The following is a 56,163-nucleotide window of genomic DNA, read 5'->3' as shown; positions in this document are numbered from 1 at the left end:
CAGAAAGGTTCGACGTGACGGGGTGTCCCCTTCCGTTTAAGAGCAGTTTCCGACAATCGCTTCATGGGCCATAGCGGCCTCGCCACCACTGGCGGCTGACCCGAGGACTTGATGAATTCTCCTAAAGATCCCAAAGACCAAAACAACCTGATATTTGCGGTGGCTCTGTCGATCCTGGTCCTGATGGGCTGGCAGTATTTCTTCGCGCGCCCCGAAATTCAGCACGAGCAGGCGAAGCAGGAATTCAACAAGCAGCTCGACGCGCAGAATAAAACGACGTCTTCGTCCGGAAACCCGCCGAACGTCGCAAACACTCCAATTGCGTCTTCCCCTGCAGCGGTACCGAATGCGGGACAACAGGCTGCAACCCCACTATCGCGCGAAGAGGCGTTGAAAGGCAGTCCTCGTGTCACGATCGACACGCCATCCCTCGCGGGATCGATCGACCTGAAAGGCGGCCGCATCGATGATCTGCTGCTAAAAAAGTATCGCGAGACAGTCGATCCCAATAGTCCAATCGTGACGTTGCTTTCGCCTGCGGGCTCGCCCGAGCCCTACTTCGCGGAATTCGGCTGGGTTCCCCAAAGCGGAAGTCAGACAAAAACTCCCGGCAGCGATACCTTATGGACCCTGGAAAAGGGCACGACGCTCACGCCGGAAACCCCCGTCACGCTCGCCTGGGATAACGGCGACGGTCTCGTCTTCCGGCGCACGTTCTCCGTCGACACGAACTACATGTTCAAAGTCGTCGACGAGATCGAAAACAAGACGAAGGCCGATGTCACGTTGTTGCCTTACGCACGCGTCCACAGGAGCGGCCATCCGCCGTCCCACGTCTATTCGGTTTTGCACGAGGGTCTTGTCGGCGTCTCAGGCGAACATGGCCTGATTGAAGAAACCTATGCCAACGCCGTCAAGGAAGGCGTGCCAAAAACGTTCGAGAACGTCACAGGAGGATGGCTCGGCATCACAGACAAATATTGGGCCGCAGCGCTTGTTCCCGATCAGCACGAACCCTACCGCGCCATGTACTCGGCGCTAAAAGCGCACGACCCGAACGGCAAGGATGCATTCCAGGCCGATTACCTCCGTGGCGCGCTCACGATTGCGCCTGGAATGCGCAAGGGCGTAGAAGGCCGCCTCTTCGCAGGCGCAAAGCAAGCGTCCTTGATCGATAGCTATGAAAACGCTCTCGGCATTCTTCGTTTCGACAGGCTGATCGACTGGGGCTGGTTCTACTTCATCACGCGGCCGCTGTTCCGTCTGATGGAGTTCATCAACAACATCGTACACAACTTCGGTGTCACCATTCTCATACTGACGGTTCTCGTGAAGGCGGCGTTCTACCCGCTTGCCAACAAGCAGTACGAGAGCATGGCGCGCATGAAAAAGCTGCAGCCCGAGATGCAACGCATCAAGGAGCAATACAAAGACGACGCGCAACGTCAGCAGAAAGAGATTTTTGAACTCTATAAAAAAGAGAAGATCAATCCGCTCGCCGGTTGCTGGCCCATACTCTTGCAGATCCCGGTCTTCTTCGCACTTTACAAGGTGCTGTTCGTAACGATCGACATGCGGCACGCACCGTTCTTCGGGTGGATCCACGACTTGTCGGCGCCCGATCCGACCTCGATCTTCAACCTGTTCGGATTATTGCCGTTCGCCGCTCCGGCATTCCTGCACATCGGCATATGGCCCCTCATCATGGGCATGACGATGTGGGTCCAAATGCAGTTGAACCCGCCGCAGCCCGATCCGATTCAGCAGCAGATTTTCACATGGATGCCCGTCATCTTCACATTCATGCTGGCAAGCTTCCCCGCTGGCCTCGTGATCTACTGGGCTTGGAGCAACACGCTGTCGATTGCCCAGCAGCTCCGCATCAACAAGAAGAACGGCGCGCAAATTCATCTGTTCGATAATTTGAGACGAACCTTCGCGCCGCTTCTAAGGCTGTTCGGAGCAGGCGGCGATGCGAGCAAATGAAGGATGAATGGCTTCGCGCCGAAGCGGATCGACCGCGCGGGGTGTCACGATGACAAACCCTGATACGCATTCCGCAGAAGACGTCGAAGCAGGCCGCCTTCTTTTCACTCGCGCCTGGACGTTTTCGCGCGGCTCGCCGGGCCTCGACCATCTGCCTCCCGACGACCGTCCGGAAGTCGCATTCGCCGGACGCTCGAACGTCGGCAAATCGACCCTGATCAACGCACTGGTCGGACAGCATGCCCTGGCGCGCGCATCGAATACGCCTGGCCGCACGCAAGAACTGAACTTTTTCACCGAGCCCGACGCCGGGCTCTATCTCGTCGACATGCCCGGCTACGGCTTTGCCGAAGCACCGAAAGACAAAGTTGCAGCGTGGAACCGTACGCTTCGCGCGTATCTCGCCGGCCGGCGGACACTGCTGCGCGTCTTCCTGCTGATCGACGCTCGCCACGGGCCAAAGTCCGTGGACGACGAGATCATGAAATTATTGGACGGCGCAGCCGTGTCCTATCAGGCCGTCCTGACGAAAGCCGACAAAATCAGCCGCACCGATCTCGAACGCGTCACCGAACGGACCATCGCAGCACTCGCCAAACATCCCGCCGCCTATCCGCATGTCATCGTCACGTCGGCGGAAACAGGCGCAGGCTTCGAAGATCTTCGCGCGACGATTGCCAAACTTCTTACATCGCAGAACGCCTAATCGAAGCGCGCATCGCTCAGTGAACGAGCCGCTGTAGGATCGTCTTCACCGCCGCGACGCCGCCCTCTCCGAAAGTCGAGAGCGCACCGCCGACAATCGCGGCGACCGTCCAACTAAAGATGCGTGCAAAGGTCCGCTTCAGGTTTCGCTTTACTTTGACCTCGATCACCTGATCCGGGAGCGCAGTTTCCGCCGCAACGCCGTCGGTGCCGATCGTGCGCGCCGAAATTATGATTTGTAGCTGCGACCACCCGCGCGACTGTGGCGTGATCAGAAATCGCCAACTGGCGAAATCGTCGCTCGCGTAGCCAAGAGTATTTTCGATCCATTGCGTTTCCGGCGACGCCGTCTCGATGAAGAATCCGCCGTCGGGCGCGCGAATACGCACGGCCATCGCCTTCGTGATTGTGACCTTATGCTGCCAGACTGCTCCGTCGCCTTCGAGACCGTCCGTCAACGCCTTGACCGACGCCTTAGCGATCCGGACCTCGACACGCTCGGTCCGCCCGACACGCATCGCGCGCGGGATATTCTCGGCGAGTTGTCCCGTCTCCGTCTTGGGACTTTTCGCGCGTTTGCGTGACGGCGCCCGAACCTTTCCCGACCCCCGTGGCTGGAGAGGCGGCCCATTGGGAGGCGGCTCACCCGGCGGTGGAGGGCCAAAGGACGGCTCGGAGTGGAGCGGTCCGGGCGGCGCGATCGAGCCCGGCACGGGCATGGACGCCGGAGCGCCCGGCTGTCCACCTAACGGCCTCATTCCGCCAGGGGCGGGAATTGGTGGCGGCATCGCCCCGGATGGTCGGGGACGCGGCAGATCGCCCGGAAACGGCCGCTGAGGCGCCCCGGCGATGGACGCAGATCCTGCCGCTCCGGCGCCAGGATGCTCGGGAAACGGCATCCCAGCGCCCTGCGAGGCCCCTTGAGAACCAGATGGGCGTGGTTGAGCCTCCGGCTGGCCTGGAAAAGGCAGCGAAGGACCAGATGGATGGTCTTGAGAGGGGCGCGAGACAGACCCTGGGCGACCGGCAGGCGCAGCCGGTGCATCTGGCGCTTTTGCCGGAGTGAAGTCCTTTTCCGTCCGGGGGAAACTGGGTTCCGGCCGCTTTTCCGGCCGCGGCTCGGGAGCGGCATAGGCCACGGGCTCTTGCGGCCGCGGCTGCTCCGGTTCTTCCTGATGCGACGGAGCCTCAGACGGCGAAGGTGGAGAGACTATAGTCGACGACTGATCCGCTCCGGCGGAGGGATCGGGCGCGCCAGCCATTGACCGCTCTTCCGAGCTTGGCTGAATCGTTTTCGCGGCGTCCGGAATGGCAACCGAAGGCGGTGGGGCAGTACGCGGCATCTCGTTCATGATGTCGCGCAACGACGGCGCCGATCGCGATTGCACGCGTTCGCGAGCCCGCGCCAGCACGTCGTCAGCTACTGGCGGCGGTGCCGATGACGCACGCGGCGGCGCCAACGCCGCTTGCAAAGCCCTTATCGCGCCGTCGAAGGTCAAACCATGCGCCTGCAGCATCTCAGCAGCAGCGCTCCGGGCGTCACCGACGATCGCGGCAAGCACAATCGCACCATTGATATCGCGTCGCCGACTACCGCGCGCGGCGGCCGCCGCCGCTTCCAGGATGCGGCGCACATCTTGAGAGACGCCGAGACTGACTGGCGTCTCTTCCGAGGGCGTGTCGGACCGCGGAAATTGCGCAACGACATCCGCTTTCAGCGCAGCACCGTTAATGTTGCTCGCGTCGAGCACAGCAATGGCGTCGCGATCGTCGCAAAGCGCAGCCAGCAAATGTTCAAGTGTAACATCGGACGCCCCGGCGGCAGCGGCAAACTCCGCCCCCCGCGACAGCGTTGTGCCGAGGTCCGGCGACATCGGGATTTGACCAAGATCTGTGGCAGTCACGCCCACGGCATCTCCAAACGGTCAGGACGGCCTCGGCCGCACGGTTGAAGGCAAAGCAAGCTCACGCGACAACGCTATAGCAATGCCATGGCAGCGGGCAGACGGGAATCCCCTTCGTCCCCAGCACCGTGTCCGGCCTGCGTCAGGAGCGCCCTCTGCCCGGCAAAAAAGCGGGAATTCCGTTGAGGCATTCGCCTGACGGGCTATAAGACCGCGACGAAAGCGCCCCCCACGCCAGGGGGATCGAATCACCACCGCTTCTATCTGGCCTACGCATCTTCGAGTTCGATTGGCTTTTGGTGAAATCCTGTGACGTCGATGAAACCCACTTCTGAAACAAATGCCAAGTCGTCCGAAGACCGGCCGAGCGCACATCTTCAGGCGCGCATTCTCGCGGAAGCGATCCCCCATCTGATTCGCTACGACGAACAGACGGTCGTCGTAAAATTTGGCGGCAACGCGATGGGCGACGAAGCGCTGTCGAATGCGTTCGCGCAGGACATCGTCTACCTGAAGCAATCGGGCATCAATCCGATTGTCGTGCACGGCGGCGGTCCGCAGATCGCCAGTATGCTGAACAAGCTCGCGATCAAGTCCGACTTCGTGCACGGCCTCCGGGTGACGGACAAGCCGACGGTCGAAGTCGTCGAGATGGTTCTTGCGGGCAAGATCAACAAGGAGATCGTTTCCGCGATTAATCGGCAGGGTGGCAAAGCGGTCGGCATTTCCGGCAAGGATGCCAATCTGATGGTCGCCAAGAAGATCACGGAGATGCCGGACCCGCAATCGAACCTGATGAAAGCCGTCGATATCGGCTACGTCGGCGATCCGCTGGAGGTCAATCCGCATATCGTCGAAGTGATTTCGAAGTCCGACCTCATTCCCGTGATCGCTCCGGTCGGCATCAGCCGCGAGGGCGAAACGTTGAACATCAACGCCGATACGTTTGCATCGGCCCTCGCTGCACGCATGCAGGCCAAACGCCTGCTGCTGCTGACGGACGTCACCGGCGTGCTCAACAAGAAGAAAGAACTCATCCCGGACCTGACGATCGACGAAGCCCGCGACATGATCAAAAGCGGCGACATCTCCGGCGGCATGATCCCGAAGATTGAGGGCTGCATCGAAGTTGTTGAAGCGGGCGTCGAAGGCGTCGTCATCATAGACGGACGCGTGCCGCATTGCGTGCTTCTCGAACTCTTCACCGAACACGGCGTCGGCACGCTCGTGCGCCGCGCCGACCGCAAGAAGGGCAGAGGCTGATGGCCTCGTCCGCCCCGGCGTTAAGCGAGATCCCCACGGCGACCAAATCGCCGCGCGGATTCACACACGTCGATACATGGATCTTCGATCTCGACAACACGCTTTATCCGGCGTCATGCAACCTATTTGCTCAGGTCGATCGCCGCATGAGCGAATATATCGCCAAGACGCTTGGCGTTCCGCACGAGCACGCGCGCCATTTGCAGAAGGCCTACTATCGCCAGTTCGGCACGACCCTCGCAGGACTGATGCGCGTGCACAAACTGCCGCCAGGCCCGTTCCTCGAATACGTCCATGATATCGACGTCTCTGTCGTGATGCACTCTCCAGCTCTATTGGCTTCAATCGAAAAACTGCCCGGACGCCGCCTGATCTTCACGAACGGTTCGCGGCGTCACGCCGAGAACGTCGCGGAGCGTCTCGGAGTGCTGCATCTCTTCGAAGACATTTGCGATATCGCAGCACTCGAATACGTGCCCAAGCCGGAAAGAGAAGCATTCGACCGGCTCATGAACCTGCATGCGGTCGCGCCGACGCAGGCTGCGATGTTCGAAGACATGCCACACAATCTCGAAGTCGCCGCCGAACTCGGCATGACGACGGTACTCGTTCATTCCGATTACATCGATCATCCGGCACAATTGAAAGTCCGCGAGTGGCGCGAATTGCCGGCGCACATCCATCATCTTACGCGCGACCTGACGGGATTTATCGCGAACGATATTTTGCGGATGATCCCGCAGGCGCTTCCTTAGGGACATCCAATGCCGGAGCCTTTCACAGATTGGTCGATCGCCGGCATTCCACTCGCATTTCTTTCTATTTCGCTTATCGTCGAGCTGACGCCGGGACCCAACATGGCGTATCTCGCAGCTTTGACACTTGCAGAGGGTCGCCGCATCGGTTTCGCCGCCGTGGCCGGAGTCGCCACGGGATTGCTCGTTGTCGGCGTTCTGGCTGCGCTCGGAGTCGCAGCATTCGTCTCTGAGTCCCACCTACTCTACGAAGCACTTCGGTGGGCGGGCACGCTGTACATGCTTTGGCTGAGTTATGACATTTGGCAAGGTCAAGCCGAGACGGAAAAGGAATTTGCCGCCGAAAACAAATCCGCGCTCGCCTACATGGCGCGCGGATTCCTGACCAACATTCTGAACCCGAAAGCCGCGGTATTCTTCATTGCCGTCTTGCCGCAATTTATCGATCCATATCGCGAGACGCTGCACCAGACACTCACGCTTTCAATCGTCTATACTGCAATCGCGACACTCGTTCACGCAGCAATCGTGGTTCTCGCCGCACACGCGCGTCCATTTTTTCAGAACGCTGCGCGCATGACGATGCTGCGCAGGATACTCGCAGGCGGATTGGTTATCGTTGCGATCTGGCTTTTCTGGTCGACCGCCGAAAGCCGTCCCGCGTAGTACGGACCTAGCCTCGTCCGATAAACGGCATCTTCGTCGCCATGACGGTCATGAATTGCACGTTCGCATCGAGCGGCAGGTTCGCGATATAGAGCACCGCATCGGCGACATGCGATACGTCCATGCGGGCCTCAACCTTGGTGCTGCCATCGGCCTGCAGAATACCACTCGCCATCTTGGCGGTGAAATCCGTCGCCGCATTTCCGATATCGATCTGCGAACAAACGATATCGTCAGCCCGGCCATCGAGCGAAATGGATTTCGTTAAACCCGTGATGGCGTGCTTGGTCGCCGTATAAGGCGCCGACAGCGGCCGCGGCACCTGCGCCGAAATCGACCCGTTGTTGATGATGCGCCCACCTTTTGGCGTCTGTGCTTTCATGATCCGGATTGCCTCACGCGCACAGAGAAATGCGCCGGTTAAATTAACATCGACGACGCGCCGCCAATCTTCGAGTTTCACGGCTTCCAGCGGCAGGCCCTGAGCGAAGGTCCCGGCGTTGTTGAAAAGGACATCAAGACGTCCAAACCGCGCGCGCGTCTTATCGAACGCCGTTTTGACGGCAGCTTCCTCGGTGACATCGGCAGGTACGACGAAAAACTCCCCGCCGTCCGGCAGTGCCTGAGCCGCCGTTTTTTCAAGCTCCGCAACACGCCGGCCAAGTAAAGCGACCGCATATCCCGCGCTCTGAAGTTTCAGCGCAACCGCGCGGCCGATCCCCGAACCCGCTCCCGTCACGAAAGCTACACGCGCCGCTTCGATCATCGTTCATTCCTTGGCAATTCAATCACAACTCCGCTGGATAACGCGGAACATCCCGGCGCGCCAGTTTCTACCCTGGAAAACGCGTGCTAAAGCGAAGGCACGGGCAAGGAGTTTCGCGACATGGGGAACGCGGAAGGAATTGAAACAGCGCCTTGCGCCAACTGCGGCACCGCTTTAGCAGGCGCCTTTTGCAGCGCGTGCGGTACGCCGGCAAATACCGCCAATGCGGCGAAACATGAAGGCTGGACAGCACTCACCAGCGAATTTATCAGCACCCCCCGACGCGACGGGATTCTTGCTATCGCGCTCTCGTTCCTGCGACATCCAGTTAAAACAATCTTGCGTCTAACCGACGATCCCTCATACCGATCGCATTGGAGTTTCTTGACCGCGTGCGTTGGCGCACAATTGACACTTGTCTATATCGCTCTGCCGCGACTCTATTCAGCACTTCTAAATTTGCCCGATACTGCCGACAGCTCCGCCGTCATCAACAATGAGATCGTGCAATACGTCGGCATGGCGATTCTAACACCTATCCAATACTACGTTTGCCGCGTCCTCGGCACGATCCGCCGAACGCCGATGTCCTACGTCAAGCTCTGCGTTTTGAGCATCAGTTACGGCACCTTGCTGTCGATGATTGTTGCGCTGTTGTTCGCTGCAATCGGCATCCTCGACTTGAAGACAGTGTCGGTACTCGATCTCGGTGAATTCTGGACGGCGCTATCGTCGCTGTTGCTGATCGCCATCCTGACATTCGTGACCACAACGCATCGAAGCTTCTGGGGAATGTCTTGGCCAATTGCGGCCGCCGTGACGATGGGCGCCGCAGCGTTATCCTGGCTCGTCGTTTACCCGGGACTGACATCCCTGGTCGAGCAGGCTAAGATCGGCGAAGCCATCGGAAAGCTGCTCGGCTAAATCTACCGCGTCGGAACAGGCTTCTCGCCGCGATAGTCATAGAAGCCGCGCTTGGTTTTACGCCCCAGCCAGCCCGCCTCGACATATTTCACAAGCAGCGGACACGGACGGTATTTCGAATCCGAAAGCCCTTCGTAAAGCACCTGCATAACACTAAGGCAGGTATCGAGCCCGATGAAGTCGGCAAGCTCTAGCGGCCCCATAGGATGGTGCGCGCCGAGCTTCATCGCCTTATCGATCGCCTCGACCGTCCCGACGCCCTCATAAAGCGTGTAAACCGCCTCGTTGATCATCGGCAGCAGAATGCGATTGACGATGAAGGCCGGAAAATCTTCCGCAACCGCGGTCGTCTTGCCGAGGCTCTCGACGAACGCTTTCGCCGTCGCGAAGGTCTCGTCTTCGGTCGCGATGCCGCGAATAAGCTCGACCAACTCCATCAGCGGCACTGGATTCATGAAGTGCATGCCGATGAAGTCTTCCGGACGATCCGTCGTCGCGGCAAGACGCGTGATCGAGATCGACGAAGTGTTGGATGCAAGCATCGCCGTCGGTTTTAGATGCGGACAAAGCGCCGCGAAGATCTTGTGCTTGAGGCTTTCGTCCTCGGTCGCAGCCTCAATAACGAGATCGCAATCTCCAAAAGCTTCAAGCGTTGGCGCGTAGCTGATACGTTCCAGCGTCTTGTCTCGATCGCTTTCCTGAATGGCACCCTTCGCGATCTGCCGCGAAAGGTTTTTGCCGACAGCTTCAAGACCCTTGTCGAAAGCTTCTCTCTTGAGATCGTTCAGCGCCACGGTATAGCCCGACAACGCGACGACGTGCGCGATGCCGCTGCCCATTTGTCCGGCGCCGATAATCCCGACTTTGCTGATGGTGCGTGCGGGCCGAACGCCAGCCTTGCTTTTCTCCATCAGCTTCTGGGTGTGCGCCATGAACAGGTGTCCTCCGCGAGTTCCAGCCGATGCTCTCAGCGACCGGCCTTCTGCAACTCCGCATCAAGTTCGGGCAGCGCCTGAAAAAGATCGGCGACAAGGCCATAATCCGCGACTTGGAAAATGGGAGCTTCGCCGTCCTTGTTGATCGCAACGATGACTTTTGAGTCCTTCATGCCCGCGAGATGCTGAATGGCGCCCGATATACCGACCGCAATGTAAAGATCAGGTGCCACAACTTTGCCGGTCTGCCCGACCTGCCAGTCGTTCGGCACGTAACCAGCGTCAACGGCGGCACGGGACGCACCCATCGCCGCGCCAAGGCGATCGGCCACAGGTTCTATGTATTTGGTGAAGTTTTCACCGTTGGCCATACCCCGGCCGCCGGAAATGATGATGCGTGCAGACGTCAGCTCTGGGCGATCCGATTTCGTCAGCTCCGCATTCTCGAATGTCGAGATGCCGACGGCCGCCGGAGCGCTAACAGTCTCGATCGCCGCCGAACCGCCTTCGCCGACAGCCGGAAACGCCGCCGTACGCACCGTAATAACCTTCGTCTTCTCGGCCGACTGCACCGTCTGAATGGCATTGCCGGCATAAATCGGACGCTCGAAGGTATCGGGCGAGAGCACTTTGGTGATATCGGAAATTTGCATGACATCGAGCTTGGCGGCAACGCGCGGCAAGACGTTTTTGCCAAATGCAGTCGCCGGGGCGACGATAGCTGAATAATCTCCGGCAATAGAAAGAATGAGCGCGCTTATCTCTTCCGCGAGTCCATGCGCGTACTGCGGCGCGTCGGCGAGCAGAACCTTGGCAACGCCGTCGAGCTTCGCCGCCGAGTCCGCGGCTGCCTTCGCATCCGAGCCGGCGACAAGAACATGCACATCACCGCCGAGCTCTTTCGCAGCAGTGAGCGCTTTTGCTGTTGCGGGCGCCAGAGCCTGCCCCGAGAGTTCAGCAAGAAGAAGTGTAGACATCAGAGAACCCCCGCTTCGTCTTTGAGCTTCTGAACAAGCTCTGCAACGCTTCCAACTTTGACACCGGCTTTGCGCGTGGGAGGTTCCGTGGTCTTGAGGACTTTGAGACGCGGGCTGATATCGACTCCGAAGTCTTCCGGCTTCTTGACATCGAGCGGCTTCTTCTTGGCCTTCATGATGTTTGGCAGCGACGGATAGCGCGGCTCGTTGAGGCGGAGGTCGGTCGTCACGACGGCCGGGAGGTTGAGCTTGATCGTTTCGAGACCGCCATCAACTTCGCGGGTCACGGTAACGGAACCGGACTCCGTCGCGACCTTCGAAGCGAATGTGCCCTGCGGCCAGTCAAGAAGACTCGCGAGCATCTGTCCGGTCTGATTGCAATCGTCGTCGATGGCCTGCTTACCGAGAATGACGAGATCCGGCGTTTCTGCATCCACGACGCCCTTCAACAGCTTTGCAACCGCGAGCGGCTCGACAGCAGTACCTTCCGGCGTCTCGATGAGAATTGCGCGGTCGGCACCAATCGCCAGAGCGGTCCGCAAAGTTTCCTGCGCTTTCGCAGACCCGATAGAGACGACGACGACTTCCTTGGCGCCGCTTTTTTCCTTGAGGCGAACGGCTTCTTCGACCGCAATTTCATCGAACGGATTCATCGACATCTTGACGTTCGCCAAGTCGATTCCAGAGCCATCCGGTTTGACGCGAATTTTGACGTTGTAGTCGACGACGCGCTTGACCGGCACAACGATTTTCATGCCACCCGCCAGCTACCTGGCGCTCCCATTAATTGTTGTTACCTGCGCTTGGATCGGCGCAGGCTTTTGCGGCGCGATAACCGCCGCAGCTTCTAAAAATCTGGCCGCTAAACTTGCGTGAAAAGCGAGCCCGGAAGCCGCTATACACGGTAGTTCTCGCAACTGCGAAGGGCAAAAGCTAAGGGCCGCTTGTGCTCAAGTCAATTGCCCGCTCGTCGCGGCGCACACCATCACGCGTCGAGGTAAATCAAGCCCGCCGGCGCGTGGCGATCGAGGTCAACGGTTTTTGCCCGGCACCCACAAGACATCGCTCTTGCCGCGATCGTTGACATAGCGGCCGGCGACAAACAGGAAATCGGAAAGACGGTTGATATACTTGAGCGCGGGAGCGCTGACCGGCTCTCCGGGGAGGCTCGAAAGCTCGACCATCAACCGTTCCGCCCGGCGCGAGATCGTCCGTGCGACATGCAATTGAGCTGCGGCAGGGGTGCCGCCAGGTAAGATGAAAGATCTGAGCGGGCTAAGCTCAGAATTCATCGCATCAATCTCGTCCTCAAGCCGCTTTACCTGTGCATCGGCGATCCGAAGCGGTTCATAGGGGAGCTTTTCGCCGCGATCCGGCACGCACAGATCGGCACCGAGATCGAAAAGATCGTTCTGCACCCGAAGAAGCATGGCATCGACGTCGGGTTCTGACCCCGCCAGATGGATGCGCGCGACGCCGACCTGCGCATTCGTTTCGTCGACCGTCCCGTAGGCTGCGATGCGCGGCGAAGTCTTCGGAACACGTTCGCCAGTGCCAAGCGCGGTGGTCCCGGCGTCGCCCGTCTTCGTATAAATGCGATTAAGTACCACCATCGCCCGGAAGTCCTGAATTTCACGTTCTGACGTTCGAGATGCCGAATTTGCGCCGGCTGGCCGAATATCGGCCTTTAGTGGGACACAAATGTATAGGCAAGAATGATGAGGATGGCCAGAAACTGCAGACCAATCCGCCAACGCATCAGCTTTTGGCTGAGGTTTGAATTATTGCCCTTCATCAGTGTGTGCAGGCCGTAAAGTAGGACGGCAAGCACAGCAAAGACGGCGACAGTGGTTGCATGATAGAGAAATGTTTGCATTCACCTGGTCCGCTTCTAAAGCTGGAAATTTGCTTAAGCCTTTGGTCCGAGGGCGGCAATCACCAAGGTGCCGCGCCACTGGTTTCGCCCAGAGCATCTGCAGGCCACAGGCGAAGTATTACGCATTTGAAATTTGCTCTCGTTCGTAAAAGCCTTAATTCTTTCCGCGCATCGTATTCGGAACCGGCTCCGAGGCGGGTATTTCCACTCTCCGGCCCCATGCGCTTTTCGACTTGAGGCCACGTGACAAATCAGCTGTCGGCATGTCGGAGATCTCGGCCGTCGCCTGCTTGCAGAGCGGTTTGGCATATTGGCATCGCGGGAGCCAGCCTTTCGCTCGCGTTGGTTGCACCACTTCGGGCCGAAGATGCCCTGCCAGCCGATCCGAACACGGCGCGGCAAATCCTCGAGCAAAAGCGGCGTCAGCTGAATGACAACGCAGCAAAAGAGCTAACGATCCGCTCCGATGTCGCGGCCCTTGACGCCGAGCGCGAACGCCTGAACGCGCGCTTGATAGAAACGGCGAATTTGATTCAACGCGGCGAAGCCAAGATGACCGCAATCGAAGGCCGTCTATCGGAATTGCAAGAGCAGGAACGCCTCGTCCGCGGCTCTCTTGAGCAGCGCCACGGTCAAATAGCGGCGCTTTTGGCTGCCCTCCAGCGGATCGGGCGGAACCCGCCGCCGGTCCTCGTCACACGCCGGGAAGATGCACTCAAGATGGTTCGAAGTGCCATGCTACTCTCTTCGGCATTTCCAGGTCTTAAGGATCAAGCCGTCAAATTATCGGGCAAGCTAACCGAACTTCAGAACGTGATGACTGGGATCCGAACTGAAGGCGCACACCTTCGGGCGGAAACTGAAAGGCTGAACGAGACCCGCACGCGGCTTGCAAGTTTGATGGCGGTTAAAAAATCAACACTCGCCGAACGCCAGTCACAACTCGCCGCCGTCCGCGTCGCAAGCGCCGAAATCTCGAAAAACGTCACCAATCTCTCGGATTTAATTGCGCGCCTTGACCAGACGGTAACGGAGAAAACCGGTCTCGGCGCTTACAATAATGAATTGAAGAACGAACATCTGGTCGAAGCGGCACCGTCTTCGCCTCCCGCTGGCCCACAAATCATAACGCCGCCGCCTGAAGCGCCTTCCGCAGCGCCCATGCCCGCTCCGCCTGCTACCGGCAAAGATGAGGCCGCCGCTAAAAACGCAATTGCCGCCCCCGTTGCGGCCGCCACCGGTGCCGCAGCAGAAGCAGCAGCTCCGCCCGCCAAGGTCGCCATATTAACGCCACCGGCCGCGCCCAAGCAGGCGATTGTTGAACTTGCCCCCTCAGGCGGATCGCTCATTCCCGGAAATCCGGGCCGGATCAAACCGGCTATTCCTTTTGCGCAGGCACGCGGAAAACTGCCTCTGCCGGCGCAAGGCCGCCGGGCGCTCGACTTCGGTGACAAGACTCAATATGGCGGCCAGTCCAAAGGCATCGTGATTGAAACGAGATATGCAGCTCAGATCACCTCTCCGTGCGATGGATGGGTTGTTTACGCAGGCGAATTTCGCAGTTACGGGCAACTCTTGATCATCAACGCCGGCGACGGCTATCATGTTCTGCTGGCGGGCTTGTCGCAGATCGACGTTCAGCCAGGGCAGTTCGTATTGGCCGCCGAGCCTGTCGGCACAATGAATGGTGGTCAAAGAAATACGCCGGCATCGGCGAAAATAAGTGGACCCGTTTTATACGTAGAACTTCGTAAGGACGGGCGTCCGATCGACCCCGATCCCTGGTGGGCATCAGGTCAGCAGAAGGTACAAGGCTAATGCGCAAGACAGACTACGCGTTCTGGACATTCCTGCTGATGACGGGGTTGGCCGGAGCGACCACACTGCTTAACGTCACACAGACGTACTCGGCCACGTCATCGCAGAACTCCGAGCTCTATAAGCAGCTGGACCTCTTTGGTGATGTCCTTGAACGGGTCCGCTCAGATTACGTCGAAAAGCCTGACGACACGCAGCTCATCGAAGCCGCGATCAACGGCATGCTGTCCTCGCTCGACCCGCACTCCTCCTACATGAGCCCGAAGAACTTCCGCGATATGCAGGTCCAGACGCGCGGCGAGTTCGGCGGCCTTGGTATCGAAGTCACGATGGAGAACGGCGTTATCAAAGTCGTTTCTCCGATCGACGACACGCCTGCCGCAAAAGCAGGCTTGATGGCGAACGACCTCATCACGCATTTGGATAACGAAGCCATCTCCGGTCTGACGCTGGAGCAGGCCGTCGAGAAGATGCGTGGCCCGGTCAATACGCCCATCACCCTGACCGTCGTTCGCAAGGGCCGCGACCAGCCATTTGACGTGAAGGTCGTGCGCGACGTCATCCGGATCAATCCGGTCAAGTCGCACGCCGAAGGCGATATCGGCTACGTCAAGATCTCGACCTTCAACGAGCAAACCCACGCCAATCTCGTGAAAGCCATCGAGTCGCTCGACAAGCAAATCGGCCCGAATGTCAAAGGTTTCATCATCGATTTGCGCAACAACCCTGGCGGTCTTCTCGACCAGGCCATCGCCGTGTCGGACGATTTCCTTGAGCAGGGCGCAATCGTTCTGACCAAGGGCCGCAATAACGAGGAGACGCAGCGTGCTAACGCCCGTCCCGGCGACATTTCGGACGGCAAGAAAATCGTTGTCCTGATCAACGGCGGCTCGGCTTCGGCGTCCGAAATCGTGGCCGGTGCTCTGCAGGATCACAAACGAGCAACGATCATCGGCACACGGTCGTTCGGTAAAGGTTCGGTCCAGACGATCATTCCGCTCGGCGCTAACGGTGCGATCCGTCTGACAACGGCTCGCTACTACACGCCGTCGAACCGCTCGATCCAGGCGCGCGGCATTGAGCCGGACATCAACGTCGCAGAGGTTATTCCGGATGACCTGAAAGCCAAGATCGGCGACGAGAAGCCTCGCGGTGAAGCAAGCCTGCGCGGCCATCTCATCAACCCCGACGGCACGGACAAAGACGGCAAGAATGAAGAGTCCGGCTCGCCATCCTACGTCGCCAAGGACGCCGCCCAGGATACGCAGCTGCAGTACGCGCTCAACTTCCTGCATGGCACCGCCAAAGGTCCCGAAGCGGCAAACAATGCGCCCGCACCGTCGACACCTGCCGCAACGCCTTCGACCGACGCCAACAAAGGCAGCGGTGACACCAAGACACCGGCTGCCGACGACAACAAAAAGCCGACGCCTAACTGAGGCAAGGCGAACCACCGAATGCGAAGGACGCCCGAGTGGCGCCCTTCGTTTTTGTTCAGAGCCTAATTATGCAACAATTCGGAGCACCGCGGCGGACGATGCTCCTAGAACCGGCAAACCCTCCCGGGATGGAAACACCTGACGACATGACAAAAAAGTCCCAACCGATCGTCGATCCCGAAACCCTGCCTTATCGCCCCTGCGTCGGACAGATGATTATCAACCGTGACGGGTTGGTCTGGATTGGCTGTCGCGCCGATTCGAAAAACGATGCCGAGGGCCGAGGCACGTGGTGGCAGATGCCGCAAGGAGGCATTGATCCCGGTGAAGATCCGGCGACCGCCGCGCGGCGTGAACTCTTTGAAGAGACTGCAATTCGCTCTGCCGAGGAAATCGCAGAGTTGCCACGTTGGCTGACATATGATCTGCCGCCGGAACTGATCGGCCAAGCTTGGGGCGGCCGCTACCGCGGCCAGAAGCAAAAATGGTTTGCTTATCGATTCACCGGCCAGGATGACGAGATCGACATCACACCCCAAACGGGACCGGAGCCGGAATTCATCGACTGGCAATGGGCCTCTGTCGACGAAGTCATTGACCTGATTGTGCCTTTCAAGCGCGACGTCTATCGCGAAGTTCTCGCAGCCTTTGCTCCTCTCGCGCCGCCGTTACCGCGCTAAACGACAGCAAAGACGACATCCGCACGCCGCATCCTACATGCGGCCGGGTTCAGCTGTCTCCAATATGACAGCCTAATGTCATACGACTGCTATGTTTTTCCGCATAATGACGAATCATGGCACTACTTTATTCACAGGTTATCCACGGGCTTTGCAAATGACATTGTTGCCCAATCCGTCCGATCTATCGCGCGAGGCGCTGCCGTTTCGTACCTGCGTCGGCATTATGCTGCTCAATCGCGAAGGTCTTGTCTGGGTCGGCCGGCGGCGCCCGAAATGGGCTGGGGACCACGCGGCCCATATCTGGCAGATGCCGCAGGGTGGTATCGAAAAGTATGAACCACCCCGTGTCGCGGCGCTCCGCGAGTTGCGCGAAGAGACCGGTATTACGAGCGTCGAGGTTCTCGCCGAGCATTCCCAGTGGCTGAGCTACGAACTGCCCGAAAACCTGCTTGGCATCGCCCTTAAGGGGCGCTATCGCGGTCAACGTCAAAAATGGTTCGCGATGCGATTCCTCGGCGAAGATAGCGAAATCGATATCATGCCTAAGGAAGGCACCAAGGCCGAATTCGATACGTGGCGGTGGGCACCAATTGCCAGCGTGCCTAAATTGATCGTGCCTTTCAAACGCGACGTCTATGAGCGCGTCGCATCAGCGTTTAGCCATCTCGCCGTTTGAAAATCGCGCAATTCCGAAGCGTTTATCGGGAGCGATCTGACCCGACAATTTGCGCGTGTGCCGAGAAACCGCCAATACACATCAAGCGGATCGCTCCCGTGTACCGATCATCCCGGTCGATTCTTAATAACTGATAAATCACTCCGCGTACGTCCAATCGACGGCTGTTCAATTGAACCAAGAACCCTATCGCGACGCAAAAAAGCCGGACATCTGCCCGGCTTTTCGATCGCAAACGAAAATGCACTCACTCTAAGCGGCGCGCGCCGACAGGCGTCTCAGTTCACTGACGAGCGTGTCGGCCATCCGTTTGGCATTATCGTCCTTTGCGGCCGCCAGATCGGCTTCCGCCGCCTTAAGTTCATCGGCAATGGCAGACGGCGACATCTCATCGACGTCATAAGCTTTCTCTGCCAGCACAGTCAGGCGGGACGGATCGACTTCGGCAAAGCCCGACTTTACAAACAACCGGCGCTTCGATCCGGCCGCAGTCACGTCGAGCACACCGGGACGCAGCGTTGCGATGACCGGAGCGTGCCCGGCAAGCACCGCGAATTCGCCGTCCGAACCTGGCACCACGACCTGGTCCGCATCGATCGAAAGCAACACCCGCTCCGGGGAGACGAGTTCAAACTTGAAAGTGCCTGCCATGGCCGTTCACTACCCTAGTATTCGTTCCTGACCGAAAGAACGCGTCATGCGTCCCGCGGCGCTCCATCGCCGTCATCGCTGCCTTCCGCTCCGGCCTTGGCCCGAACTTCCTCCGGCGTCTGCAACTTGGTGCCGCAGAACGGACAGAAGAAGAGCGGATGATCGACGAGGCCAGGCTCTTCTTCCTCAAGATCAACGAGCCCGACGGTCATATAAATAACTTCGTCGGGACCGACGGTAATCAGCGGTTCGAAATCGCCACCCTCCAGAGCCTCTTTCAGCTCCTCGCAGCAGCTTCCGAACGTTGTCGCGGCTTCCGCCATTTGTCTTTATCTCCTGGTGGCCCGCGACAAGCGGGCTTTCGCCCGCGACGCGAACCCGTTTTAAGCGGCTTCCGCGAGCTTCTCGGCCTTCGCGATCGCCTCATCAATAGTACCGACCATGTAGAACGCCGGTTCCGGAAGATGATCGTATTCGCCGTCGCAAAGGCCCTTGAACGCCTTGATCGTGTCCTGGAGTGACACGAGTTTACCCGGCGAACCGGTGAAGACCTCGGCCACGTGGAACGGCTGGGACATGAAACGCTCGATCTTGCGCGCGCGCGCGACAGTCAGCTTGTCCTCCTCGGAAAGCTCATCCATGCCGAGAATTGCGATGATATCCTGCAACGACTTGTACTTCTGCAGGATTTCCTGAACCCGGCGAGCCACCTGGTAATGCTCCTCACCCACGACGCGCGGGTCGAGCATGCGCGAGGTCGAGTCGAGCGGATCGACAGCCGGATAAATGCCTTTTTCGGCGATCGAACGCGACAAGACGGTTGTCGCGTCCAAGTGCGCGAACGATGTTGCAGGCGCCGGGTCGGTCAAGTCGTCGGCCGGCACGTAGATAGCCTGCACCGAGGTGATCGAACCCTTTTGTGTCGTGGTAATGCGCTCTTGCAGCGCGCCCATATCGGTCGCGAGCGTCGGCTGATATCCAACCGCCGAAGGAATACGGCCGAGGAGCGCCGAAACTTCCGAACCCGCCTGCGTGAATCGGAAAATGTTGTCGACGAAGAACAGCACGTCCTGACCCTGATCGCGGAAATGCTCGGCAACTGTCAGGCCCGACAGCGCGACCCGAGCGCGTGCACCCGGCGGTTCGTTCATCTGGCCATAGACGAGCGCGCACTTGGAACCCGCAGCCGAACCATTGTTCTTTTTCGGATCTTTGTTGACGTTCGATTCGATCATTTCATAGTAGAGATCGTTGCCCTCGCGCGTACGCTCGCCAACGCCGGCGAACACCGAATAACCGCCGTGGGCCTTCGCGATGTTGTTGATCAATTCCATGATCAGAACAGTCTTGCCGACGCCGGCGCCGCCGAACAATCCGATCTTGCCGCCTTTCGCGTAAGGCGCCAGCAGATCGACGACCTTAATACCGGTGACCAGAATTTGCGCTTCCGTCGCCTGATCTTCAAACGTCGGGGACGGCTGGTGAATAGCGCGAACCGCATTCGTCTTGATCGGACCGGCTTCGTCGACCGGCTCACCGATAACGTTCATGATACGCCCGAGCGTTTCGTCTCCGACCGGCACCGAGATCGGCGCGCCGGTATCGACGACTTCCTGGCCACGCACGAGACCCTCGGTCGAGTCCATCGCGATCGTGCGCACGGTGTTCTCGCCGAGATGCTGCGCGACTTCGAGAACGAGGCGATTGCCGTGGTTCTGCGTTTCGAGCGCGTTCAGAATTTCCGGCAGCGCCCCCTCGAAGTGCACGTCGACGACGGCACCCGTGACTTGGTGAATCTTCCCTACGTTCTTGGCCATTTTTATCTCCAGCGGAATGTATCAGGCGACGGTCAACGTCACGGGGATGTTGTTACGCGTCGCCTTGGAATACGGGCAAATTTGATGAGCATCTTCGATCAGCGCCTTCAGCTTGTCTTTGTCAGCGCCCGGGATCGCGAGTGTGAGTTCGGCTTTGAGCGCAAAGCTTGTCGCGTCTTTGTCGAGTTCGACATTGCACGAAACCTTCGCCGCCTGGCCGTCGAGACCGTGCTTTTTAGCAAGCAACAGCACGGCCTGACCGAAACAGGACGACCAGCCTAGAGCAAAAAGCTGCTCCGGGTTGTGCCCCTCGCCCGAACCGCCCATCTCTTTTGGCAAAGCCATCGCGAGCGCGAGCTTCCCGTCTTCGAGAACCGCGCGGCCATCCCGGCCACCCTTTGTTGTTCCACGCGTGACATAAGCCATGGGTTCGCCTCCCGATCAGAGCGCTTCCGCGCCCGAAATGATCTCGATCAGTTCCTTCGTGATATTGGCCTGGCGCTGGCGGTTATATGCAATCGTCAACTTGTTGATCATGTCGCCCGCGTTGCGCGTGGCGTTGTCCATTGCCGTCATCTGCGCACCGTAAAACGAGGCCGAGTTCTCCAGAAGCCCGCGGAAAATCTGCGTCGAGATATTACGCGACAGCAGGAATCCGAGAACTTCCTCTTCGCCCGGCTCGTATTCGTGGATTGCCGTTGCGCCTTTCGCGGCCTCCACACCCGCTTCGTCTACCTTTGCCGGAATGAGCTGCAAAGCTGTCGGTTTCTGCGAAATAACCGATTTGAATTCGGAGAAGTAGAGCGTCGCAACGTCGAACTCGCCGGCTTCGAACATTTCGAGCAATTTGCCGGCGACACCTTCGGCATGTCCGAAGTTAATCTGACGAACGCCCTGGAAATCCTTGCGCTCGACGATGCTCTTGCCGAGATCGCGACGCAGGTTGTCCGCACCTTTGCGGCCGACAGTCATGATCTTGACGGTCTTGCCGCTGGCGAGCAAACGCTGTGCGTCGGCGCGTGCAAGCTTGGCAATGTTCGAATTGAAGCCGCCGCATAATCCGCGCTCGGCGGTCATGACGATCAGCAGATGCACCTGGTCTTTACCGGTGCCGACGAGCAGCGGCGAAGCGCCAGTCTTGTCGGCAACCTTCGAAGCAAGGCTCCCGAGAACGGTCGCCATCCGCTCAGCATAAGGCCGCGCGGCCTGCGCCGCTTCCTGCGCGCGCCGTAATTTCGCGGCGGCGACCATTTGCATCGCCTTTGTAATTTTCCGCGTCGCCTTCACCGAGGCGATGCGGTTGCGCATATCTTTTAAGCTGGCCACTCGAGCGTCCTAATCCGATCTGAGCCAATCTCCCTCTCCCATCCGTTATGGAGAGAGGGTCGGGGTGAGGGGCGGCGGCAAATGCCGGTTCGCGCCTCAGCCCCTCACCCTGGCCCTCTCCCCGCGAGCGGGGAAAGGGAAATCATTAAGCCGTGAAGCTCTTGGCATATTTATCGAGAAATTCGACCAGCTTCTTCTCCGAGTCGGCCGAGAGCGCCTTTTCTTTCGCGATCGTTTCGAGAAGCGTCTTCTCTGCGCGCAAGCCCGAAAGAATGCCCTGCTCGAATTTATTGACTGCCGAAACCGGGATCGCGTCGAGATAGCCGCGCGTACCGGCAAAGATCACCGCCACCTGCTCTTCCATCTTGAGCGGCGAGAACTGCGGCTGCTTCAGGAGTTCCGTCAGGCGCGCACCACGCGCAAGCAGCTTCTGCGTGGCGGCGTCGAGATCCGAGCCAAACTGCGCGAAGGCCGCCATTTCACGGTACTGGGCAAGTTCGCCTTTGATCTTGCCCGCAACCTGCTTCATGGCCTTCGTCTGCGCCGACGATCCAACGCGCGACACCGACAGACCGACGTTCACGGCCGGACGGATGCCCTGATAGAACAGGTCCGATTCAAGGAAGATCTGGCCGTCGGTGATCGAAATCACGTTCGTCGGAATGTAGGCCGACACGTCGTTGGCCTGCGTTTCAATAACCGGCAGCGCCGTCAGAGAACCGTTGCCGGCCTTATCGCCGAGTTTCGCGGCGCGCTCCAGCAAGCGAGAGTGGAGATAGAAAACGTCGCCCGGATACGCTTCGCGGCCCGGCGGACGGCGAAGCAGCAGCGACATCTGACGATAAGCAACGGCCTGCTTGGAAAGGTCATCGTAAGCGATCACGGCATGCATACCGTTGTCGCGGAAGTATTCGCCCATCGTGCAGCCCGTGAAGGGTGCGAGATACTGCATCGGTGCCGGATCGGACGCCGTCGCCGCGACGACGATCGAATATTCGAGTGCGCCGCGCTCCTCAAGAACCTTTACGAACTGCGCAACTGTCGAGCGCTTCTGGCCGACCGCGACGTAAACGCAATAAAGCTTGGCGCTTTCGTCATTGCCCTGGTTGAGGGGCTTCTGATTGAGGAAGGTATCGAGAATGACGGCCGTCTTCCCAGTCTGACGGTCGCCGATTACAAGCTCGCGCTGACCGCGGCCGATCGGGATTAGCGAGTCGATCGCTTTAAGGCCCGTCGCCATCGGCTCATGCACCGACTTGCGCGGCAGGATGCCGGGCGCCTTGACGTCGACGCGCATCTTCTTATCGGCCTTGATCGGGCCCTTGCCATCGATCGGATTGCCGAGGCCATCGACCACGCGGCCGAGCAGGCCCTTACCAACCGGAACCTCGACGATGGCGCCCGTCCGCTTCACGGTATCACCTTCGCGGATCGTGCGGTCGTCACCGAAAATAACGACACCGACGTTGTCGGCCTCAAGGTTCAACGCCATGCCCCGGATACCGCCCGGAAATTCGACCATCTCGCCGGCCTGAACATTATCGAGACCATAGACGCGCGCAATGCCGTCACCGACCGACAGCACCTGACCGATCTCCGAAACCTCAGCATCTTTGCCGAAGTTCTTGATCTGCTCCTTGAGGATCGAAGAAATTTCTGCGGCCCGGATTTCCATAGACGTAAGACCCTCTTCCCTGGTCGTTTTTTCAGTTATCGGAACCGCTTTTGGCTCCGTATTTCAGCATTCTTAATGAAACGCCGCCCGGTTCTCGCCCGCGCGGCGTCTTGAATTCACGACTTTTTAGGTGCTCGCTTCGCTCAAGGCCAGCTTAATGTTCTGTAGCTTCGTCTTAAGCGAGGAGTCGATCATACGGCTGCCAAGCTTGACGACGAGCCCACCCAGAAGGCTCGGATCGACGCGCGCCTGCAGCGTCACGTCCTTGCCCATGGATGCCTTAAGTGTCTCCTTGAGAGCTGCGACCTGCTCGCTGCTCAGCGGCGCCGCGCTCGTAACTTCGGCTGTCACTTCGCCCCGCGCCTTCGCCGCAAGCGCCCGATAGCCTTTGATGATGTCTTGGATGACGAACAATCGCCGATTGTTCGAAACAAGCTTCAGGAAATTCGCGGCCAAGCCGCCGATTCCCGCCTTATCCACGACCGCAGCAATGGCCCGAGCCTGATCGTCGGCTGCGATAACCGGGCTCCGAACGAGCCGCACCAAATCGGGACTTTCGTCCAGCAGGCTCTGAAATTTCACGAGGTCGTTTTCGACATCGGCAACCTTCGAACTCTCATTCGCGAGCTCGAACAAAGCCGAAGCATAACGCCCGGCCACGCCTTCAACGATGGTATCGTCAGTAGCCACGTCGCTCACACCGTCGCGCCTTGGGCGCATAGGGGGCTGGGCGCGAAAAGGCCCGTAACTGTGCCCGCTTCAAGGGAAAGCTTTCGACACAATTAGAGCGCATGGGGCAAAAACCCACCAGCAACCCCCTCGAAAGCCGGGTTCCCTTAACATGCAGTCCACCGCCCATCAACCGGCGGATCGAGGGGCGCGTTGCCGCATAACCACAGGCTTCGAGGCCAAGATTCGGGCTCTTTGGAGCCCGTCTGATCCAAAAACAGCGTGCAAAGCGCAGATTGTGTCCCGCCACAGCCTTGAAGATGAACGATTGCTGCAAGCGCCGTTCAAATCGCGTTCAGCCGGAAGATCGTAAACATGATGCACGATCGGCCTTGCTGGTCGTGTGCAATTTTACGTCTTTGCACTCGCCTCTCTGGACTTAGAGCCCGCATCTTGCGGGCTCTTTTTTATAGTGCGTCGCGCATTACGATGGGAAAGCGCCAAGGCACGACAAAGACGAGATCGAAGCCGATATCACAGCTCTGATAGCCGGGATTACGCGCCAGCCAGAGATCGGCAGCCCGCCGCACACGCCGCCGCATCGTCAAGGTGATGGCGTCTTCCGCATCCTCAACCGACGCGCGCCGCTTGACTTCGATGAACGCCACCCGCCTGCCCTTGACCGCAATGAGATCGATCTCTCCGACCGGCGTCTTGAACCGCCTTCCAAGAATGCGATGGCCGAGCGCCATATAGACGGCGGAGACGGCCATCTCCGCGTTAAGACCGCGTCGATAGCGCCGCCGTCGCTGCTCGACTTGCGGCCGGAACGGACCTTCTTTGATCTCCGCGCTCACGGTCCTCTGCCCTTTATTTTAACGCCGAGCGCATAAACCCGCGCTTTCGGAACGCCAAGTTGCCCCGCGATCGCCTTAGCCGCGTCTTTCAAACTCATCGCCTCCAGAGCTTCGACCAGACGCGCCTCGATGATCTCATCGCTGACGGCTTCGGGCTCGGACGTGCCGACCACGATGACGATCTCACCCTTGAGCGTGTCGTCTCCCACCGCCTCAGCCAGGGACTGTATCGTTCCCCGCAAAATATTTTCGTGAAGTTTCGTCAGCTCCCGCGCAATAACAGCGGAACGATTGCCAAGGACATCAGCCATATCCGCGAGCGCCTCCGATACGCGGTGCGGCGCTTCGAACAAAACCAAGCCCCCCGGTACATGCGCGAGCTCTGCGAGCCGCGTTCGACGCGCGCCCTGTTTTGCCGGCAAGAACCCAGCGAAGAAAAACGCATCCGTCGGCAACCCGCTTGTGGTCAATGCTGCCAGCGCCGCCGAAGCCCCCGGAATCGACGTCAGCGCGACGTCCCGAGATGCAGCTGCACGCACGAGCCGAAAACCAGGATCCGACAAGAGAGGCGTCCCGGCGTCGGAAATGATCGCGATACGCTTCCCGGCTTCCGCCTGCGCCAACACCCTTTCGACCTCGCGATCCTCGTTATGCTCGTGAAACGGCAGCGTTTTCGCCGCGATTCCATAATGACTGAGAAGCTTCGCCGAATGACGCGTATCTTCGCAATAGATGATATCGGCACGCGTCAGCACCGAAAGCGCCCGAAGCGTGATATCGGCCAGATTACCAATCGGCGTAGCCACCAGATAGATCCCTGGAGCCAGCGGCTGCCGCAGAAGATCTTCAATCGCCTCTTTGGCACGGCTAGCCACCGGCCCGGCCGCAGACGTCTCTGCCTGTGCCGGAATTCTCAACTCTTTCGACACGAACATGCCTTTTCGCCCTAAGGGCAAAGCCATATCAAAAACTCCGCGCGTCGCGAAGCGTTGAGGACGCGGATTGAGGGTATAATGACTTTAACTTCCGAACGACCTAAGCCGCGATGGCATCATCGAACGGGTACGGCGCGACCGGTGGCGGCTGGACATCTAGCACATGGACGGTTGCAAGCCGGCGTCGTCCACCGACGTCCATGACGGCCGAAAGCTCGTCGATCAATGACGTCAACGCATACTGCGCTAAATCAATTTGCAGAGCCGCGGATTTGTGGCAGCGGGTAGCCTCTTCCGCACCGGCCAAAGAGCCCCTGATAATCTTGGATAGCGAATTCCATTGCTCGCCAACGGTCAGTCGGCGCGGCTCCGCCACAACCGATACATCGCTTTTTTCGCTTCGCCTAAATAAACGCAAATTAACGACTCCGCGAACCCGCTCAATTGCGCGGGAAAGCACGGTAGACCTACCGACAAGATAATATGTCGATGTATAGAGCATGAATCCCAGGATGTGCGGGAGAAATTAGCGGGCGGTTAAAAGTGCGGTGATTTGCAGAAATACACAATAAGAGCAATCGCCCATATTGCGATTTATTTTTTAAAGTACAATTCCGCCACGAATTGAAAAGTAAGCCCGCAAAAAGCAAAATTATTACGATAATGCCTTATCTATCAACACACTACGCCAACACTAATGCGAATTGAGGATGTTACGCCAATTGGCTATGCCTGGCGCCGGGTTGCATCCGCGTCCAAATCGCCTTGGAATTAATGGGAATCCCTCGAATGAGAAACCGCGAATCAGGCAAGACCAATTACACGGCGGATATCGGCAGCACTTGCCCCCTCCTCCCGAAGCGCACGCAACCCCATATCGTGATTGGATTTGGACAGTTTGCGGCCGTCTGCCCAACAGATCACGCGATGATGCGAATAGACGGGCTCCGGAAGATCGAGAAGCTCCTGCAATAATCGTTGCAAATCCGTTGCCGCGAAAAGATCTTTGCCGCGCGTGACGTGCGTTACGCCTTGACGGGCATCGTCGACGACCACGGACAGGTGGTAGCTCGCCGGCACATCCTTGCGCACGATAATGGCATCGCCCCAGCGTTCCGGTTCGGCAATAATCGTCTGACGTGAACCGTCTTCGGCAACCTCCGTGAAGGTCAACGGTTTATCCCCGCGCTTCCTTCGCAAGGCCTGCATCGCTCCGTCCATGTTGAGGCGGAGCGCAGGCGTGTCGCCCTCCGCCATCCGCGCTCCAACGCGCTCCGCCGAAGCGCCTTTCCAAAGTCCGGGATAAAGAAGCACGCCGTGAGGATCCGTTTTCTGCGGATCGGCCGCCGCGATAATTTCGCTGCGGCTTGCAAAGCAGGGGTAAAGCAGACCCATTGCGATCAGCTTATCTGCCGCCGCGAGGTACGACTTGAAATGCTGTGACTGAACGAGCACCGGCTCTTCCCACGTGAGTCCAAGCCAGCTCAGATCCTCGAAAATTCCCGAGACAAATTCCGGACGCCTGCGTTCGAGATCGATATCTTCGATCCTCAATAGGAAACGTCCACCGCTTCGGCGAGCGAGATCATGCGCAATTATCGCCGAAAGAGCGTGTCCGACGTGCAAAAATCCGTTAGGCGACGGCGCAAAGCGCGTAATCGACGTCATTCGTTACAAAACCCACGCAAGAATTTACGTGCTCCCTGCTTCTCTTTAAAGTTTCGTCCCGGAGTGACTGCCAGTGGCCAAACCGCGACACAAAATTCTGACCACCGAACGTCAATTCAAAGCTGCCGCGTCGGCGCTCGCGCGACAGTGCGAGATCATGTCGCTGATTTTGAAGCGCACCGGTATTCCACCTGCGCGACGATTTCCCGCCGACTTTTCTGGACTTTCCAAGATTATCGTAGGTCAGCAACTTTCAGCGCAAAGCGCCGCTGCGATCTGGGGACGTGTTTCAAATGCCTTCGATCCCTTCGAACCAAGCGCCTTCCTCGCAAGCAATGATGCAGATCTCAAGGCACTCGGACTTTCGAATGGAAAGATCCGAAGCCTGCGTGCCTTATCGCAGGCCGTCGTGAACGACGAACTCGATTTCTCCGCTTTGAACACTCTTGACGACGCCGCGATCATCGAAAAATTGACGTCCATACACGGCATCGGTCCGTGGACAGCCGATATCTATATCCTTTTCGCACTCGCGCGGCAGGATGCGTTCGCCTCGGGCGATCTCGCATTGCAGCTCGCCGCTCAGCATCATTTCAAGTTGAAAACCCGGCCGACCGCGCAGCAGCTTGAGCGGATTGCCGAACGATGGCGGCCATCGCGAGCCGTCGCAGCGCACCTGCTATGGGCGGATTATTCCTTCGCGAGAGGCGCACTTCGGGAAAAGGCAGAGAAAAAGCGCGTCATAAAATCGCGCAAGACCTTAAAATAGCCGGGAAAAAGCAGCATCGCGGCGGATAAGCTCGAAGGCTTCACAGAAGTGATATGCGCGGCTAGTATCCCCGCGCCTTAAAAGGCCCACGACGCGATTCGACGGATTCAGAAACCGCGAGGTTTATGGCGACCGTGAATGCCCACGCGACGATACCGGACAACTGTCCGGCCTTGGTACTGAACGCCGACTTCCGGCCGCTCAGCTACTATCCTTTGTCGCTGTGGAGCTGGCAGGACACCGTGAAAGCCGTGTTCCTCGACCGCGTCAACATCGTTTCCGAATACGAGCGCTACGTCAGAAGCCCCTCGTTCGAGCTGAAGTTGCCGAGCGTCGTCTCCTTGAAGACCTATGTGAAACCGGCACTCTACCCAGCCTTCACGCGCTTTAACGTCTTCCTCCGCGATCGCTTCAGCTGCCAATATTGCGGCGACAAGAACGATCTGACGTTTGACCATCTCATTCCCCGCTCACGGGGTGGACAAACGCGTTGGGATAACGTCGTCACCGCCTGCGCACCGTGCAATCTTAAGAAGGGCGGAATGATGCCGAAGGTCGCCGGAATGTTTCCGGCGCACGAGCCGTATCGCCCGACGGTATTTGAACTGCATCGTAATGGGCGGCTTTTCCCGCCCAATTATTTGCACGAAAGCTGGCTCGACTACCTCTACTGGGACACCGAGCTCGAACCTTAGCTCTCCCCGCACGGCAAACAATTCACCGCGCGGCCTGCGTGTCGTCTAAGTGGCGGCTGTCGCGTCCGGTTCCTAGAACGAGGAAGGTGCTGCCACCCTCGGGGCAGGCCGAGAATGACCTTGCACTTATCTCCCGTGCGGGGCCGATCGCGATCCGGATGCAGACTGCGCTATGCCGCCCGCTTCATCGGATGGGCGCAGATTTCCGATGCAATCTGATCGACGACACGTTCCCAATTTTCGGAACCGTTACCACTAAGCCCGAACGCAGCAAGCGCATCCTGCGGCGCACCTCCATCGCGAAAAATACGCGCGCACTCTTGTCGGCTGACAGCGACGGCCTGATGCCACTGGATAGGACTGAGATAGTCGGGGACCGATAGGGTCATGGTGCAGCTCCGCTAAACGCTGATGCTAAGGAACTTTGATGGGTCAATCCGTGTTCCCAAGGTGGCGGCAGACACACAGAGCGCTATGACACCACTACGCGAGACCTTGTCACGTGATGTCTCGATTGAGGGCTAACTCGATCACGCTCCGTGTGTCTGCCAGCTCTTTGGGAAAGCCGGCTGCTTTCCAAATCTGTTTTTGTTGAACGCTTTACAGGCGACATGCACATCAACGCGCGAACGTCGATGTGGAACGCTACTACGGAGCATTACGCGTTCGATCTGTTTCCTTCGGCACAATTGTGCGTCTCAGAACATCGCGCGCAACATCTCCAACCGGCCGCCAACTCCATCCGCACGCATCGCCAGGAGACACGTCTCCAAGAGGGATACGAGGCGCGGTGCGGGCGAACCGCCGGGACATACGCATGGACTTTTTTGTCGAGACGGTTCGCCTGAGTTTTTGGAAGATCCCGGACAAGGCCTCTTTCGGGGTTTGTCCGCACTCAGACACAACACTACGCAACAAACGCATACGCGCACTCAAAGACGGGACGCGAACGAACTCGGAAGGACCACCGAGGGCAGGCAGCTCGGGAAACGATCCCAAAGGACGCAACTTGAACGCCACTAAATTACTCCCTCGACGCTTGGAACGGCCCCACCCAGCCTTGTGTTCCGCGAACGAAGCAAGAATAGCCGTCACATTCAGGCAACGGAAAGGCACGATTCTGTTCGCGCCATGGTATTCGATTGACAGTATCGCGCCCGCAACGAAATCAACGTTTTCGCGCATTGCGAGAATTGTGGACAATGTCCACGCGGAAAATCAGGAGTCTTTCCGGTGGCTTGCGACGGCTGCGGCTTTGAAAGCCAGCAGCATGATCAACGCCGACGCAACGACGTTCCACCCGGCGAACGAGATCCCGAGAAAACGGAAGGACGCCTCGTCGCACTTCATCACTTTAATGTTTTGAAGGTCGTTCAGCAGATTGCCCGCTGAAGTCGACAAGCTTTCGCCGCCGCCACAAGTGGCTGGCCCCGGCCAGAACTTCCACTCCGCGCCCGCGTGATAAATGCCAAGCCCGGCATTCGCGAGAAACGCGAGCCCGACAATAAAAAAAAGAATTGCTGCGATGGTCCGATAGCCGCCCGACGCCAGAATAAGTGCAATGAACAGAACCGGGATTCCCGCGTAGTAGGCATAGCGCTCCAAGAGGCAGAGCATGCACGGGACATAGCCGCCAATATACTGAAAGCCGAGCGCCGTCAGGATCGCCACAATCGCAAGAAAGAGCGCCGCTGCCCCGAACCGATAATCCGACCCGCGTTCTGCTTCGACCATCAGCGCCATCGCTATTAACTCCACCTAAAAAACGTATCGTACCGCCACGAAGCCGCCGATCAGAAGCACGAAGAAGGCGGTCGTCACAAGCGTCAGGCGCTTCTCGATAAAAGCCCGGATAGGCTCGCCCGCGAAATAGAGCAGCCCCGCGACAAGGAAGAAACGCATGGCGCGAGCAATGATACTCGCTCCGACGAATGCCAGCAGGTTCATATGGCCGACGCCCGCCGCAATCGTCACGACCTTATATGGGATCGGCGTCATGCCCTTGATGATGACGGCCGGAACGCCATAGTCGCGCACGAAAGCCATAAAGCTATCCAGCGCGTGCTCACGGCCATAGAGCTTCAGGATCGGTAGACCGACGGCATCATAAAGAAAATAGCCGATGGCATAACCGAGCAGTCCGCCGATAACCGACGCGGCCGTCGCGATGGTCGCATACCACCACGCCTTTTCGCGTCGGCTGAGCACCATCGGAATCAGCATAACGTCCGGCGGTATGGGGAAAAACGAGCTTTCGGCGAACGAGACAGCCGCAAGCGCCCAGGGCGCTTGCTCTCCCCCCGCCATCCGCATCGTCCAATCGTAAATTCGTCGAAGCATTGGCGCTGCTTAAATGGCGCTCGGGGCATTGTCTATGCGGCGGCGGGAACGAGACCGTCTGAGAGCTTGGCGACAACAGCGTTCAAGACGAGCCTGCCAGGGCGCGTTGCGCGCAGCCTGCGAGGTACGTCAGCGGGAACGACGGGCGTCTCGGGCACGAGCCCTGGCCCGGCGCAGGCGCGGATCAAATCGGCGGCGTCAGGATCCGACGCGGATAGAGAATTCGCTGGAATACCTGCAAACTCCGCCCACTCCAGCAAGCCGAGTGCGACAAGCTCCGCGATAATATGTGGATCGAGCCGCATTCTACCGAGCGCGACCAGGTGATCGAGATCGACGCCCTCGCTGAGACGCAATCCCATCAACAGCATTTCATCGGCCTGCTCGGCAAGCGTTAGCTCCGCCACCTCCATAAAACCATTGCCGGCCGCCTCGACGCGGTCCGCCCACGCCTCCGGATTCCGCTCCGTCGCCGTCGCGCGACGCGTGCCTCCAGCAACGATCCGCCCATGCGCTCCGGGCCCGATGCCCGCATATTCGCCATAGCGCCAATAAAGAAGATTGTGCCGGCTCTCCGCTCCAGCGCGCGCATAGTTCGAAACCTCATAAGCCGTGAGGCCATGCGTAGCCGTCAGTTCGTCCGTAATTTCATAAAGCACCCGCGCTGACTCATCGTCCGGAACGACAAGCTTCCCGGCCGCATGGAGCGCGGCATAGGCGGTGTCCGGCTCGATCGTCAGTTGATAGAGCGAGAGGTGATCGCCCGCGAGCGCCAGCGCCTCGGCGAGTTCCACGCGCCAGGCATCCGCCGTCTGTTTCGGCCGCGCATAGATCAGATCGAACGAAAAGCGATCGAACGTCGAACGCGCAATATCGAGCGCCGCCTTTGCTTCGGCGACCGTATGAATGCGTCCGAGCTTGCGAAGTTCATCGTCCCTCAGCGACTGCACGCCAATCGAAGCGCGATTAACGCCGGCCGCACGGAAACCGCGAAAGCGCGCCGCCTCGACACTATTTGGATTGGCCTCAAGTGTGATCTCGGCATCGGCCGTTATACCCCAACGCTTCGAGATATGATCGAGGATGGCAGCCGTCGTGGCGGGCTTCATCAGCGACGGCGTACCGCCGCCGAAGAAGATGCTCGTGACGCTACGCGCACCGATAAAATCCGCAACCCAATCGATCTCGCGTTTATAAGCCGCCAGAAATCGCGCCTCGTCCCAACCGCCGAAGCGCACGTGACTGTTGAAATCGCAGTACGGACATTTTTGCGCGCAGAACGGCCAGTGCACGTAAACGCCGAATGCGGGCTCGGATTTGATTGAAACCTCTCTCATCGGTTTTTCACGCTCGCCGCCAGCAGCGCTTTCGCCAATTGCCGCCATGCGGGTTCTTCCGATGCAGGTGCGTCCTTAAGCTGAAGCTCTAGCGCATCGAGATAATCTTCGAGCGTCACGTTTACCCATTCGGGCCTGTTCGCTTTCAGATCGGCCTTCAAATGCGTAACAAACGCCGCCGCTTCAAGCTTGGTCGAAAGACTCGCGGCTGCGGCGGAAAGCGCGGCAATATCGCGGCCTCGCGCCGGTCGCTCATCGACATTCACCGGCTGCAAATGCTCAAGCGTCGATGCTTTGAATACAGCGAATGCCCGCGTCCGGTGTGAAATCGCATACTTCTCGGCAGGCTCCATTTCGCCGAACGTCTGCTCCGCGCCTTCCGGCACGAACATCGGATCATAACCGAACCCATTGCCGCCGCGCGGCGGCCAGACGAGATGCCCGAAAACTTTGCCTTCGAAAATGCGCGTATCGCCATCCGGCCACGCGAGGCAAAGCACGGAAATGAAATTTGCTTTCGGCGGCTCGCCCCACCCGCCGCGAGTCGTAATCTCATCGGCGACCTTTTTCATCGCGACGCTGAAGTCTTTCCCAGGACCGGCCCAGCGCGCCGAGTAGACGCCGGGGGCACCATCGAGACAATCGACCTCAAGCCCCGAGTCATCCGCCAAAGCAGGCAACCCCGAACCGGCCGCCGCCGCAATCGCCTTGAGGCGTGCATTGCCCTGGAATGTCGTCTCGGTTTCTTCTGGCTCGGAAAGCCCGAGTTCTCCTGCCGAAACCGCATTGAGCCCGTAAGGCGCCAGCAGCTGGTTGATCTCCCAGACTTTGCCGGGATTATGGCTCGCCACGACGAGTTTCGTCCCTTTCGTCAGCGACTGCATTACGAAAGCCCCCAGATGCGCGGCTCCGCAAACTCGATGCAGTTTCCCGCCGGATCGCGGAAATAAATCGATCGCCCGCCGCTCGGCCACGCAAAGTCGGCTTCGATATCGACGCCCGCCCGCACAAGCTTCGCACGCCATTCAGCAATCCCGTCAGCCGACGCACGAAAGCAGACGTGTCCCTCGCCCTCCATGCCGTGCGGCGGGACGGGAAGCGTTCCCGGCTTCGGTGGCTGTTGGGTCGCGTCGGGATTGAAAATCAGAAGCATTTGCCCTTCACAACGAAAGAAAACGTGCCTCCCGGGAACGGAAGCGACCGATTCGAGCCCCAGCACGCGTTCGTAGAAATCTGCGACAGTAGCGAGGTCGCGCGCATAGAGAACGGTTTCCAGGATCGAAAGCGTATCCGCAGCCCTATCTACACCAGAAGCCATACGAATATCCCGGTGGCGACGAGGCCAAGCGTCGTCCGCACGGCGTGCATACGACCCCACTTCTCAAGCTCGATGCGTGCGGCAGGTAAGCTCGCAGCCAAACCGACCCGATCAACCGGTGCCTCGCCGAGCATCCGGTTCGTCGGCATGATCCAGATGAATGTGTACGGCCAATTGGCAAATAGCACGATCGCCCCAAGCAGCCAGAGCGCATCGCCCGTCACGAGCCATTCGAGAACGCCGAGCACCGAGCCGATGAGTGCCAGAGTCGCCTGCATCGCGGCGGCGCGCGGATAGCTGACTTGCCAATGCGCCAGCGCCGCGGCGTCGTTAAGCGCAAGGCGCGCCGGATGCTCCGCGACGCTCACGTAAAGCGCCGCTCCGGCAAACATCGCAGCGGCCAGCAGTGCGAACTCTCCAAACATTGCTCGTCACCCGAGCGCTTGATTACGCAACAGTCAGTTTCTGCAATTGAACAAGTTCCGCGATGCCTTTCTTGGCAAGGATCATCAATTCGCCAAAGCGTTCTTCGGTGAACGGCGTCGTCTCGGCCGTTCCTTGCACCTCGACGATACCGCCCGTCCCGGTCATCACGAAATTAGAATCGGCATCCGCATTGCTGTCTTCGGCATAGTCGAGATCGAGCACCGGCTCGCCCTTATAAATCCCGCACGATACCGCCGCGATGTGATCGCGCAACACCGCATCCTTCACCATGTCGCGCATTTTCATCCATTGGATGCAATCATGAAGAGCAACCCAGGCTCCTGTGATCGCCGCGGTGCGCGTCCCGCCGTCGGCCTGAATGACGTCGCAATCCACCGTAATTTGACGTTCGCCGAGTTTCGGCAAATCGACCACCGCGCGAAGCGCCCGGCCGATCAATCGTTGAATTTCTTGCGTCCGTCCGGAGGGATGGCCGCTCGTCACTTCGCGCCGCGACCGTTCATGCGTCGAACGCGGCAACATCGCGTATTCGGCAGTGACCCAGCCCCGGCCCTGACCCTTAAGCCAAGGCGGAAGACGTTCCTCTAGGCTCGCCGTGCAGAGCACATGCGTATCGCCGAATTTGATCAGACAGGAGCCTTCGGCATGCTTGGACACCGCACGCTCGATGGAAACGCGGCGCAGCTCATCGGGCTTGCGTTTGGAAGGTCGCATATTGTTCCTGAAAACCTTATGATGTCATTGGAGGCTAAAGAAGTCGCCCAGGCCCTTCAACCCTAAAGCCGGAAACCTCGCAAGTCGATTTGACGAAAACGACTTCTATTTCATAGACTCCGGGCGTGAAAATGGACGATCAAATCCTGACCGCAGCTCTGCTTGACGGCAAAAGCCGGTTGCAGCAGCTCAATGAGCGGTCCCGCACGATCCTGAGGCGCATCGTCGAGAGCTATCTCGCGACAGGCGAGCCCGTGGGCTCGCGCAACCTGGCCCGCGCCCTGCCGATAAGCCTGTCGCCCGCATCCATCCGCAACGTGATGTCGGACTTGGAGCATCTTGGTCTGATCGTCTCTCCTCACACATCTGCCGGGCGCCTGCCGACTCAGCTCGGATTACGGATGTTCGTCGACGGATTGTTGGAGGTCGGCGACGTGACGCCTGAAGAGCGCCGTCAGATCGAGGCTCAGATTGCCTACCGCCGCGATAAATCCGTCGATCAGCTCCTCAGCGAAGCCAGCGAGCTGATTTCCGGCCTGTGCCACTGTGCCGGCGTCGTACTGGCTGAGAAGCAAGTTGCGCGCCTCCGCCATATTGAATTTGTGCCGCTCGAACCGGGCCGAGGCCTCGTTGTCCTCGTCGACGAAGACCAGAATGTCGAAAATCGTATCATCAAGCTCCCGGACGGCTTGCCGCCGTCTGCGCTTCAGGAAGCCTCGAACTTTCTGAATACCCACATTCGCGGCATGACCCTCACCGAAGCAAAAGCCGAGTTGCAGAAGTCGCTTGAGGCGGCCAAGGCCGAGCTCAATCAGTTGGCGCAAAAAGTCATCCACGCAGGACTTGCGGAATGGTCCGGCGTAGGAGACGACCGCAAGAGCCTGATTGTCCGCGGCCAAAGCAATTTGCTGAAAGACGTTACCGCCGCCGAAGATCTGGAACGTATACGCCAGCTGTTCGACGACTTCGAAACAAAGCAGGACATCGTCGAGCTTCTCGGTGCCTCCGACAAAGCGGAAGGCGTCCGCATCTTCATCGGTTCGGAAAACAAGCTGTTTTCGCTCTCCGGATCATCGTTGATCGTTGCACCTTTTCGGGACGAAACCCGCCACGTCGTCGGCGTACTCGGTGTCATCGGGCCGACCCGTCTCAACTATGCCCGCATCATTCCGATGGTCGATTATACAGCGAAACTTGTAAGCCGGCTCATTCCCTGATGCTATCAAGCCCCAAGCAGGCGACGTGCTTTTGAACCGCCTTGATTTTTAGCCCGGCGCAGCCGATATCCCCTGACCCGTTCGTGTCCCGCATCGGGACCCTTTCAATCCCAAGCGAAGAGAAACATGAGCGACGATAAAAAGCCGATGGAAGAGCAGACGTCTCCGCTGCCGATGCCCGAAGACGGCGAGGTTTTACCGGAGCAACTCAAAGCGATGATTGCCGCGCTCCAGGGCGAGCTCGAAGCAAAATCGACTGAGCTTGCCGCCAAGCAGGATCAGTATCTGCGCGCAGTTGCGGAGACAGAGAACGTACGACGCCGCCTGGAAAAAGAAAAAGAAGAAACGGCCAAGTACGCAATTTCCAAATTCGCAAAGGACATGCTGACCGTCGGCGACAATTTTCAACGCGCGATCGCCGCCGTTCCGAAGGAAGCGATCGAAACCGATCCGGCACTCAGAACGCTGCTTGATGGCGTGATCCTGGCCGAGCGCGACTATCGGGGCGCGCTCGAAAGGCATGGCATCGTCGTCATCGACCCAGTCGGCCAACCCTTCAATCCGCATCATCATCAGGCGGTGATGGAACAGGAGAACGCCGATGTTCCCGCCGGGACCGTTCTGCAAGTCTTTCAAGTTGGTTACTTGATCGAGGATCGTTGCCTGCGTCCCGCTATGGTCGTCGTCTCGAAGGGCGGTCCGAAAGCGGCGAAGCAGGACACGCCTGAGGCTCCGCCGGCCGCCTGAGATTCACGCCCTGTTGCACTCGCTGGAGCAATTTCGGGAACTGCGACCTCTTTTCGCGAGAAATTCCTGGTGGCGACCCAGAGTCGCCTCGCCATCGCACAGATAGCTTCGAATCCGATCAATTCTTCGGAAATGGCCCGAAATCGAACGCGTTTGGGATCGACAGTGCTGGCGCCGCGAAACAGAGTGGCCTTAAAGTTGATTTCAAGCAGGCCGTTAAGCCGTTGCACGCCGAAAACAGCGCCTTATATAACCGTCGGTCACACCATTGAAATCCTGGGGACCGGTGCTTTGAGCCCCTCGTGGGCCGGCACGCTGGATGCCAAAACAGGGTCCACCCGGTCTGCCGCAACTGAGAAGGATTGACGAGAATGTCTAAAGTTATCGGGATCGACCTCGGCACGACCAACTCGTGCGTCGCCGTCATGGAAGGCGGGAAACCCAAGGTCCTTGAGAATTCCGAGGGCACGAACACAACGCCCTCCATTGTTGCATTTACCGCCGATGACGAGCGCCTCGTTGGCTTGCCCGCCAAGCGTCAGGCCGTCACCAACCCCACCAATACGTTCTTTGCGATCAAGCGCCTCATCGGCCGCCGCTTCGATGACCCCGAAGTCGAAAAGGACCTGAAGCTGGTCCCATACAAGATCGTCAAAGGCACGAATGGCGATGCCTGGGTCGAAAGCCACGGCAAGCAATATTCGCCGCAGCAGATTTCCGCCTTCATCCTTCAGAAGATGAAGGAAACGGCCGAGGCCAAACTCGGCGAAAAAGTTACGCAAGCCGTCATCACCGTCCCCGCCTACTTCAACGACGCCCAGCGCCAGGCAACCAAAGACGCCGGCAAGATCGCGGGCCTCGAAGTTCTCCGCATCATCAACGAGCCGACGGCCGCGGCACTGGCCTACGGACTCGATAAGAAGAAAGACGCCAAGACGATCGCCGTCTACGACCTTGGCGGCGGCACGTTCGACGTGTCGATCCTGGAAATTGGCGACGGCGTCTTCGAAGTGAAGTCGACGAACGGAGACACGCACCTCGGCGGCGAAGACTTTGACATGGTGCTCGTCAGCTACCTCGCCGACGAGTTCAAGAAGGAGCAGGGCATCGACCTTCGCTCCGACAAACTTGCACTCCAGCGCCTGAAGGAAGCCGCCGAGAAAGCCAAGATCGAGCTTTCAAGTGCGCCACAGACCGAAATCAACCTGCCGTTCATAACCGCAGATGCTTCGGGTCCGAAGCATCTAACGATGAAGCTGACGCGCGCCAAGCTCGAAAGCCTCGTTGAAGGCCTGATCAATCGCACCAAGGCACCATGTGAAAAGGCGCTGAAGGACGCGGGGCTCAAGGCTGCCGAAATCGACGAGGTCGTTCTCGTCGGCGGCATGACGCGCATGCCAAAAGTTCAGGAAGTCGTGAAACAGCTCTTCGGCAAGGAGCCGCACAAGGGCGTCAACCCCGATGAAGTCGTCGCAATCGGCGCTGCGATTCAGGGCGGCGTCCTCAAGGGCGAAGTCAAAGACGTTCTGTTGCTCGATGTCACTCCACTGTCGCTCGGCATCGAAACGCTCGGCGGCGTCTTCACGCGTCTGATCGACCGCAATACGACGATCCCGACGAAGAAGAGCCAGACCTTCTCAACCGCCGAAGATGGCCAGAACGCCGTCACCATCCGCGTCTTCCAGGGTGAGCGTGAAATGGCGGCCGACAATAAGATGCTCGGTCAGTTCGACCTGCTCGGCATCCCGCCGGCTCCGCGCGGCGTGCCGCAGATCGAGGTCACGTTCGACATCGACGCGAACGGCATCGTCCACGTCTCGGCGAAGGACAAGGCAACCGGCAAGGAGCAGTCAATCCGCATCCAGGCGTCCGGTGGTCTCTCGGATGCCGACATCGACAAAATGGTGAAGGACGCGGAATCGCATGCCGCCGAAGACAAGAAGCGGCGCGAGCTCGTCGAGCTTCGCAATCAGGCAGAGGCGCTGGTCCACGGTACGGAAAAATCGCTCAGCGAGAACGCATCGATCCCGGCAGTCGCTGCGATCAAGGATGAGGTCGAAAGCGCCATTGCTTCGGCCAAATCGGCAATCGCGGGCGAGGACGCCGAGGCAATCAAATCGGCAACAGCGGCTCTGACCCAGGTCGCGATGAAGATCGGCGAAGCCGTCTACACCGCCAAGGGCGGCGCTGAAGGCGTCGAAGGCGGAGAAGAAGCCTCCGGCGGCGACAAGCCTTCGGGCGGCGACGACGTCGTCGATGCCGATTTCGAAGAAGTCAAGGACGACCGCAAGAAGTCGGCATAACCGCCGATTAAGAGTTTATCGCCCCCGGGTCACTGCGACCTCCCTGCTATACGGGGGACGCAGGCGAGCCGGGGGCGAAAGAATGTAGTTGTTTATGCGATTGCACTCGCTTAGCCAGTTCATTTTGCAAACAGGTCACAGAACAGCGCACCCATGGCCAAGCGCGATTACTATGAAATTCTCGGCGTGAAGCGAAACGCGACCGAGCAGGAAGTCAAATCCGCCTATCGCAGACTCGCAAAAGAATACCATCCCGACCGCAACGCCGGCGACAAAGAGGCCGAGCGCCGCTTCAAGGAAGCGAACGAAGCCTACGAGGCATTGAAGGACCCCCAAAAGCGCGCGGCTTACGATCAGTTCGGCCACGCGGCATTTGAAGGTGGCATGGGCGGCCGCGGACCGGGCGGCTTCGGACCCGACTTTGCGTCCTCGATGTCCGACATCTTCGACGACCTGTTCGGCGAGTTCATGGGCGGGGGCCGACGCGGTCAGGGCCACGGCCGCACGGGTCGCGAGGCAGGTGCCGATCTCCGCTACAATCTCGAAATTACTTTGAGCGAAGCTTTTACGGGCAAGACCGCGCAAATTCGCGTTCCCGCCAGCGTCAAATGCGAAACCTGCACCGGCACCGGCGCCAAACCCGGCACAAAACCGAAGGTCTGCGCGACGTGCGGCGGCATGGGAAAAGTCCGCGCCAGCCAGGGCTTCTTCACGATCGAGCGAACCTGTCCCGCGTGTCAGGGACGCGGCGAGACAATCGACAATCCATGCCCCGACTGCGGCGGCGCGGGGCGCGTGCAAAAGGAACGGACGCTGTCGGTTAACATTCCCGCCGGTGTCGAGGACGGCACTCGAATACGGCTGGCGGGTGAAGGCGAAGCCGGCCTCCGAGGAGGCACACCCGGCGATCTCTACATTTTCCTCTCGATCAAGCCGCACGAATTCTTCCAGCGCGATGGCGCCGACGTCTTCTGCAAGGTTCCCATCTCGATGACGACGGCAGCTCTTGGCGGTCAGATCGAAGTGCCAACGCTCGAAGGCACCACGACGCGTGTCAAAATTCCAGAAGGCACCGAGAGCCGTAAGCAGTTCCGCCTGCGCGGCAAAGGCATGCCGGTTCTGCGCGCCAAGATGACAGGCGATATGTACATCGAGGTCGATGTCGAAACGCCGAAGAACCTCACCCGCCGTCAGCGCGAGCTGCTCGAAGAATTCGAGCGCGCCAGCCACAAAGAAACCAGCCCTGAGAGCGCCGGCTTTTTCTCGCGCGTCAAAGAATTCTTCGAAGGCAAAGCCGGTTAAGGAGCGCACCTTAGCCCCTATTCCCTAATGTCCGTTCCCTCATTAGGGTTCGGCGCCTTGATCATGACGACTTCCCTGCTTCGGATAATATTTGATTTCCAATGACCGATCCTGCCGCGCGACCCGATCCACGCCTGCTCTTCTTCGCCGGAAGTGCACGGCAAAATTCCTTCAATAAGCGCCTGGCGCGCCTCGGCGCCGCAATCGCCGAAGCAAACAGCATCCCATCGACATTCGCCGATCTCGCGGACTATCCGATGCCGCTTTATAACGGCGATCTTGAAGCGGCCGAGGGCCAGCCGGAGAACGCCCACAAGCTGAAAAATCTGATGAAGGCCCACACCGGCGTTTTCATCCTCAGCCCCGAATACAACGCCTCGTTTACGCCGCTTCTAAAGAACACGCTCGACTGGATCAGCCATATCCGCGACGAAGGCGAAGCGCCGATGGAAGTCTATCGAACGCGTGTCTTCGCACTCGGCTCCGCTTCCAACGGCGGCACAGGCGGATTGCGCGGCCTATCCCAACTACGGCTGGTTCTTGAGCTTGGCATCGGCGCGCTCGTTCTGCCCGATCAGTTTCTGCTCCCGCGCGCCGCCGACGCCTATGACGAGCACGGACATCTGAAAAACAAGGATCAACAGGAACAATTGAAGAGAGTAATTCAGAAGCTCGCCCGCGCCGCACGCGTCCTGCACGGGTAATTCCATGTTTATGGTTTGTTCGATGATGCAATTTCGATTCACCAACAAATAAATACTTTTCGTTCGGTTGCTGCTTCAAAGGTGATCATGCACAAAAGAGGCGCGCAACTTGATTCGCGCCGGCCGCGTATTTATAAGCCGCATCAAAGCAAGCGATTTTCGCGTTGCATGCTAAACTCCTAAATCGGTGGCAGCTATGGCATTTGATGCCTCGGGCGAGTCTGGATTCCAAGACTGGGTAGGCGACGTGCCTCACTTTCCCCAATCTCAAGCTCGTGAAGCTGAGGCAAAGAAAAAACTCGTCGTTGCTTTGGATAAGCCAACCGTTGATGAAGCTCGCAAGCTCATCAAACGTTTGGCCGGAAACGCTGGCGTATTCAAAATAGGGTTAGAACTCGTGATGAGCGAAGGTGGGCTCAAGCTGGCTCGCGACCTTCGCGCGGACGGCCACGAAGTTTTTCTCGATATGAAGCTGCTCGATATCGGGAATACGATCAAAAAAGCCGTAGCCAATGTGGCGAGAAGCAAATTTAATTTTCTGACCGTTCACGGCAAAAATCGAAAAGCACTTGACGCTGCCGTCGCAGGCAGGCTGCAGGCGTTGGATGATGGCGCCCCGGACACTCTCAAATTGCTGGCGGTCACTGTACTCACAGATCAAAGTCAAGACGATTTGCTCGAAGAAGGACTCGCTGGTTGGTCTCCATTAGATCTTGCGGTACACCGCGCAAAAATGGCGGACGCTGCAGGCTTTGATGGGGTAATAGCCTCGGGTCGCGAAGCTGAGGCTATTCGAGCAGCCACCCGTAAAGGTTTTATAATCAAAGTTCCGGGTGTTCGACCGGTGGGCTATGCCGCCGAAGGTCAAACACGATCCGTGACTCCGGCAGAAGCTATCAAAGCAGGCGCTGACTACGTTGTGGTCGGTCGACCCATTTATAATGCCGAACACCCGGCCGATGTTGCCAAACAAATCATAGACGAGATTGCTCAGGCACTAGCGGACAACCGCTTCTAACGGCGATGCTGCCACATCCTCGCCGTGCTCTTTCCATGTTGAGCCCACACGCGCCGTATACCGGGAATTAACCGTCCATCGGGTTAGGTTAACGCCGCCCGGAGGCCAGGTTTAGGCGGGGTTCAAAGGCAGTTATGCGTTGGTGTTTCCTAGAGCGCGGGTGCGTGCTCGCTGCGGCTCTATTCGTTGTTCTGGCGCTGTCCGCGCCGAGGCTGACGCAGGCTGGAGAAGCCGACGCCGAGAAGCCGCTTCCCCCGACCACCGAAGCCGCTCTCATCATGAAAGACATCCTGCCCGAAGCGCCGGTCTACATCCGCGTCTTCAAGGAAGAATCCGAGCTTGAAGTCTGGAAGGCGCGCACGAACGGACGTTATGCGCTGATCAAGACGTTTCCCGTCTGCAACTGGGGCGGCACGCTCGGCCCGAAACAGACGCAGGGTGATAGCATGTCTCCTGAGGGCTTCTATCGCGTGACGCTCGGCGCTCTGAAACCCGACAGCAAATATCACCTCGCGTTCAACATCGGTTATCCGAACGCACTTGACCGCGCGCTTGGACGAACCGGCGCCTACATCATGGTGCATGGCGATTGCCGCAGCGTCGGCTGCTTTGCAATGTCGGATAAGCTGATTGAGGAAATCTATGCCTTCGTGCGGGATGCGTTGGCCTCCGGCGAATCTTCGGTGCCGATCCACATCTTTCCGTTCCGCATGACGGCTGCGAACATGAAGCGCCACGCCGGCAACCCCGCGCGCAGCACTTGGGGGCCGTTAAAACAGGCTTACGATGATTTCAGAGAAACGCGCGAGCCGCCGAAAATCGGCATGTGCAGTAAGCGCTATGTCGTTAATTCGCTTACCCCTATCGGCATGGACCCGTATGCGCCGTGCCCACCCGTGATCGGCAAACGCCTTGCACCCTTGTCGCCGCGTTTAGCAAAGCGTCTCGTCAAAAACGATCCCGATCTCGAAGCGCAAGGCAAGAAGATGAAGTACGTTTTGCAAGCAAAGGCAAACGCTGATTTCTTGTCGAGCTTTGCCTGGACGACAGGATCGACCGACACGACCAAGCGCACGGTCGCTCAGAACCAAACCCGGACGCCACGTCCGAGCAGCGACGCCAGCCTCGGCGCCGTCAGACCGATCCTCGATCCTTAACGATGCCCGAACACTTCGTCGTCCTGAACGCAGGTTGCGAAAGCTGCCTCGGTCCGGCTATGCCTCGCTGTTGAACACTAGGCCAATTAGAGAGACCGCAATGCCAAAGGGATACGTCATCGCTCACGCCACCGTCACCGATCCGGAGAAATGGGCCGCCTACGTCGCCAAGTCGAAAATCGCGCTCGATAAATACGAAGGCAAACCGATTGTCCGAGGCGGTCGCAGCGAAGTCGTCGAAGGTAATGGCACGCAGCGCAATGTCGTGCTCGAATTTCCGAGCTACGAGCACGCCCACGGTTACGCAACATCTCCGGAGTATGCTGAAGCGAAAGCGCTACGCCAGGGCGCGGGCGCGATCGACATTACCGTCGTCGAAGGCGTTTGACGCGCCACGGCAGATACGCACTCGATTTGTTGCCTTTGCTGTCATCCTCGGGCTTGTCCCGAGGATCCATCAATCCTCATATGGAGGCGTTTGCTGCTGAATGGATCCTCGGCATAAAGCCAAGGATGACAACGCCGAAGTTTAAAGCGAAACGCCAACCCGATGCCCCACCTCCCGACGAGCGACGGACGACAGCCGTGGCGCGCACATGTGCTGACACTGTTTCCGGAAGCATTTCCCGGACCGCTCGGTGTCTCACTGGCGGCACAGGCGCGTAACGCCCGAATTTGGTCGCTCGATACGACCCAGCTTCGCGATTTCGGGCTCGGCAAACATCGCCAGGTCGACGATACGCCCGCAGGCGGTGGCGCAGGTATGGTGCTTCGTGCCGATGTGCTCGGTCCCGCCCTCGACCACGCACAAAATCTCAATCCCGAAGCGCCGTTGATCTACCTATCCCCGCGAGGAACGCCCCTGACGCAGGGTCTTGCCCGCGATCTTGCACAGGGTCCCGGCGTCACACTCCTGGCGGGCCGCTTCGAAGGCATCGACGAGCGCGTCATCGCCGCCAAAGGGCTGAAGGAAATCTCGATCGGAGATTATGTCCTCGCGGGGGGCGAGGTCGCGGCAATGGTGCTGATCGAAGCGTGCGTCCGGCTTCTGCCCGGTGTCGTCGGCACGTCCGAAAGCCTCACCACCGAAAGCTTCGAGATGGGGCTCCTTGAATACCCTCAATTCACGAAACCTCGCGATTGGGACGGCCGCTCGATCCCCGACGTTCTGCTCTCCGGCGATCATAAGAAAATCGAGACTTGGCGGCGCGAGCAGTCGGAACGCCTGACCGCCGACCGAAGGCCCGATCTGCTACGCTCGCGTGGCCAAAAGCCCACGTAGGGCCAAGCGATCCGGCGCTTCGCCTTTGCATGGTCAGGATTTCCTGGGCAAATAGGCCAGAGGGAAAGATTCGCGTCGTCAGCGGTGGACGCCACGAACGCGATGAAGCAGCGTGAACGTGCGCGTGACCGATCGGAACAGGGCGATGGGGAACTTCAAAGGCATTCTGTTCGGCGTGGCAGCGACGTTGGCAATCACGCAGCCAGTCCTGGCAAACCCGCCAATCCCAACCGCTCCGGATGCGCCCGTGTCGCCAGCGCCGCCTGCCGACTCCGCTACAGCGTCGCCGACGGTCACTGATTCGCGGGCCGCCGCCCCGGAAACACCGAAAGCCTCCAGCACGGCCGCCGTACCGTCGACATCATCCGACGATCCGGTGCTCGCCGCTGTCCGAACCAAACTTGAAGCAGAGCAGCCGGCCGACGACGAGTACGACCGCAAAGACCAAACCACACTCAAGAACTTCTACGACGAGCGCCACGGCGAAGCCCTCTGGGTAACTGCAACCGGTGTCAAACCCGAAGCAAAGACGCTCGCATCGGAAATCGAGAACGCTAACGCTTACGGTCTCGACGCTCGCGACTTCAAATTGCCGAAGCTCGAAAACGGCGCCCTCGCCGCGACGGACACCGATTCGCTCGCCGACGCCGAAATCCAATATTCGACCGCTGCGCTTCTTTACGTCCGCTACGCGCGCGGCGGCCGCATTCCCGATCCGTCGGACCAATTGACCACCGAGTTCGATCGCCGCCCGCAATGGATCGAACCGGCCGTCGCCATCAAAGCACTCGCCGACACGCACGAGCCCGACGCCTATCTTCGCAGCATTGAGCCGCAACACGCCCAATTCGAAAAGCTGCGCCAATTCTATATCAAGATGCTGCCGAAAGACGGCAATCTCGCAAAGCTCAGCCCCGCCGCGAAGCGCTTGCGCGCCAATATGGAGATGTGGCGTTGGATGTGGCTGGATATGGGCGATTTCTACGTCCTCAACAACATCCCCGAGTTCATGCAGTACGTCTATAAGGACGGAAAGATCGTTCGCTCGGCAAAGATCGTCGCGGGCCAGCTCGATAAGCAATCGACGATCTTCTCCCGGCCGTTGAAATACGTAGTGCTCCGCCCGATGTGGCGAGTCCCCGAAAGCATCATGGTCAACGAACTATGGCCGAGCCTGATCCGCGGCGGAGCGTTGATGCGCCAGTATGGACTTCAACTCGAAACCAAGAGCGGCAAACGCGTCAACTGGCGCAACTACAATTGGGCGACGACGGACATCCGCAACTTCATCGTGATCCAGCCGCCCGGTCCCAAAAGTGTGCTCGGCCGTGTGAAATTCTCATTCCCAAGCCAGCATACGATCTTCATGCATGACACGCCGGACAAATGGATGTTCCGCCCCGCGCAACGCACCCTCAGCCATGGCTGCTTGCGCGTGCAAAATCCAATGCAGCTCGCGGAAATGATTCTGAAAGAAGACAAAGGCTGGGACACGGCCAAGGTCCTCGACCTTGATCGTCACGGCCCGCTCAACAACGAGATTCCGATCACGAAGGAGATCCCCATCCATCTCGTCTACTTCACAGCCTGGGTGGGGGATAACGGCAAGCTCAAAACCTTCCGTGACGTCTACGGCCACGAGAAGCGCATCACGCTCGCCCTTGACGGCAAGTGGTCGAAGATCAAGAAGGGCCACGACCATCTGGCGCCGGTTAAGCCCGACTTCAATCCGGCAGCGATGGCCGCGCGTGTGCAAAGCCGGAATGAAGAGGTTGCGCCCTCCGCGCAGAAAAGCGCGACGCTCAGCGACATCATCGGCAGCGCTTTCGGGCTCTGAATCCGCTCGCCCCGACGCCGCGATCAAAATTTCAGCAGCTTATAATTGAACCGTGGATAACTCGATTTTTGCTGGGGACAGGCATGCGCCAAGAATGCTCAGTTGCTTGTGCATGAATGTTGCTTTTTGATTTTGAGAAAGTGAGTAATTGCTATGGCACAGAATGAGAAAACATCTGCACGCGTTAGCGCCATCGCTTCGCGGGCCCTGCAGAACCCTCAATCCGTAAATGCCGATGAGATTAAAGAACTCGCTGCGTCCGTACTGACGCAATCGGGCGACCACCAGAATAAGTCGCAGAATTTCCAGAGTCAGCAAAATCAGGCTGGCCAACAGAATCAACAGAAACGGTAACCGCTTCCTCTTCCGTCAGCTTCTCAACCGAGAGGACGCAGCGTGTCGGGATCGCCATGATACCGCTCGCCTGCGCTCTCTCGGGATTTTCGAGATCGCCGACGTTCTGGCAAACGACCATGACGTCCACAGTGTCCTTCACCAGCCAACCGACCGTCGCGACTTCGACCGGACGAGCGTCGGGCAAGGATGAAAGATATCGCCACTGGCCGCACGGCTGCCGGCTATCCAGCCAGCGAACGATGACAAGCGGGCAATGAGCCATTCCGCAGCCTCCGAAGCGATTCGTGTAGAATCATAGCAGACTCAACCGCCTTAAGTCGCACCCCGCCGCGAGTCAGGACCAGCCTGTTGCATTCGCACCGATCGCGGCAGCGACAACAAAGACCGGCGCCCGGCGCCCATTGCTGCGGTTCTCCCTCGACAACCGGCCCGTCTTCGCGTATCACGCCGCGCAACGATAACTCCCCTCAAACGGGTGGCCCTATCCAAGGGCTTGCATGACCGGCTCGGCCGCTCTGCCGCCAGCTGATCCTCTGCGTCATCAAAAAACGAAACGGAATCAATAAGATGAACATTATCCAACAGCTCGAACGTGAGCAGATGGACGCCATCCTTTCGAAGCGCGGCGTTCCCGAATTCGGCCCCGGCGACACCGTTAAGGTCAAGGTCAAGGTCATCGAGGCCGCCGAAGCCGACCCCAAGGACAAAAAGAAGAAGGTCGAGAAAGAGCCGACCGTTCGCTTCCAGAATTACGAAGGCGTCGTGATTGCCCGCTCGGGCGCTGGCCTCAACGAAAACTTCACCGTCCGCAAGATTTCTTACGGCGAAGGTGTCGAGCGCGTCTTCCCGGTCTATTCCCCTTATATCGCCGAGATCGAAGTGTTGCGCCGGGGCAAGGTCCGCCGCGCGAAGCTTTATTATCTCCGCGGACGTCGCGGTAAGGCCGCACGCATCTTCGAGCGCACCGATGCGCGCGCACGCCGTCTCAACGCAGCGTGGAAGGGCTTTAAGAAGCCGAAGGGCGAACCCGATGACCTGACGCAGATCAAGGGCATCGACGTCGATCTGCAGAACCGTCTGAAGCAGCTCAACTGCTACAAGATCGAGCAGATCGCCAACTTGTCGGACGAGGACATCGCCAACATCGACGAAACCTTGAACCTCAAGGGTGCAATCGAAAAGCAGGACTGGATCGGACAGGCCCAGCGCCTCGTCGCAGAGCTTGCCGCTGCGGAAGTCCCGGCTGAAGGTGCCGAGGAAGCCAAGGAATAAGGTGCCGCACAGTTTGCTATCAGCGCAAAACGCCGGACCGCAAGTCCGGCGTTTTTCTTTGCATCGCCGCCCCGATGGGAAAGAGCAGTACGTTCCAAACAAAAAGCGGCGACCTTCCGGCCGCCGCTTTGAGCGCTCACACGAGCCTCTTATTTATTGTCCCGATACAACAAGCTCAATGCGCCGGTTTTCCCGCCGCCCATCCGCTGTGTTGTTGTCTCCGATGGGCTTATCTGGCCCGTAACCCGCCGACCTCACCTTGGAAGATTCAACGCCCTCCGACATCAGGAAGTCGGCAACTTTCTTCGCACGAAGCTCCGACAGCACCTTGTTGCTTTCGTCGCTGCCAACGTTGTCGGTGTAGCCTTGGACTTTGACCGACGCACCGCTGCAATCCTTTAGACTTTTGGCAAACGTCGATAGAGCTGCGCGATCAGCCCGCGAAAGAGCGGCGCTGTCTTCGGCGAAATGCACCTTAACGGCTTTAGCCGCGTTCGACAGAGCAGCGACACAGGCAGCCGCATTGGAGGACGAGCCCGCGGCCGGCGCCTCCGCTGCGTTGTAATCGGGATTCATCTTCGCAGGTTCGGCCCAAGCTGGATTGCTCGGTGCTTCGCTGCCTCCATAGTACTCGGTTGTCGCCTTGCCGCCCGTTGGAGGCGGCGGCGCCTCTTCAGCTGCAGGTGCGGAAGGAGCTTCAGTCGAAGCGTTGCTGGGCTCGGAAGCAGGCGCCGAAGACTCATCCTTGGTATAATCCGGATTCATCTTTGCCGGTGCGTCCCACGCAGGCGGGCTCGAACTCTCGCCGGTTCCATAATATTCCGTTGTAGCCTTCCCACCCGTCGGAGGCGGAGTGGAGTCATCGGCCGTCTGCTCTGGCGTAGCCGGAGTTTCGGCGTTGTCTCCCGAAGGTGCCGCTTGCTCGTTGCCGCCGGTCGCTGCCGGTTCGCTCGACTCATCCGTTGTATAATCAGGATTCATCTTGGCCGGAGCGGCCCACGCCGGAGTCGAATCCGACGACGTCGCGGAGTCGGCTGCGGCGGCATTGCCTTGAGCTTGCACCCCAGAGGGTTCGTCCGGCTTGTAATCCGGATTCATCTTCGCTGGAGCAGCCCATGCCGGCGTCTCGTTATCGGCGATGAGAATGGATCCAGCGTCATGGAGACCCGGCACCTCGACCATTGGCCCTGCATGCACTATATCGATACTGGAAAGCTGAAATATCAAACCGACGCTAAAGAGCCCTCCAAGAAGTGGGGCGCGGCAGTGGATCATCGATTTCCTCCTATGGTCACCCGGCGCCCTTACCAGAAGCGCTCTTTTTGCAACGGGATGTTTTCGCATAAACGCAGGATATTTTGGCATTAAATCGTAGTTTGAGCCATATAGGTTCCGCACTCGGAGCAACATGTCGAACGTTGAAGTAAACAAGGGCGCGAGCCGCGACGGCAAAATCCCGCTGCACAATGACGAAGCGTTTGCTGCAATGCGCAAAGCGGGACGCCTCGCCGCCGAAGCGCTTGATATGCTCGTGCCGATCGTGAAGCCGGGAGTAACGACCAGTGAGATCGACGATCGCATTTTAGCCTTTGCGCTCGATCACGGCGCATTGCCCGCGACGCTGAACTATCGTGGTTACCGGTATTCGACATGCACCTCGATCAACCATGTCGTCTGTCACGGTATGCCCAACAACAAACCGTTGCGGACCGGCGACATCGTCAACATTGATGTGACGCTGATCGTCGATGGCTGGCACGGCGACACGAGCCGCATGTACCCGGTGGGGGAAGTGTCGCGTCGCGCTGAGCGTTTGATGGACGTCACCTACCAAGCGCTGATGCGCGGCATTGCAGTGGTAAAGCCAGGCAACACCACGGGCGACATTGGCGCCGCAATACAAAGGTTCGCCGAGTCCGAACGCTGCAGCGTCGTGCGCGACTTCTGCGGCCACGGCCTTGGACGCGTCTTCCACGACCGGCCAAATGTTCTGCACTACGGCGAACCCGGAGAGGGCGTCATCCTTGAACCGGGGATGCTGTTCACCATCGAGCCGATGATCAACCTCGGCAAGCCGCACGTCAAAATTCTTGCCGACGGCTGGACCGCGGTCACCCGCGACCGCGAGCTTTCTGCCCAGTTCGAGCACACGGTCGGCGTGACGGAGACGGGCTGCGAAATCTTTACATCCTCGCCCCTGGGTTTGGACTTTCCGCCCTATCGCCTCTCTGAAGCGGCCTGAGCCGGAGCCAACCGATGTCGCGCTCCAAAGGATCTGGCGACGATCGGTTGAGTGCCGAAGAGCAGGGCGGGCTATTCGTAAACCCGGTCAAAGCGAAGCTGGGGCCTGACAAGCCGGACGATAAAGCCGGACATCGCCAGCGTCTGCGCGACCGTTTCTCGAACGGCGGCGCCGATGCCGTGCCGGACTACGAACTTCTCGAAATGATCCTTTACCGCGCCTTTCCGCGCATAGACACCAAGCCGGTCGCAAAGCGTCTGCTCGCGCGTTTCGGTTCATTCGCCGAGGTCATCGCAGCGCCACCCGACCGGCTGAAAGAAGTCGAGGGCGTCGGCACCCGTGCGGTTCAAGAACTGAAACTGATAAAAACCGCCGCCGAACGTTTGACTAAGGGTCAAATCCAATCGCGGCCCGCGCTGTCATCATGGAACAGCGTGCTCGATTACTTGCGGCTTGCCCAAGGCTTCGAAGACCGCGAGCACTTCCGCATCCTGTTTTTGGATAAAAAGAATCACCTCATTGCCGATGAGGTGCAAGGGCGGGGAACCGTCGACCATACGCCTGTCTATGTGCGCGAGGTCGTGAAGCGCGCGCTGGAATTGGCGGCAACGGCAATTATCCTCGTGCACAACCATCCATCGGGCGACCCGACGCCGTCGCGCGCCGACATCGAAGTGACGAAGCAGATCATTGATGCCGCGAAGCCGTTGGGCGTCACCGTGCACGACCACATCGTCGTCGGCCGCAACGGCCACGCAAGCCTAAGATCGCTCAGGCTGATTTAGTCTCCTTCCGTGCCAATCGCCCCGCGTGTATCGCGCATCAATGCGTAGACGATGAGCGATACGGCAATGCAGCCCGTCACATACCAATAGAAATCCGTCTCGCGGCCCGCCTGCTTGAGCCAGAGCGCGACGTATTCCGCGGTGCCACCGAAGATCGCAACCGTCAAAGCATAGGGCAACCCGACGCCCAGCGCGCGGACCGATGTCGGAAACAGCTCCGCTTTCACGACAGCGTTGATTGCCGTGTAACACGACACGATCGCCAACCCGGCCACGATCAGCGCGAATGCAGCCCATGGATCCCGCACCGTCTGTAGTGCGGACAACAACGGAACCGTGCAAAGGACGCCGAGAACGCCGAACGCAATGAGCACTGGCCGCCGCCCAACCCGGTCCGATATCGCACCGACCACCGGCTGCATGAGCATGTAGACAAACAGCGCCGACGCCGAAATCAAAGTCGCCGTGTCTTTCGAGAATCCGGAGGTATTGACCAGAAACTTCTGCATGTACGTCGTGTACGTATAGAATGCGAGCGTGCCGCCGAGCGTCAGGCCGACGACAATACCGACCTCCTTCGGATGCATGAGAAGCGATCGCAATGAGCCGTCGCGCCGCTTGGCATGGCGAAAGGCTTCCGTCTCGTAGAGATCGCGCCGCATCGCGTAAGCGATGACCGACAGCAGCGCGCCGATAGCAAACGGAATGCGCCAACCCCAGGCCTCAAGCTCCGCTGATGTCAGCACGAACGTCTGCAGCACAACAAGCACCAGAATCGCGGTCAGCTGCCCCCCGATCAGCGTCACATACTGAAAGCTCGAATAGAAACCGCGATGATCGGCGGTCGCCATCTCCGAGAGGTACGTCGCGCTCGTCCCGTATTCGCCTCCAAGACTGAGACCTTGAATGAGGCGCGCCAGAAGGAGAAGGATCGGAGCCGCAATCCCTATGCTCTGGTAAACAGGCATCAGCGCCACCATCGCCGATCCAAAGCACATCAAAAGCACCGACGCCGTCAAAGCCACCCGCCGCCCGTGCCGGTCAGCCGTACGCCCGAAAAACCACGCGCCGATCGGGCGCATCAGAAATCCGACGGCGAAAATTGCCGCCGTGTTCAGAAGTTGTGCCGTCTGATCGCCCTCGGGAAAAAAAGCTTTGGCGAAATAAAGCGAGAAGGCTGAGTAGACGTAGAAATCGTACCACTCGACCAGATTGCCCGATGACCCGACGAGAATAGCCTTAATTCGCTCAGACATGCCGAGCGTCGACACAGAATTCGGGTCCTGCACGCTAATTTTCCCTCGATTTCTCCGCAGACTAACACGCCACCGGTAATATTCGGCCGAAAATGCCCGTATTGCCGCAACAAGCAGCCCCGACATTGACGTTCCCGTCCCGGCTCCCCTAATTATCAGCCCTTCCCGGAGCTCGAATCATGACCAAGAAACCCCACCATTCCAAGGTGATCGTCCTCGGCTCCGGCCCGGCCGGCTACACGGCCGCCATTTACGCTGCACGCGCCATGCTTGCCCCGACCCTGATCCAGGGTTCGCAGCCAGGCGGCCAGTTGACGATCACAACCGATGTCGAAAACTATCCGGGCTTCGCCGAGCCTATCCAGGGGCCTTGGCTCATGGAGCAGATGCAGGCACAGGCCGAGCACGTCGGCACGCACATTGTGATGGATCAGATCAACAAGGTGGAACTGCGCAGCCGCCCGATCCGTCTCGAAGGCGACAGCGGCGACACTTATACCTGCGATTCACTGATCATCTGCACCGGCGCCCAGGCGCGCTGGCTCGATCTTCCGTCCGAGACACACTTCAAGGGCCACGGCGTTTCCGCCTGCGCCACCTGCGACGGCTTCTTCTATAAGGGCAAGGAGGTCGTGGTCGTCGGCGGCGGCAACACAGCCGTCGAGGAAGCGCTGTTTCTTACGAACTTCGCCAGCAAGGTGACGCTGATTCATCGCCGCGATTTCCTGCGTGCGGAAAAAATCCTGCAGGAGCGCCTGTTCAAGAACCCGAAGATCGACGTCATCTGGGACAGCGTCGTCGAAGAGATCGTCGGCACGCACGCCCCAAAGTCGGTGACGGGCGTCGTCCTGAAAAATCTCAAGACCGGCATGGTCTCCGAGATAACGACGGATGGCTTTTTCGTCGCCATCGGCCACGCGCCCGCGACCGAACTTTTCAAGGGACAGCTCGACATGACGCCGTCCGGCTATCTGATTACCGCGCCGGACTCGACAGCCACAGCGATTCCCGGCGTCTTCGCCGCGGGCGATGTCAAGGATGAGGTGTTCAGACAGGCAGTGACCGCGGCCGGAATGGGCTGCATGGCCGCTCTCGAAGCTGAACGCTACCTGGCAAAGCTCGAAAACCAAGCCGACGCTGCCGAATAATCCGTTCACCGCTCGCGCCAGATTGCAACGTGTCCGGGTTTCGTTAGACTTCGGCGCCACTTAAGGCCGCCGATCGCGCAGCACGAACCAATCACTGAAAGCCGTGAATGATGGATTGGGATAAACTACGCATTTTCCACGCGGCCGCCGAGGCCGGTAGCTTCACCCATGCCGGCGAACAGCTGCACATGAGTCAATCGGCCGTCAGCCGGCAAATCTCGGCTCTGGAAGCAAATCTCAAGGTCACGCTTTTTCACCGCCACGCACGCGGACTGGTGCTGACGGAACAGGGCGAGCTTCTGAACCGCACCGTGTCGGAAGTCTTCACCAAGCTGCAAACGGCGGAAACGCTGCTTTCGGATTCGACAACGAAACCCTCGGGCGACCTGCGCGTCACCGCGCCCATCGGCTTCGGCACCATTTGGCTGACGCCGCGCCTTCAGGAGTTCGGCGACCTTTACCCTGACATCCGGGTCGAGCTGATCCTCAACGACGATCAGGTCGACATCGGCATGCGCGTCGCCGACGCCGCCATTTGGACCCGCGAACCCGAGCAGGCCGATCTCATTCGCCGCTCGCTCTTCGAAAGCCGGGTGCGCGCGTTCGCGTCGGCGCACTACATCCGCAAGCATGGCGCACCGAAATCGCTCGCCGAACTCGATCAGCACCGGATCATCGCCTATTCAGGCCCCCCGGCCCAGCATCTCGACGCCATGTCCTGGATCGAGACCGCAGGGCGCGACGGCGCTGGACCACGTCCGGCCGCCTTCCGTGTCAACAGCGTCGTAGCGATAAAGGCCGCTATCCAGGCCGGCCTCGGGATCGGCATGATCCCCGATTACATGAGCGACGAGCAGTCTGAGCTTGTCCCCGTGCTGGTCGAAACCGAGCAGCCGTCGCTCAGCCTGATCTTTGCCTACCCGGAAGAGCTGAAGTCGTCCAAGAAGGTCCAGCTCCTGCGGGACTTTCTCGTCTCAAAGATTTCGCGAGCGAAATAGCCTGGGCACAGGACCGCCAGGAACCTCCGGTTTTCCGACCAGCACGCCACACCGTAATTTATCGTGACTGCGACCACGGCTGATTTGCGAAAACCCGGCTCTGACGCTATCTAACGTGCTCATTCTGTCCGCCGTCCGGTAAGGCCTCTGAAATCCATGGCAAAAACGCTGTACGACAAAATTTTTGACGACCACGTGGTTGAGCAATCGCCGGACGGGACATGCCTCCTTTATATCGATCGCCATCTCGTCCACGAAGTGACGAGCCCACAGGCCTTCGAAGGCCTCCGGATGGCCGGCCGCAAGGTCCGCGCACCGGAAAAGACGCTCGCCGTCGTCGACCATAACGTCCCGACGACCGACCGAACCAAGGGCATCGCCGACGAGCAGAGCCGCGTCCAAGTCGAGACGCTGGCGACGAATGCCCGTGACTTCGGCATCGAATATTACAACGAGCTCGACAAACGTCAGGGCATCGTCCACGTCGTCGGCCCCGAGCAAGGCTTTACGCTGCCCGGCACGACGATCGTCTGCGGCGACAGCCACACCTCGACGCATGGCGCCTTCGGTGCGCTCGCGCACGGCATCGGCACGTCGGAAGTCGAGCACGTACTCGCCACGCAGACGCTGATCCAGAAGAAAGCCAAAAACATGCGCGTGACGGTCGATGGCATCGCCCCGCATGGCGTTGGCGCCAAGGACATCGTCCTCGCGATCATCGGCGAGATCGGCACGGCGGGCGGCACTGGCTCGGTCATCGAGTACGCCGGTGATGCCATCCGCGCGCTGTCGATGGAAGGCCGCATGACGGTCTGCAATATGTCGATCGAAGGCGGCGCTCGCGCCGGCATGATCGCACCCGATGAAAAGACGTTCGCCTTTATCAAGGACCGTCCCAAGGCGCCGAAGGGCATGGCCTGGGACATGGCGATGAAATACTGGGAAACCCTGCACTCCGAGGACGGAGCGCATTTCGACCGCGAGGTCCGCCTCGATGCCGCGAAGCTGCCGCCTATCGTGTCCTGGGGCACGAGCCCGGAAGACGTAACAGCCATCACCAGCGTCGTGCCAAACCCGGCCGACGTTCACGACGAGAACAAGCGCGCTTCGATGCAGCGCGCGCTCGAATACATGGGTCTGACGCCGGGGACAAAGATCACGGATATTCCCCTTGATGTCGTCTGGATCGGCAGCTGCACCAACGGCCGCATCGAGGACCTTCGCGCCGTTGCGAAAATCGTCGACGGCAAGAAGATTTCGTCGCGCCTTGCATACGCGATGATCGTTCCGGGTTCGGGCCTCGTCAAAGAGCAGGCAGAAGCCGAAGGCCTCGACAAGATCTTCAAGGACGCGGGCTTCGAATGGCGCGAGCCGGGCTGCTCGATGTGCCTCGGCATGAACCCGGATCAATTGAAGCCGGGACAGCGCTGCGCCTCGACGTCAAACCGCAACTTTGAAGGCCGCCAGGGTTACAAGGGCCGCACGCACCTCGTCTCGCCGATCATGGCCGCCGCCGCCGCGCTCGAAGGCCACTTCGTCGACGTTCGGAATTGGCAGGATTGAGAGCGCTGTCCTGCTTATGATCTCGGGCGAGCCCCTGCGAGGCCGGGATGACAATTGCGATCTGCTAAACCGCGACCTTGCTCGGTGTGTGGGGGTGGGTGCGATGGAGCGCCGACATAATCGCGCCCTTCATGCTGGCGATCTCTTCCGGTGTGATCTTGAAAAAGCGGTTTTGCAACCGCTGACGCATCCGTGCCTGTTCGAGGCTTCCACCGAGCAGCGTGATCTTGAAATCGCCCGGCGGGTAGAGCGCAGGTTCGCCGATCTGCCGGAAGCCTAGCATATAGTGATAGAACCGGACCCAGTCGGGGCGCGTCGCAACGAGGAGCATTGAAACCCCAGCAGCGAGCGCAGCGGTTAGCGAGGCGCGCACCAGAAATGCGT

The 56,163-nt window shown here is 59.1% G+C and carries 59 protein-coding genes (2 of these 59 running past the window's edge); 29 read left to right on the top strand and 30 right to left on the bottom strand.

The genetic code is table 11. The features are described from left to right. The 3 genes from rnpA to yihA all read left to right on the top strand — a co-directional run. On the top strand, nt 1–18 hold the 3' portion of the coding sequence (gene rnpA, locus VHB22_RS12970; protein WP_325457411.1) for a ribonuclease P protein component. The gene continues 411 nt to the left of window position 1, outside the view; only the last 18 of its 429 coding nucleotides appear in the window; its start codon lies off the left edge, out of view; its stop codon occupies nt 16–18. Nucleotides 19–111: 93 nt separating this feature from the next. Further along, nucleotides 112–1,986 carry a membrane protein insertase YidC gene (yidC, locus tag VHB22_RS12965; RefSeq protein ID WP_325457395.1) on the top strand — a complete coding sequence of 625 codons (1,875 nt, stop codon included), beginning with the start codon at nt 112–114 and terminating at the stop codon, nt 1,984–1,986. 7 nt (nt 1,987–1,993) lie between these two features. Beyond that, complete coding sequence (yihA, locus tag VHB22_RS12960; RefSeq protein WP_414652743.1) at nt 1,994–2,692, top strand: ribosome biogenesis GTP-binding protein YihA/YsxC; 699 nt, start codon at nt 1,994–1,996, stop codon at nt 2,690–2,692. 16 nt (nt 2,693–2,708) lie between these two features. Here the strand turns inward: yihA and VHB22_RS12955 are convergent, their stop codons facing one another. Further along, nucleotides 2,709–4,595 carry a Clp protease N-terminal domain-containing protein gene (locus VHB22_RS12955; RefSeq protein ID WP_325457394.1) on the bottom strand — a complete coding sequence of 629 codons (1,887 nt, stop codon included), beginning with the start codon at nt 4,593–4,595 and terminating at the stop codon, nt 2,709–2,711. A 318-nt stretch (nt 4,596–4,913) separates the two neighbouring features. On the opposite strand from VHB22_RS12955, the gene argB reads away from it, so the two are divergent. The 3 genes from argB to VHB22_RS12940 are packed head-to-tail and all read left to right on the top strand — an operon-like array spanning nt 4,914 to nt 7,279. Beyond that, nucleotides 4,914–5,858 (top strand): acetylglutamate kinase, encoded by a 945-nt coding sequence (gene argB, locus VHB22_RS12950; RefSeq protein ID WP_325457393.1) that lies wholly within the window; start codon nt 4,914–4,916, stop codon nt 5,856–5,858. Next, nucleotides 5,858–6,613, top strand: a complete 756-nt coding sequence (locus tag VHB22_RS12945; protein WP_325457392.1) for a pyrimidine 5'-nucleotidase — start codon at nt 5,858–5,860, stop codon at nt 6,611–6,613. Before argB ends, VHB22_RS12945 begins: the two co-directional genes overlap by 1 nt. Before the next feature lie 9 nt (nt 6,614–6,622). Continuing rightward, nucleotides 6,623–7,279 carry a LysE family translocator gene (locus tag VHB22_RS12940; RefSeq protein ID WP_325457391.1) on the top strand — a complete coding sequence of 219 codons (657 nt, stop codon included), beginning with the start codon at nt 6,623–6,625 and terminating at the stop codon, nt 7,277–7,279. A gap of 7 nt (nt 7,280–7,286) precedes the next feature. Here the strand turns inward: VHB22_RS12940 and VHB22_RS12935 are convergent, their stop codons facing one another. Beyond that, the gene (locus tag VHB22_RS12935; RefSeq protein WP_325457390.1) at nt 7,287–8,045 is read right to left on the bottom strand and encodes an SDR family oxidoreductase; all 759 of its coding nucleotides are present in this window, start codon (nt 8,043–8,045) and stop codon (nt 7,287–7,289) included. A 384-nt stretch (nt 8,046–8,429) separates the two neighbouring features. Between VHB22_RS12935 and VHB22_RS12930 the strand changes: the two genes are divergently transcribed. Next, a complete protein-coding gene (locus tag VHB22_RS12930; protein WP_325457389.1) occupies nt 8,430–8,969 on the top strand; it encodes a hypothetical protein in 540 nt (179 codons plus the stop codon). Between the two features lie 2 nt (nt 8,970–8,971). On the opposite strand, the gene VHB22_RS12925 is transcribed toward VHB22_RS12930, so the two are convergent. The 5 genes from VHB22_RS12925 to VHB22_RS12905 all read right to left on the bottom strand — a co-directional run bounded on the left by VHB22_RS12925 (nt 8,972) and on the right by VHB22_RS12905 (nt 12,757). Then, a complete protein-coding gene (locus tag VHB22_RS12925) occupies nt 8,972–9,901 on the bottom strand; it encodes a 3-hydroxybutyryl-CoA dehydrogenase (protein ID WP_325457388.1) in 930 nt (309 codons plus the stop codon). A 35-nt stretch (nt 9,902–9,936) separates the two neighbouring features. After that, on the bottom strand, nt 9,937–10,881 hold the full coding sequence (locus tag VHB22_RS12920; RefSeq protein WP_325457387.1) for an electron transfer flavoprotein subunit alpha/FixB family protein: 945 nt from the start codon (nt 10,879–10,881) through the stop codon (nt 9,937–9,939). Continuing rightward, nucleotides 10,881–11,636, bottom strand: a complete 756-nt coding sequence (locus VHB22_RS12915) for an electron transfer flavoprotein subunit beta/FixA family protein (RefSeq protein ID WP_325457386.1) — start codon at nt 11,634–11,636, stop codon at nt 10,881–10,883. Before VHB22_RS12915 ends, VHB22_RS12920 begins: the two co-directional genes overlap by 1 nt. A gap of 276 nt (nt 11,637–11,912) precedes the next feature. Beyond that, nucleotides 11,913–12,494 carry a cob(I)yrinic acid a,c-diamide adenosyltransferase gene (locus VHB22_RS12910; RefSeq protein WP_325457385.1) on the bottom strand — a complete coding sequence of 194 codons (582 nt, stop codon included), beginning with the start codon at nt 12,492–12,494 and terminating at the stop codon, nt 11,913–11,915. Nucleotides 12,495–12,568: 74 nt separating this feature from the next. Next, a complete protein-coding gene (locus VHB22_RS12905) occupies nt 12,569–12,757 on the bottom strand; it encodes a twin transmembrane helix small protein (RefSeq protein WP_325457384.1) in 189 nt (62 codons plus the stop codon). Between the two features lie 342 nt (nt 12,758–13,099). Between VHB22_RS12905 and VHB22_RS12900 the strand changes: the two genes are divergently transcribed. The 4 genes from VHB22_RS12900 to VHB22_RS12885 all read left to right on the top strand — a co-directional run bounded on the left by VHB22_RS12900 (nt 13,100) and on the right by VHB22_RS12885 (nt 17,373). Next, nucleotides 13,100–14,575, top strand: coding sequence for a murein hydrolase activator EnvC family protein (locus VHB22_RS12900; RefSeq protein ID WP_325457383.1), 1,476 nt, complete (start codon nt 13,100–13,102; stop codon nt 14,573–14,575). Continuing rightward, nucleotides 14,575–16,014 carry a S41 family peptidase gene (locus tag VHB22_RS12895; protein WP_325457382.1) on the top strand — a complete coding sequence of 480 codons (1,440 nt, stop codon included), beginning with the start codon at nt 14,575–14,577 and terminating at the stop codon, nt 16,012–16,014. The genes VHB22_RS12900 and VHB22_RS12895 overlap by 1 nt, the downstream gene beginning before the upstream one ends. Before the next feature lie 146 nt (nt 16,015–16,160). Then, the gene (locus tag VHB22_RS12890; RefSeq protein ID WP_325457381.1) at nt 16,161–16,694 is read left to right on the top strand and encodes an RNA pyrophosphohydrolase; all 534 of its coding nucleotides are present in this window, start codon (nt 16,161–16,163) and stop codon (nt 16,692–16,694) included. Between the two features lie 157 nt (nt 16,695–16,851). Continuing rightward, entirely contained in the window at nt 16,852–17,373 is a 522-nt protein-coding gene (locus VHB22_RS12885) for an RNA pyrophosphohydrolase (RefSeq protein WP_325457380.1), read from the top strand. A gap of 252 nt (nt 17,374–17,625) precedes the next feature. Here the strand turns inward: VHB22_RS12885 and VHB22_RS12880 are convergent, their stop codons facing one another. The 11 genes from VHB22_RS12880 to gluQRS all read right to left on the bottom strand — a co-directional run bounded on the left by VHB22_RS12880 (nt 17,626) and on the right by gluQRS (nt 26,971). Then, nucleotides 17,626–18,024, bottom strand: a complete 399-nt coding sequence (locus tag VHB22_RS12880) for a F0F1 ATP synthase subunit epsilon (protein ID WP_325457379.1) — start codon at nt 18,022–18,024, stop codon at nt 17,626–17,628. Between the two features lie 44 nt (nt 18,025–18,068). Next, a complete protein-coding gene (locus VHB22_RS12875; RefSeq protein WP_325457378.1) occupies nt 18,069–18,347 on the bottom strand; it encodes a hypothetical protein in 279 nt (92 codons plus the stop codon). A 60-nt stretch (nt 18,348–18,407) separates the two neighbouring features. Then, entirely contained in the window at nt 18,408–19,841 is a 1,434-nt protein-coding gene (gene atpD / locus VHB22_RS12870) for a F0F1 ATP synthase subunit beta (protein ID WP_325457377.1), read from the bottom strand. Between the two features lie 21 nt (nt 19,842–19,862). After that, entirely contained in the window at nt 19,863–20,267 is a 405-nt protein-coding gene (locus tag VHB22_RS12865) for an organic hydroperoxide resistance protein (protein ID WP_325457376.1), read from the bottom strand. A 15-nt stretch (nt 20,268–20,282) separates the two neighbouring features. After that, nucleotides 20,283–21,167, bottom strand: a complete 885-nt coding sequence (locus tag VHB22_RS12860; RefSeq protein ID WP_325457375.1) for a F0F1 ATP synthase subunit gamma — start codon at nt 21,165–21,167, stop codon at nt 20,283–20,285. A gap of 145 nt (nt 21,168–21,312) precedes the next feature. Then, on the bottom strand, nt 21,313–22,842 hold the full coding sequence (atpA, locus tag VHB22_RS12855; RefSeq protein ID WP_325457374.1) for a F0F1 ATP synthase subunit alpha: 1,530 nt from the start codon (nt 22,840–22,842) through the stop codon (nt 21,313–21,315). 126 nt (nt 22,843–22,968) lie between these two features. Continuing rightward, on the bottom strand, nt 22,969–23,532 hold the full coding sequence (locus VHB22_RS12850; protein ID WP_325457409.1) for a F0F1 ATP synthase subunit delta: 564 nt from the start codon (nt 23,530–23,532) through the stop codon (nt 22,969–22,971). Nucleotides 23,533–23,978: 446 nt separating this feature from the next. Continuing rightward, a complete protein-coding gene (locus tag VHB22_RS12845; RefSeq protein ID WP_325457373.1) occupies nt 23,979–24,368 on the bottom strand; it encodes a YraN family protein in 390 nt (129 codons plus the stop codon). Continuing rightward, nucleotides 24,365–25,330, bottom strand: coding sequence for a 16S rRNA (cytidine(1402)-2'-O)-methyltransferase (gene rsmI, locus VHB22_RS12840; RefSeq protein ID WP_325457372.1), 966 nt, complete (start codon nt 25,328–25,330; stop codon nt 24,365–24,367). The genes VHB22_RS12845 and rsmI overlap by 4 nt, the downstream gene beginning before the upstream one ends. A gap of 73 nt (nt 25,331–25,403) precedes the next feature. Further along, entirely contained in the window at nt 25,404–25,679 is a 276-nt protein-coding gene (locus tag VHB22_RS12835; protein ID WP_325457371.1) for a hypothetical protein, read from the bottom strand. Nucleotides 25,680–26,107: 428 nt separating this feature from the next. After that, the gene (gene gluQRS / locus VHB22_RS12830) at nt 26,108–26,971 is read right to left on the bottom strand and encodes a tRNA glutamyl-Q(34) synthetase GluQRS (protein WP_325457370.1); all 864 of its coding nucleotides are present in this window, start codon (nt 26,969–26,971) and stop codon (nt 26,108–26,110) included. Nucleotides 26,972–27,044: 73 nt separating this feature from the next. Between gluQRS and VHB22_RS12825 the strand changes: the two genes are divergently transcribed. Then, the gene (locus VHB22_RS12825; protein ID WP_325457369.1) at nt 27,045–27,740 is read left to right on the top strand and encodes a DNA-3-methyladenine glycosylase 2 family protein; all 696 of its coding nucleotides are present in this window, start codon (nt 27,045–27,047) and stop codon (nt 27,738–27,740) included. Between the two features lie 125 nt (nt 27,741–27,865). Beyond that, entirely contained in the window at nt 27,866–28,435 is a 570-nt protein-coding gene (locus VHB22_RS12820) for an HNH endonuclease (RefSeq protein WP_325457368.1), read from the top strand. Nucleotides 28,436–28,605: 170 nt separating this feature from the next. Here the strand turns inward: VHB22_RS12820 and VHB22_RS12815 are convergent, their stop codons facing one another. The 8 genes from VHB22_RS12815 to rph all read right to left on the bottom strand — a co-directional run bounded on the left by VHB22_RS12815 (nt 28,606) and on the right by rph (nt 34,591). Next, nucleotides 28,606–28,824, bottom strand: coding sequence for a hypothetical protein (locus tag VHB22_RS12815; RefSeq protein ID WP_325457367.1), 219 nt, complete (start codon nt 28,822–28,824; stop codon nt 28,606–28,608). A gap of 829 nt (nt 28,825–29,653) precedes the next feature. Further along, entirely contained in the window at nt 29,654–30,178 is a 525-nt protein-coding gene (locus tag VHB22_RS12810) for a disulfide bond formation protein B (protein WP_325457366.1), read from the bottom strand. A 15-nt stretch (nt 30,179–30,193) separates the two neighbouring features. After that, nucleotides 30,194–30,775, bottom strand: a complete 582-nt coding sequence (locus VHB22_RS12805) for a YqaA family protein (RefSeq protein ID WP_325457365.1) — start codon at nt 30,773–30,775, stop codon at nt 30,194–30,196. Between the two features lie 32 nt (nt 30,776–30,807). Then, nucleotides 30,808–32,112 carry a radical SAM family heme chaperone HemW gene (gene hemW / locus VHB22_RS12800; protein ID WP_325457408.1) on the bottom strand — a complete coding sequence of 435 codons (1,305 nt, stop codon included), beginning with the start codon at nt 32,110–32,112 and terminating at the stop codon, nt 30,808–30,810. Continuing rightward, on the bottom strand, nt 32,109–32,996 hold the full coding sequence (rdgB, locus tag VHB22_RS12795) for an RdgB/HAM1 family non-canonical purine NTP pyrophosphatase (protein ID WP_325457364.1): 888 nt from the start codon (nt 32,994–32,996) through the stop codon (nt 32,109–32,111). The genes hemW and rdgB overlap by 4 nt, the downstream gene beginning before the upstream one ends. Then, nucleotides 32,996–33,430, bottom strand: a complete 435-nt coding sequence (locus VHB22_RS12790; protein ID WP_325457363.1) for a VOC family protein — start codon at nt 33,428–33,430, stop codon at nt 32,996–32,998. The genes rdgB and VHB22_RS12790 overlap by 1 nt, the downstream gene beginning before the upstream one ends. Continuing rightward, complete coding sequence (locus VHB22_RS12785; RefSeq protein WP_325457362.1) at nt 33,415–33,855, bottom strand: DUF1772 domain-containing protein; 441 nt, start codon at nt 33,853–33,855, stop codon at nt 33,415–33,417. Before VHB22_RS12785 ends, VHB22_RS12790 begins: the two co-directional genes overlap by 16 nt. 22 nt (nt 33,856–33,877) lie before the next feature. Continuing rightward, the gene (gene rph, locus VHB22_RS12780) at nt 33,878–34,591 is read right to left on the bottom strand and encodes a ribonuclease PH (RefSeq protein ID WP_325457361.1); all 714 of its coding nucleotides are present in this window, start codon (nt 34,589–34,591) and stop codon (nt 33,878–33,880) included. Between the two features lie 131 nt (nt 34,592–34,722). On the opposite strand from rph, the gene hrcA reads away from it, so the two are divergent. The 10 genes from hrcA to VHB22_RS12730 all read left to right on the top strand — a co-directional run bounded on the left by hrcA (nt 34,723) and on the right by VHB22_RS12730 (nt 46,158). Continuing rightward, nucleotides 34,723–35,808 carry a heat-inducible transcriptional repressor HrcA gene (hrcA, locus tag VHB22_RS12775; protein WP_325457360.1) on the top strand — a complete coding sequence of 362 codons (1,086 nt, stop codon included), beginning with the start codon at nt 34,723–34,725 and terminating at the stop codon, nt 35,806–35,808. A gap of 126 nt (nt 35,809–35,934) precedes the next feature. Next, nucleotides 35,935–36,555: a nucleotide exchange factor GrpE gene (gene grpE, locus VHB22_RS12770; protein WP_325457359.1), complete on the top strand. Its 621-nt coding sequence runs from the start codon at nt 35,935–35,937 to the stop codon at nt 36,553–36,555. 371 nt (nt 36,556–36,926) lie between these two features. Beyond that, nucleotides 36,927–38,858, top strand: coding sequence for a molecular chaperone DnaK (gene dnaK, locus VHB22_RS12765; protein WP_325457358.1), 1,932 nt, complete (start codon nt 36,927–36,929; stop codon nt 38,856–38,858). A gap of 153 nt (nt 38,859–39,011) precedes the next feature. Then, on the top strand, nt 39,012–40,160 hold the full coding sequence (dnaJ, locus tag VHB22_RS12760) for a molecular chaperone DnaJ (protein ID WP_325457357.1): 1,149 nt from the start codon (nt 39,012–39,014) through the stop codon (nt 40,158–40,160). 101 nt (nt 40,161–40,261) lie between these two features. Beyond that, nucleotides 40,262–40,864 (top strand): NAD(P)H-dependent oxidoreductase, encoded by a 603-nt coding sequence (locus tag VHB22_RS12755; protein WP_325457356.1) that lies wholly within the window; start codon nt 40,262–40,264, stop codon nt 40,862–40,864. Nucleotides 40,865–41,060: 196 nt separating this feature from the next. Then, on the top strand, nt 41,061–41,882 hold the full coding sequence (gene pyrF, locus VHB22_RS12750; RefSeq protein ID WP_325457355.1) for an orotidine-5'-phosphate decarboxylase: 822 nt from the start codon (nt 41,061–41,063) through the stop codon (nt 41,880–41,882). Between the two features lie 134 nt (nt 41,883–42,016). Continuing rightward, a complete protein-coding gene (locus VHB22_RS12745; protein ID WP_325457354.1) occupies nt 42,017–43,039 on the top strand; it encodes a murein L,D-transpeptidase family protein in 1,023 nt (340 codons plus the stop codon). A 100-nt stretch (nt 43,040–43,139) separates the two neighbouring features. Beyond that, a complete protein-coding gene (locus VHB22_RS12740; protein WP_325457353.1) occupies nt 43,140–43,427 on the top strand; it encodes a DUF1330 domain-containing protein in 288 nt (95 codons plus the stop codon). 162 nt (nt 43,428–43,589) lie between these two features. Next, entirely contained in the window at nt 43,590–44,321 is a 732-nt protein-coding gene (gene trmD, locus VHB22_RS12735; RefSeq protein WP_325457352.1) for a tRNA (guanosine(37)-N1)-methyltransferase TrmD, read from the top strand. Between the two features lie 145 nt (nt 44,322–44,466). After that, nucleotides 44,467–46,158 carry a L,D-transpeptidase family protein gene (locus VHB22_RS12730; protein WP_325457351.1) on the top strand — a complete coding sequence of 564 codons (1,692 nt, stop codon included), beginning with the start codon at nt 44,467–44,469 and terminating at the stop codon, nt 46,156–46,158. Nucleotides 46,159–46,399: 241 nt separating this feature from the next. On the opposite strand, the gene VHB22_RS12725 is transcribed toward VHB22_RS12730, so the two are convergent. Next, nucleotides 46,400–46,777: a hypothetical protein gene (locus VHB22_RS12725; RefSeq protein ID WP_325457350.1), complete on the bottom strand. Its 378-nt coding sequence runs from the start codon at nt 46,775–46,777 to the stop codon at nt 46,400–46,402. A gap of 305 nt (nt 46,778–47,082) precedes the next feature. Between VHB22_RS12725 and rplS the strand changes: the two genes are divergently transcribed. Then, the gene (rplS, locus tag VHB22_RS12720) at nt 47,083–47,787 is read left to right on the top strand and encodes a 50S ribosomal protein L19 (protein WP_325457349.1); all 705 of its coding nucleotides are present in this window, start codon (nt 47,083–47,085) and stop codon (nt 47,785–47,787) included. Nucleotides 47,788–47,940: 153 nt separating this feature from the next. Here the strand turns inward: rplS and VHB22_RS12715 are convergent, their stop codons facing one another. Then, on the bottom strand, nt 47,941–49,062 hold the full coding sequence (locus VHB22_RS12715; protein WP_325457348.1) for an OmpA family protein: 1,122 nt from the start codon (nt 49,060–49,062) through the stop codon (nt 47,941–47,943). A gap of 133 nt (nt 49,063–49,195) precedes the next feature. Here VHB22_RS12715 and map point away from each other — a divergent pair, with 133 nt between their 5' ends. Next, entirely contained in the window at nt 49,196–50,029 is an 834-nt protein-coding gene (gene map, locus VHB22_RS12710; RefSeq protein ID WP_325457347.1) for a type I methionyl aminopeptidase, read from the top strand. 14 nt (nt 50,030–50,043) lie between these two features. After that, complete coding sequence (gene radC, locus VHB22_RS12705; protein WP_325457346.1) at nt 50,044–50,814, top strand: RadC family protein; 771 nt, start codon at nt 50,044–50,046, stop codon at nt 50,812–50,814. Here the strand turns inward: radC and VHB22_RS12700 are convergent. Continuing rightward, nucleotides 50,811–52,196, bottom strand: coding sequence for an MFS transporter (locus tag VHB22_RS12700; RefSeq protein ID WP_414652742.1), 1,386 nt, complete (start codon nt 52,194–52,196; stop codon nt 50,811–50,813). The genes radC and VHB22_RS12700 overlap by 4 nt on opposite strands. Nucleotides 52,197–52,249: 53 nt before the next feature. Here VHB22_RS12700 and trxB point away from each other — a divergent pair, with 53 nt between their 5' ends. From trxB to leuC, 3 genes are all read left to right on the top strand, one after another. Further along, nucleotides 52,250–53,218: a thioredoxin-disulfide reductase gene (gene trxB, locus VHB22_RS12695; protein ID WP_325457345.1), complete on the top strand. Its 969-nt coding sequence runs from the start codon at nt 52,250–52,252 to the stop codon at nt 53,216–53,218. Nucleotides 53,219–53,328: 110 nt separating this feature from the next. After that, complete coding sequence (locus tag VHB22_RS12690) at nt 53,329–54,216, top strand: LysR family transcriptional regulator (RefSeq protein ID WP_325457406.1); 888 nt, start codon at nt 53,329–53,331, stop codon at nt 54,214–54,216. A 156-nt stretch (nt 54,217–54,372) separates the two neighbouring features. Next, the gene (gene leuC / locus VHB22_RS12685) at nt 54,373–55,779 is read left to right on the top strand and encodes a 3-isopropylmalate dehydratase large subunit (protein WP_325457344.1); all 1,407 of its coding nucleotides are present in this window, start codon (nt 54,373–54,375) and stop codon (nt 55,777–55,779) included. A 64-nt stretch (nt 55,780–55,843) separates the two neighbouring features. On the opposite strand, the gene VHB22_RS12680 is transcribed toward leuC, so the two are convergent. Beyond that, a protein-coding gene (locus tag VHB22_RS12680) for an N-acyl amino acid synthase FeeM domain-containing protein (RefSeq protein ID WP_325457343.1) crosses the window boundary here: on the bottom strand, nt 55,844–56,163 show its 3' end. The gene runs 433 nt beyond the window's last position; 320 of the gene's 753 nt are visible here — the last part of the coding sequence; its start codon lies beyond the right edge, outside the window; its stop codon occupies nt 55,844–55,846.

The sequence above is a fragment of the Hyphomicrobium sp. genome (genome assembly GCF_035548195.1).
Lineage (GTDB): Bacteria > Pseudomonadota > Alphaproteobacteria > Rhizobiales > Hyphomicrobiaceae > Hyphomicrobium_B.
The sequence above is the reverse complement of the archived record's forward strand: the minus strand, read 5'-3'. Positions and strand labels throughout refer to the sequence as shown.

Excerpts from the sequence above, each read along its gene's own strand:
- VHB22_RS12910 (WP_325457385.1), bottom strand. The coding sequence starts at position 12,494 with ATGGTGGTACTTAATCGCATTTATACGAAGACGGGCGACGCCGGGACC.
- VHB22_RS12895 (WP_325457382.1), top strand. The coding sequence starts at position 14,575 with ATGCGCAAGACAGACTACGCGTTCTGGACATTCCTGCTGATGACGGGG.
- VHB22_RS12690 (WP_325457406.1), top strand. The coding sequence starts at position 53,329 with ATGGATTGGGATAAACTACGCATTTTCCACGCGGCCGCCGAGGCCGGT.
- VHB22_RS12805 (WP_325457365.1), bottom strand. The coding sequence starts at position 30,775 with ATGCTTCGACGAATTTACGATTGGACGATGCGGATGGCGGGGGGAGAG.
- yihA (WP_414652743.1), top strand. The coding sequence starts at position 1,994 with ATGGCTTCGCGCCGAAGCGGATCGACCGCGCGGGGTGTCACGATGACA.
- trxB (WP_325457345.1), top strand. The coding sequence starts at position 52,250 with ATGACCAAGAAACCCCACCATTCCAAGGTGATCGTCCTCGGCTCCGGC.
- VHB22_RS12890 (WP_325457381.1), top strand. The coding sequence starts at position 16,161 with ATGACAAAAAAGTCCCAACCGATCGTCGATCCCGAAACCCTGCCTTAT.
- VHB22_RS12880 (WP_325457379.1), bottom strand. The coding sequence starts at position 18,024 with ATGGCAGGCACTTTCAAGTTTGAACTCGTCTCCCCGGAGCGGGTGTTG.
- pyrF (WP_325457355.1), top strand. The coding sequence starts at position 41,061 with ATGGCATTTGATGCCTCGGGCGAGTCTGGATTCCAAGACTGGGTAGGC.
- hemW (WP_325457408.1), bottom strand. The coding sequence starts at position 32,112 with ATGAGAGAGGTTTCAATCAAATCCGAGCCCGCATTCGGCGTTTACGTG.
- VHB22_RS12730 (WP_325457351.1), top strand. The coding sequence starts at position 44,467 with ATGGGGAACTTCAAAGGCATTCTGTTCGGCGTGGCAGCGACGTTGGCA.
- VHB22_RS12790 (WP_325457363.1), bottom strand. The coding sequence starts at position 33,430 with ATGGCTTCTGGTGTAGATAGGGCTGCGGATACGCTTTCGATCCTGGAA.
- atpD (WP_325457377.1), bottom strand. The coding sequence starts at position 19,841 with ATGGCCAAGAACGTAGGGAAGATTCACCAAGTCACGGGTGCCGTCGTC.
- VHB22_RS12700 (WP_414652742.1), bottom strand. The coding sequence starts at position 52,196 with ATGTCGGGGCTGCTTGTTGCGGCAATACGGGCATTTTCGGCCGAATAT.
- VHB22_RS12940 (WP_325457391.1), top strand. The coding sequence starts at position 6,623 with ATGCCGGAGCCTTTCACAGATTGGTCGATCGCCGGCATTCCACTCGCA.
- VHB22_RS12725 (WP_325457350.1), bottom strand. The coding sequence starts at position 46,777 with ATGGCTCATTGCCCGCTTGTCATCGTTCGCTGGCTGGATAGCCGGCAG.
- dnaJ (WP_325457357.1), top strand. The coding sequence starts at position 39,012 with ATGGCCAAGCGCGATTACTATGAAATTCTCGGCGTGAAGCGAAACGCG.
- VHB22_RS12865 (WP_325457376.1), bottom strand. The coding sequence starts at position 20,267 with ATGGCTTATGTCACGCGTGGAACAACAAAGGGTGGCCGGGATGGCCGC.
- VHB22_RS12935 (WP_325457390.1), bottom strand. The coding sequence starts at position 8,045 with ATGATCGAAGCGGCGCGTGTAGCTTTCGTGACGGGAGCGGGTTCGGGG.
- rdgB (WP_325457364.1), bottom strand. The coding sequence starts at position 32,996 with ATGCAGTCGCTGACGAAAGGGACGAAACTCGTCGTGGCGAGCCATAAT.
- VHB22_RS12925 (WP_325457388.1), bottom strand. The coding sequence starts at position 9,901 with ATGGCGCACACCCAGAAGCTGATGGAGAAAAGCAAGGCTGGCGTTCGG.
- grpE (WP_325457359.1), top strand. The coding sequence starts at position 35,935 with ATGAGCGACGATAAAAAGCCGATGGAAGAGCAGACGTCTCCGCTGCCG.
- VHB22_RS12885 (WP_325457380.1), top strand. The coding sequence starts at position 16,852 with ATGACATTGTTGCCCAATCCGTCCGATCTATCGCGCGAGGCGCTGCCG.
- atpA (WP_325457374.1), bottom strand. The coding sequence starts at position 22,842 with ATGGAAATCCGGGCCGCAGAAATTTCTTCGATCCTCAAGGAGCAGATC.
- yidC (WP_325457395.1), top strand. The coding sequence starts at position 112 with ATGAATTCTCCTAAAGATCCCAAAGACCAAAACAACCTGATATTTGCG.
- radC (WP_325457346.1), top strand. The coding sequence starts at position 50,044 with ATGTCGCGCTCCAAAGGATCTGGCGACGATCGGTTGAGTGCCGAAGAG.
- rsmI (WP_325457372.1), bottom strand. The coding sequence starts at position 25,330 with ATGGCTTTGCCCTTAGGGCGAAAAGGCATGTTCGTGTCGAAAGAGTTG.
- trmD (WP_325457352.1), top strand. The coding sequence starts at position 43,590 with ATGCCCCACCTCCCGACGAGCGACGGACGACAGCCGTGGCGCGCACAT.
- map (WP_325457347.1), top strand. The coding sequence starts at position 49,196 with ATGTCGAACGTTGAAGTAAACAAGGGCGCGAGCCGCGACGGCAAAATC.
- VHB22_RS12755 (WP_325457356.1), top strand. The coding sequence starts at position 40,262 with ATGACCGATCCTGCCGCGCGACCCGATCCACGCCTGCTCTTCTTCGCC.
- VHB22_RS12945 (WP_325457392.1), top strand. The coding sequence starts at position 5,858 with ATGGCCTCGTCCGCCCCGGCGTTAAGCGAGATCCCCACGGCGACCAAA.
- VHB22_RS12715 (WP_325457348.1), bottom strand. The coding sequence starts at position 49,062 with ATGATCCACTGCCGCGCCCCACTTCTTGGAGGGCTCTTTAGCGTCGGT.
- VHB22_RS12740 (WP_325457353.1), top strand. The coding sequence starts at position 43,140 with ATGCCAAAGGGATACGTCATCGCTCACGCCACCGTCACCGATCCGGAG.
- dnaK (WP_325457358.1), top strand. The coding sequence starts at position 36,927 with ATGTCTAAAGTTATCGGGATCGACCTCGGCACGACCAACTCGTGCGTC.
- VHB22_RS12915 (WP_325457386.1), bottom strand. The coding sequence starts at position 11,636 with ATGAAAATCGTTGTGCCGGTCAAGCGCGTCGTCGACTACAACGTCAAA.
- VHB22_RS12745 (WP_325457354.1), top strand. The coding sequence starts at position 42,017 with ATGCGTTGGTGTTTCCTAGAGCGCGGGTGCGTGCTCGCTGCGGCTCTA.
- VHB22_RS12815 (WP_325457367.1), bottom strand. The coding sequence starts at position 28,824 with ATGACCCTATCGGTCCCCGACTATCTCAGTCCTATCCAGTGGCATCAG.
- VHB22_RS12905 (WP_325457384.1), bottom strand. The coding sequence starts at position 12,757 with ATGCAAACATTTCTCTATCATGCAACCACTGTCGCCGTCTTTGCTGTG.
- VHB22_RS12810 (WP_325457366.1), bottom strand. The coding sequence starts at position 30,178 with ATGGCGCTGATGGTCGAAGCAGAACGCGGGTCGGATTATCGGTTCGGG.
- VHB22_RS12875 (WP_325457378.1), bottom strand. The coding sequence starts at position 18,347 with ATGGCGGAAGCCGCGACAACGTTCGGAAGCTGCTGCGAGGAGCTGAAA.
- hrcA (WP_325457360.1), top strand. The coding sequence starts at position 34,723 with ATGGACGATCAAATCCTGACCGCAGCTCTGCTTGACGGCAAAAGCCGG.
- VHB22_RS12785 (WP_325457362.1), bottom strand. The coding sequence starts at position 33,855 with ATGTTTGGAGAGTTCGCACTGCTGGCCGCTGCGATGTTTGCCGGAGCG.
- VHB22_RS12820 (WP_325457368.1), top strand. The coding sequence starts at position 27,866 with ATGGCGACCGTGAATGCCCACGCGACGATACCGGACAACTGTCCGGCC.
- gluQRS (WP_325457370.1), bottom strand. The coding sequence starts at position 26,971 with ATGACGTCGATTACGCGCTTTGCGCCGTCGCCTAACGGATTTTTGCAC.
- rplS (WP_325457349.1), top strand. The coding sequence starts at position 47,083 with ATGAACATTATCCAACAGCTCGAACGTGAGCAGATGGACGCCATCCTT.
- argB (WP_325457393.1), top strand. The coding sequence starts at position 4,914 with ATGAAACCCACTTCTGAAACAAATGCCAAGTCGTCCGAAGACCGGCCG.
- VHB22_RS12920 (WP_325457387.1), bottom strand. The coding sequence starts at position 10,881 with ATGTCTACACTTCTTCTTGCTGAACTCTCGGGGCAGGCTCTGGCGCCC.
- leuC (WP_325457344.1), top strand. The coding sequence starts at position 54,373 with ATGGCAAAAACGCTGTACGACAAAATTTTTGACGACCACGTGGTTGAG.
- rph (WP_325457361.1), bottom strand. The coding sequence starts at position 34,591 with ATGCGACCTTCCAAACGCAAGCCCGATGAGCTGCGCCGCGTTTCCATC.